This window comes from uncultured Polaribacter sp., from assembly GCF_947503855.1.
Taxonomy (GTDB): domain Bacteria; phylum Bacteroidota; class Bacteroidia; order Flavobacteriales; family Flavobacteriaceae; genus Polaribacter.
In genome coordinates, this window is record NZ_CANNFF010000006.1 from 173015 (window position 1) to 215515 (window position 42501).

General features: G+C 29.7%; 41 protein-coding genes (1 of these 41 running past the window's edge). 19 read left to right on the plus strand and 22 right to left on the minus strand.

Annotation, left to right across the window (positions count from 1 at the left end; all coding sequences use genetic code 11):
- Nucleotides 1–3310, plus strand: the 3' portion of a protein-coding gene (locus tag Q0662_RS06905; RefSeq protein WP_298948240.1) for a glycosyl hydrolase. The gene continues 1445 nt to the left of window position 1, outside the view; 3310 of the gene's 4755 nt are visible here — the last part of the coding sequence; the start codon falls outside the window, past its left edge; it ends in the stop codon at nt 3308–3310.
- A 92-nt stretch (nt 3311–3402) separates the two neighbouring features.
- Here the strand turns inward: Q0662_RS06905 and secA are convergent, their stop codons facing one another.
- The 5 genes from secA to fumC all read right to left on the minus strand — a co-directional run bounded on the left by secA (nt 3403) and on the right by fumC (nt 10211).
- A complete protein-coding gene (gene secA, locus Q0662_RS06910) occupies nt 3403–6744 on the minus strand; it encodes a preprotein translocase subunit SecA (protein WP_298948241.1) in 3342 nt (1113 codons plus the stop codon).
- A 144-nt stretch (nt 6745–6888) separates the two neighbouring features.
- Entirely contained in the window at nt 6889–7110 is a 222-nt protein-coding gene (locus tag Q0662_RS06915) for a DUF2795 domain-containing protein (RefSeq protein ID WP_036785931.1), read from the minus strand.
- A gap of 157 nt (nt 7111–7267) precedes the next feature.
- The gene (locus Q0662_RS06920; protein ID WP_298948242.1) at nt 7268–7840 is read right to left on the minus strand and encodes a cob(I)yrinic acid a,c-diamide adenosyltransferase; all 573 of its coding nucleotides are present in this window, start codon (nt 7838–7840) and stop codon (nt 7268–7270) included.
- A gap of 64 nt (nt 7841–7904) precedes the next feature.
- Nucleotides 7905–8681 carry a class I SAM-dependent methyltransferase gene (locus Q0662_RS06925; RefSeq protein WP_298948243.1) on the minus strand — a complete coding sequence of 259 codons (777 nt, stop codon included), beginning with the start codon at nt 8679–8681 and terminating at the stop codon, nt 7905–7907.
- Between the two features lie 132 nt (nt 8682–8813).
- Nucleotides 8814–10211 carry a class II fumarate hydratase gene (gene fumC, locus Q0662_RS06930; RefSeq protein WP_298948244.1) on the minus strand — a complete coding sequence of 466 codons (1398 nt, stop codon included), beginning with the start codon at nt 10209–10211 and terminating at the stop codon, nt 8814–8816.
- Between the two features lie 158 nt (nt 10212–10369).
- On the opposite strand from fumC, the gene Q0662_RS06935 reads away from it, so the two are divergent.
- Complete coding sequence (locus Q0662_RS06935; RefSeq protein ID WP_298948245.1) at nt 10370–10543, plus strand: hypothetical protein; 174 nt, start codon at nt 10370–10372, stop codon at nt 10541–10543.
- Between the two features lie 111 nt (nt 10544–10654).
- On the opposite strand, the gene Q0662_RS06940 is transcribed toward Q0662_RS06935, so the two are convergent.
- From Q0662_RS06940 to prfB, 3 genes are all read right to left on the minus strand, one after another.
- Entirely contained in the window at nt 10655–13114 is a 2460-nt protein-coding gene (locus Q0662_RS06940; RefSeq protein ID WP_298948246.1) for an outer membrane beta-barrel protein, read from the minus strand.
- Nucleotides 13115–13208: 94 nt separating this feature from the next.
- Nucleotides 13209–13550: an arsenate reductase (glutaredoxin) gene (gene arsC, locus Q0662_RS06945; protein ID WP_298948247.1), complete on the minus strand. Its 342-nt coding sequence runs from the start codon at nt 13548–13550 to the stop codon at nt 13209–13211.
- Between the two features lie 34 nt (nt 13551–13584).
- The gene (gene prfB, locus Q0662_RS06950; protein ID WP_298948248.1) at nt 13585–14679 is read right to left on the minus strand and encodes a peptide chain release factor 2; all 1095 of its coding nucleotides are present in this window, start codon (nt 14677–14679) and stop codon (nt 13585–13587) included.
- A 301-nt stretch (nt 14680–14980) separates the two neighbouring features.
- Here prfB and Q0662_RS06955 point away from each other — a divergent pair, with 301 nt between their 5' ends.
- Nucleotides 14981–16000, plus strand: coding sequence for a low specificity L-threonine aldolase (locus Q0662_RS06955; RefSeq protein ID WP_298948249.1), 1020 nt, complete (start codon nt 14981–14983; stop codon nt 15998–16000).
- 121 nt (nt 16001–16121) lie between these two features.
- Here Q0662_RS06955 and Q0662_RS06960 read toward each other — a convergent pair whose 3' ends face one another.
- Both Q0662_RS06960 and Q0662_RS06965 read right to left on the minus strand, forming a co-directional pair.
- The gene (locus Q0662_RS06960; RefSeq protein WP_298948250.1) at nt 16122–16736 is read right to left on the minus strand and encodes a hypothetical protein; all 615 of its coding nucleotides are present in this window, start codon (nt 16734–16736) and stop codon (nt 16122–16124) included.
- A gap of 2 nt (nt 16737–16738) precedes the next feature.
- The gene (locus tag Q0662_RS06965) at nt 16739–17233 is read right to left on the minus strand and encodes an RNA polymerase sigma factor (RefSeq protein WP_298948251.1); all 495 of its coding nucleotides are present in this window, start codon (nt 17231–17233) and stop codon (nt 16739–16741) included.
- 124 nt (nt 17234–17357) lie between these two features.
- Here Q0662_RS06965 and Q0662_RS06970 point away from each other — a divergent pair, with 124 nt between their 5' ends.
- From Q0662_RS06970 to Q0662_RS06985, 4 genes are read left to right on the plus strand one after another with little or no spacing between them, the layout of a single operon-like run.
- Nucleotides 17358–18251, plus strand: coding sequence for a MerR family transcriptional regulator (locus tag Q0662_RS06970; RefSeq protein WP_298948252.1), 894 nt, complete (start codon nt 17358–17360; stop codon nt 18249–18251).
- A 56-nt stretch (nt 18252–18307) separates the two neighbouring features.
- Nucleotides 18308–19768: an oleate hydratase gene (locus Q0662_RS06975; protein ID WP_298948253.1), complete on the plus strand. Its 1461-nt coding sequence runs from the start codon at nt 18308–18310 to the stop codon at nt 19766–19768.
- A 7-nt stretch (nt 19769–19775) separates the two neighbouring features.
- Nucleotides 19776–20618: a phytoene/squalene synthase family protein gene (locus Q0662_RS06980; RefSeq protein ID WP_298948254.1), complete on the plus strand. Its 843-nt coding sequence runs from the start codon at nt 19776–19778 to the stop codon at nt 20616–20618.
- Between the two features lies 1 nt (nt 20619).
- Entirely contained in the window at nt 20620–21072 is a 453-nt protein-coding gene (locus Q0662_RS06985; protein WP_298948255.1) for a sterol desaturase family protein, read from the plus strand.
- A 193-nt stretch (nt 21073–21265) separates the two neighbouring features.
- On the opposite strand, the gene argH is transcribed toward Q0662_RS06985, so the two are convergent.
- The 11 genes from argH to Q0662_RS07040 form a co-directional block, all read right to left on the minus strand.
- Nucleotides 21266–22543: an argininosuccinate lyase gene (gene argH, locus Q0662_RS06990; protein WP_298948256.1), complete on the minus strand. Its 1278-nt coding sequence runs from the start codon at nt 22541–22543 to the stop codon at nt 21266–21268.
- A gap of 104 nt (nt 22544–22647) precedes the next feature.
- A complete protein-coding gene (locus Q0662_RS06995) occupies nt 22648–23718 on the minus strand; it encodes a M20 family metallo-hydrolase (protein WP_298948257.1) in 1071 nt (356 codons plus the stop codon).
- 1 nt (nt 23719) lies between these two features.
- Nucleotides 23720–24496 carry an acetylglutamate kinase gene (gene argB / locus Q0662_RS07000; RefSeq protein WP_298948258.1) on the minus strand — a complete coding sequence of 259 codons (777 nt, stop codon included), beginning with the start codon at nt 24494–24496 and terminating at the stop codon, nt 23720–23722.
- Nucleotides 24497–24569: 73 nt separating this feature from the next.
- Nucleotides 24570–25508 carry an acetylornithine carbamoyltransferase gene (locus Q0662_RS07005; protein WP_298948259.1) on the minus strand — a complete coding sequence of 313 codons (939 nt, stop codon included), beginning with the start codon at nt 25506–25508 and terminating at the stop codon, nt 24570–24572.
- Between the two features lie 86 nt (nt 25509–25594).
- Nucleotides 25595–26359 carry a glutamate 5-kinase gene (gene proB, locus Q0662_RS07010; RefSeq protein ID WP_298948261.1) on the minus strand — a complete coding sequence of 255 codons (765 nt, stop codon included), beginning with the start codon at nt 26357–26359 and terminating at the stop codon, nt 25595–25597.
- A gap of 48 nt (nt 26360–26407) precedes the next feature.
- Nucleotides 26408–27601, minus strand: a complete 1194-nt coding sequence (locus Q0662_RS07015; RefSeq protein ID WP_298948262.1) for a glutamate-5-semialdehyde dehydrogenase — start codon at nt 27599–27601, stop codon at nt 26408–26410.
- A gap of 44 nt (nt 27602–27645) precedes the next feature.
- On the minus strand, nt 27646–28773 hold the full coding sequence (locus tag Q0662_RS07020) for an aminotransferase class III-fold pyridoxal phosphate-dependent enzyme (protein WP_298948263.1): 1128 nt from the start codon (nt 28771–28773) through the stop codon (nt 27646–27648).
- Between the two features lie 5 nt (nt 28774–28778).
- Nucleotides 28779–29570 (minus strand): pyrroline-5-carboxylate reductase, encoded by a 792-nt coding sequence (gene proC / locus Q0662_RS07025; protein WP_298948264.1) that lies wholly within the window; start codon nt 29568–29570, stop codon nt 28779–28781.
- A gap of 100 nt (nt 29571–29670) precedes the next feature.
- Nucleotides 29671–30654: an N-acetyl-gamma-glutamyl-phosphate reductase gene (argC, locus tag Q0662_RS07030; protein ID WP_298948265.1), complete on the minus strand. Its 984-nt coding sequence runs from the start codon at nt 30652–30654 to the stop codon at nt 29671–29673.
- 102 nt (nt 30655–30756) lie between these two features.
- On the minus strand, nt 30757–31932 hold the full coding sequence (locus tag Q0662_RS07035; protein ID WP_298948266.1) for an argininosuccinate synthase domain-containing protein: 1176 nt from the start codon (nt 31930–31932) through the stop codon (nt 30757–30759).
- Nucleotides 31929–32546, minus strand: coding sequence for a GNAT family N-acetyltransferase (locus Q0662_RS07040; protein WP_298948267.1), 618 nt, complete (start codon nt 32544–32546; stop codon nt 31929–31931). The genes Q0662_RS07035 and Q0662_RS07040 overlap by 4 nt, the downstream gene beginning before the upstream one ends.
- 607 nt (nt 32547–33153) lie before the next feature.
- Here Q0662_RS07040 and Q0662_RS07045 point away from each other — a divergent pair.
- The 12 genes from Q0662_RS07045 to Q0662_RS07100 all read left to right on the plus strand — a co-directional run bounded on the left by Q0662_RS07045 (nt 33154) and on the right by Q0662_RS07100 (nt 41681).
- Nucleotides 33154–33582: a DUF2141 domain-containing protein gene (locus Q0662_RS07045; protein WP_298948268.1), complete on the plus strand. Its 429-nt coding sequence runs from the start codon at nt 33154–33156 to the stop codon at nt 33580–33582.
- A gap of 45 nt (nt 33583–33627) precedes the next feature.
- Nucleotides 33628–34983 (plus strand): 2TM domain-containing protein, encoded by a 1356-nt coding sequence (locus tag Q0662_RS07050; RefSeq protein ID WP_298948269.1) that lies wholly within the window; start codon nt 33628–33630, stop codon nt 34981–34983.
- A 12-nt stretch (nt 34984–34995) separates the two neighbouring features.
- Nucleotides 34996–35319, plus strand: a complete 324-nt coding sequence (locus tag Q0662_RS07055) for a 2TM domain-containing protein (RefSeq protein ID WP_298948270.1) — start codon at nt 34996–34998, stop codon at nt 35317–35319.
- A complete protein-coding gene (locus tag Q0662_RS07060) occupies nt 35297–35611 on the plus strand; it encodes a 2TM domain-containing protein (RefSeq protein WP_298948271.1) in 315 nt (104 codons plus the stop codon). Before Q0662_RS07055 ends, Q0662_RS07060 begins: the two co-directional genes overlap by 23 nt.
- Nucleotides 35612–35613: 2 nt before the next feature.
- On the plus strand, nt 35614–35937 hold the full coding sequence (locus Q0662_RS07065) for a 2TM domain-containing protein (RefSeq protein WP_298948272.1): 324 nt from the start codon (nt 35614–35616) through the stop codon (nt 35935–35937).
- A 117-nt stretch (nt 35938–36054) separates the two neighbouring features.
- Nucleotides 36055–36810 (plus strand): LytTR family DNA-binding domain-containing protein, encoded by a 756-nt coding sequence (locus tag Q0662_RS07070; RefSeq protein ID WP_298948273.1) that lies wholly within the window; start codon nt 36055–36057, stop codon nt 36808–36810.
- A 271-nt stretch (nt 36811–37081) separates the two neighbouring features.
- Nucleotides 37082–37624: a spheroidene monooxygenase gene (locus Q0662_RS07075; RefSeq protein WP_298948274.1), complete on the plus strand. Its 543-nt coding sequence runs from the start codon at nt 37082–37084 to the stop codon at nt 37622–37624.
- A gap of 151 nt (nt 37625–37775) precedes the next feature.
- Nucleotides 37776–39233, plus strand: a complete 1458-nt coding sequence (gene crtD, locus Q0662_RS07080) for a 1-hydroxycarotenoid 3,4-desaturase CrtD (protein WP_298948275.1) — start codon at nt 37776–37778, stop codon at nt 39231–39233.
- A 133-nt stretch (nt 39234–39366) separates the two neighbouring features.
- Nucleotides 39367–39915: a carotenoid biosynthesis protein gene (locus tag Q0662_RS07085; RefSeq protein ID WP_298948282.1), complete on the plus strand. Its 549-nt coding sequence runs from the start codon at nt 39367–39369 to the stop codon at nt 39913–39915.
- Nucleotides 39912–40415: a beta-carotene hydroxylase gene (locus tag Q0662_RS07090; protein ID WP_298948276.1), complete on the plus strand. Its 504-nt coding sequence runs from the start codon at nt 39912–39914 to the stop codon at nt 40413–40415. Before Q0662_RS07085 ends, Q0662_RS07090 begins: the two co-directional genes overlap by 4 nt.
- A gap of 156 nt (nt 40416–40571) precedes the next feature.
- On the plus strand, nt 40572–41138 hold the full coding sequence (locus Q0662_RS07095) for a hypothetical protein (protein WP_298948277.1): 567 nt from the start codon (nt 40572–40574) through the stop codon (nt 41136–41138).
- Nucleotides 41139–41312: 174 nt separating this feature from the next.
- Nucleotides 41313–41681: a cupin domain-containing protein gene (locus Q0662_RS07100; protein ID WP_298948278.1), complete on the plus strand. Its 369-nt coding sequence runs from the start codon at nt 41313–41315 to the stop codon at nt 41679–41681.
- On the opposite strand, the gene Q0662_RS07105 is transcribed toward Q0662_RS07100, so the two are convergent.
- Entirely contained in the window at nt 41678–42379 is a 702-nt protein-coding gene (locus tag Q0662_RS07105) for a TIGR02206 family membrane protein (RefSeq protein ID WP_298948279.1), read from the minus strand. The genes Q0662_RS07100 and Q0662_RS07105 overlap by 4 nt on opposite strands.
- Nucleotides 42380–42501: the final 122 nt, after the last annotated feature.

Sequence of the window (42501 nt, forward strand, 5' to 3'; positions counted from 1 at the left end):
TGATAGAAATGACGATAAATTCCCTTTTTTAAGAAACTTTAGTCCTTATGCAGGGCATAGTTGGGCAAATGGTTTTGCAACTTTTCCTCAAGGAAATGACCAGGAATCTACTTCAGAAAGTATGCAATTTGCATCATCATTAATTCACTGGGGAACTATTACCGATAATAAAGAAATTAGAGATTTAGGAATTTACATTTACACCACAGAACAAACTGCTATTGAAGAATATTGGTTTGATATGTACGAACGTAATTTTAGAGCAGAACAGCAATTTAGTTTGGTATCAAGAGTTTGGGGTAATTCTTATGATAATGGTACTTTTTGGACAGCAGACATTGCAGCTTCTTATGGTATCGAAATGTATCCAATTCACGGAGGTTCTTTTTATTTAGGGCATAATCAACAATATGCACAAAAATTATGGACAGAAATTTCACAAAACACTGGTGTTTTAAGTAAAGAAGATAATGATAATTTATGGCACGATACCTATTGGAAATATTTATCAATGGTAAACCCACAAGAAGCCGTAAATTTATACAACGCATACCCAGAGCGTAACCTAAAATTTGGTGTTTCTGATGCACAAACGTATCATTGGTTGCATTCTGTAAATGCAATGGGTGTTGTTGATGCTTCAATTACAGCAGATTATCCTATTGCTGGCGTATTTAAACAAAATGGAGAAACTACATATGTAGCACATAATTATTCTGATAATGAAATTGTAGTTACGTTTTCTGACGGATTTCAATTAACAGTTCCTGCGCATCAAATGAAAACTAATAGAGATGTTGATGTTTCTGGAGTTTTAACTTCGGATTTTCCTCAAGCTTTTCCAAACGGAAGTGTTAATTTATCTGTAACAACTACTGGAAATAACATCACAAAAGTAGAATTTTTTGATGGAACAACTTCTATTGGAGAAGATACTTCAGCACCATATCAATTAAAAGCAGAGAATTTAACGCTTGGTGTTCACGGTTTTTATGCAAAAGTATATGTGGATAGTCAGTTTAATGTAACCAACATTGTAAAAGTACAAGTTGGTGAGCAAGTACCGTATTCAGCTACACCAATTGCAATACCTGGAACTTTAGAACCTGGTTTTTATGATAAGTTTGAAGGTGGAAATGGACAAAATATTGCTTATGTAGATACTTCAGTAGGTAATAATGGCGGTTTTAGAACTAGTGAAAATGTAGATGCAATTTTGGTTGATGGTGAAGGAGCAACTGTAGGTTGGTTGGCTTCTGGAGAATGGATGGAATACACAGTTGATGTTGCAACTGCTGGTAATTATGACTTAAGTTATAAATATGCTTCCGGTAACCAGAGTGGAGGAGGTCCTTTTTATTTTGAAGTTGATGGAACTAAAATTAGCCAAGATATTGCTGTGCCTTATTCTGGTGATTGGGATGTTTGGAAAACAGAAACTGTTTCTAATATTCAATTCACAAAAGGAAAAAATGTATTGCGATTATTTATAGAAAATGGCGAGTTTAATTTAGGTAAATTAATATTTACTTACAATAGTGCGTTATCATTTACGCCTCCAATAGCTATTGCAGGTGATAACATTTCTGTAATTTCACCAAGTACATCAACTACTTTAGATGGATCTGCAAGTAATGATCCAGAAGGGCAAACTATATCTTATAATTGGACACAAGTATATGGTCCTACAATTATAACCTTTGATGACAACAACATAGCATCACCAACTATTTCTAATTTAGTAGATGGTGTCTATAAGTGTAAGTTAACGGTTAGTGACGGTACCTACCAAGATACAGATGAAGTTTTGGTTATTGTGTCAGCTTCCGGTAATTTAAGACCTTCTATTTTTATTAATTCGCCAAGTAATAATGCTGCTTTTAAAGAAGGGCAAAACATCACTTTCACTACAATTTCCAATGATTTAGATGGTAGTATTGCTTTAGTAGAATTTTTTAACGGAAATACCAAAATAGGAGAAACAACTGCATCACCATTTAATTTTACTTGGTCAGATGCTTCTTTAGGGAATCATCAAATTACAGCTGTTGCTACCGATAATTTGGGGGCAAAAACAACATCATCAGTAGTTAATATATCTGTAAACGAAGAAAAGAAATGTTCAGAAGTTTCATCAGAAGCTCAACAGGGCGCTTTTTCTCAAGGCTATAAAGTAACTTTTGAAACAATTGGAACTTCAGTAGAAATACAATTTGAATTGTTAGATACAGATAAAACAGGTGTAATTGCTTACTTATGGAAACAATCTCCATTTGCAGAAACTCAAATGAATCAAGAATCAGGTCTTGTTTTTAAAAGTACTGTTGGCGGTGTTTCAGTTGGCGAGACCATAAGTTATGCTTGTAAATTTGCATATGCAGGTGGTTTGTCTGCAACAAACTATTTTTCTTATCAAGTAGGTAGTAGTTGTACAGGTAGTTCATCAGATACAACTGCACCAGAAAATTTTACAGCAACAGTAGGCAATGTAACTGCAACTACTGTAGAATTTGTATTAAATGGTACAGACGATTCTGGCAAAGTGATTTATGAAATTGACTATAATGGTAATTCAGAATCGGTAAATGCAAACTCTGGTGAGCAGACTTCTTATACAGTTACAGGTTTATCTGCAGATACAGACTATACTTTTACTATAAAAGCGAAAGATTTATCTGGTAATGTTGCCACAAATAATCCTATTATATTAAATGCAAAAACCACCGAAAACACCAATACAGATTGTGCTGGTTTTGCAAGCGATGCTATAGAAGGAGCATTTTCTTTAGGATACAATTATGAGTTTACCACAAATGGTTCTAGTGTAACAATTACTTTTGAACTGTTAGATACTGATAAAACAGGTGTGGTAGCCTATTTATGGAAACAATCTCCATTTGCTGAAACACAAATGAGTTTAGTTTCAGGTAAAAAATTCTCACAAACTATTAATGGTTTAACAAACGGAGAGACCATAAGTTATGCTTGTAAGTTTGCTTTTGCTGGTGGATTAGCAATTACCAAATATTTATCTTATACTGTGGGTGATAATTGTACATTAAGCACAAAAGATAATATTTTATCAAGTTCTGTTACTTTATACCCAAACCCAGCACAAGATGTTTTATATATATCTTCACCAATTAAAAAGATTACGAATGTTGTGGTTTATTCTTTATTGGGTAAAAAGCTCTTGAGCTTTGATTCAGGTTCAGAAAAAATAAGGATTGATGACTTGTCAAGTGGATTGTATTTCATTAAAATATATAATGATAAAATAAGTTATACTAGAAAGTTTCTTAAAGAATAAGAAGTTTAACAACTTATAAAAAAATCCGTTTAGATAAATTCTAAACGGATTTTTTTGTTCCTGCCTTCAAAGAAATGACAAACAAAAGATATTTAATTATTTACCAAAACCCATTCTCCTTTTTCTATTAATGGAATGGCTTGTTTAAATTTTACCACTTTTTCTTCGCCACTCATTACATTTTTAATAGTAACACGTTCGTTTCTGCCAATTTTTGGCTGTTCTCTTACAACGGTTTCTACAGGTTCTGAAGATTGCTGACGAGAGTTTTGAATCGCTTGTTCTGTTGTATTTTGCACATCAGCTTTACTAGTACTTAAATTTTCTCTTTTTTGCTGACGAGCTTCAGAAATTTGATTTCTATCTTGTGCAGGTAATTCACCTTTAAATAAGAAAGATAATACTTCTTTATTGATGTGATCTACCGTAGTTTTAAATAATTCAAAAGCTTCAAATTTATAAATTAAAAGCGGATCTTTTTGTTCGTAAGAAGCATTTTGTACAGATTGTTTTAACTCGTCCATTTTACGCAAATGCTCTTTCCAGTTTTCATCTATAATAGCAAGTGTAATGTTTTTTTCAAAATCGGTAATTAAGCTTTTACCTTCACTTTCATAAGCCTCTTTTAAATTGGTAACTACTTGTAAAGATTTAATTCCGTCTGTAAAAGGTACAACTATACGTTCATATTTATCACCTTCATTTTCATAAACATCTTTAATTACAGGATATGCTAAAACAGCATTTTTTTCAATTTTATTTTTATAGTGTTCTGTAACAATATTATATAATTGATCTGTGATTTCTTTTTCAGATAGTTTTTCAAATTCCTCTTCAGAAAAAGGAGAAGTCATAGAAGAGAATTTAATCAATTCGAACTCAAAATTCTGAAAATCTTTTACAGATTTGTTACTGTTTACAATAGATTCGCAAGTGTCATAAATCATGTTAGCAATATCTAATTGCAAACGTTTACCATCTAATGCATTACGTCTTCTTTTATATACAAACTCACGTTGTGCGTTCATAATATCATCATACTCTAATAAACGTTTTCTGATACCAAAGTTGTTTTCTTCTACTTTTTTCTGAGCTCTTTCTATAGATTTTGTAATCATAGAGTGCTGAATTACTTCACCTTCTTTTAAGCCCATTCTGTCCATCATTTTTGCAATTCTATCAGAGCCAAATAAACGCATTAAATTATCGTCTAAAGCTACATAAAATTGAGAGGACCCTACATCACCTTGTCGTCCAGCACGACCTCTTAACTGTCTGTCTACACGTCTAGAGTCATGACGTTCTGTACCAATAATTGCCAAACCACCAGCTTGTTTTACTTCGTTAGAAAGTTTAATATCTGTACCACGTCCTGCCATGTTTGTCGCAATAGTTACAACACCAGGTTTACCAGCTTCTGCAACAACATCTGCTTCTCTTTTATGTAATTTTGCATTTAAAATATTATGTGGAATTTTACGCATTTGTAACATTCTACCTAATAATTCAGAAATTTCTACAGAAGTTGTACCTACTAAAACAGGTCTTTTTTGCTCTACTAATTTTACAATATCGTCTATTACTGCATTGTATTTTTCTCTAGCAGTTTTATAAACTAAATCTTGTTTATCATCTCTTTGAATAGGTTTATTGGTAGGAATTTCTACTACATCTAATTTGTAGATTTCCCATAATTCTCCAGCTTCTGTAATCGCAGTTCCTGTCATACCAGACAATTTACGATACATTCTAAAGTAATTTTGTAAGGTTACTGTTGCAAAAGTTTGTGTAGCATCTTCAATTTTTACATTTTCTTTTGCTTCTATAGCTTGGTGCAATCCGTCGGAATAACGACGACCGTCCATAATACGTCCTGTTTGCTCATCAACAATCATTACTTTGTTATCCATTACTACATACTCAACATCTTTTTCAAAAACAGTATATGCTTTTAGTAGTTGATTCATGGTATGAATACGCTCGCTTTTAATGTTAAAGTCTTTGTATAGTTCTTCTTTTTCTGAGGCTTTTTCTTCTGCAGAATTTTCAGAAGCATCAATTTCGCCAATTTTTACACCAATGTCTGGTAATACAAAAAAGGTATCGTTGTTTGTTTTTTCAGATAAATGTGCAATCCCCTTATCTGTTAAATCTATTTGATTGTTTTTTTCTTCTACAACAAACCATAAGTCTTCATCTACCTCTGGCATTAACTTGTTGTTATCTTGCATGTAGTAATTTTCTGTTTTTTGCAAGATTTGTTTGATACCTTCTTGAGACAAAAACTTAATTAAGGCTTTGTTTTTTGGTAACCCTCTGTATACTCTTAATAATAAGAAACCACCATCTTTATCATTACCCTCTGCTATTAATTTTTTTGCCTCTGCAAGTACACTTACCAAATGTTGTTTTTGTAAACTTACAATATCTGCTACCAAAGGTTTAAGCTCTGTAAATTCGTGTATATCTCCTTGTGGAATTGGTCCAGAAATAATTAAAGGAGTTCTTGCATCATCAATTAAAACAGAGTCTACCTCATCTATAATGGCATAATTTGGTGTTCTTTGTACCAAATCGTCTTTAGAGCTAGCCATATTATCGCGTAAATAATCGAAACCAAATTCGTTATTTGTACCATAAGTAATATCTGCATTATAGGCTTTTCTACGTGCATCAGAATTTGGTTGGTGGTAATCGATACAGTCTGTAGTTAAACCATGAAATTCGAAAATGGGTCCCATCCACGCTTTATCACGTTTTGCTAAATAGTCGTTTACAGTTACTAAATGCACCCCTTTTCCTGTTAAGGCATTTAAATATACAGGTAATGTAGATACAAGTGTTTTACCTTCACCCGTCATCATTTCTGCAATTTTACCTTGATGTAAAACAGAACCTCCAATTAATTGAACATCATAGTGTATCATGTCCCAAGTAACTGGTTTTCCAGCTGCATCCCAAGAGTGAGCCCAATAAGCTTTGTCTTCTTCTAAAGTTACGTTGTCTCTTTCTGCAGATAATTCTCTATCAAAAGGTGTGGCAGTAACTTGTATTTCTTCATTTTCTACAAAACGTTTTGCAGTTTCTTTAACGACTGCAAATGCTTCTGGCATAATTTCTAATAACGTATCTTCAGAGGCTTTGTAGGCTTGGTCTTTTAAAGTATCTATTTCTGCATAAATATCTTCTTGTTTGTCAATATCGGCCGTTTTTGCGTCTATTTCTAAAGCATCTATTTTGTCTGTAAATTGTTTAGTTGCTGCCTTAATTTTGTCTTTAAATTCTATAGTTTTTGCCCTTAACTCGTCATGAGAAAGTTTAGAAAGTGCTGCTTCAAACTTTTTTACATCCTCTACAATAGGTTGTAAATTTTTTAAATCTTTCTGTTGCTTATCGCCTACAAAAAGTTTTATTACAGAATTTAATATGCTCATTATTATTTATTTTTTTATTACAAATTGAATTTGTATTTATTTGTATATCAATTTATTATAAATCTACAAAAAGATTTATTTTTGATGAACTTAAAAACAAAAAAAAAGCCTCTTTAGAGACTTTTTTATATCATTTTTGGATTTTTAATATTCATCTTCATTCCAAAGATAATCATCTTCCGTTGGATAATCTGGCCAAATTTCTATAATAGAGTCATATGAATCACCTTCATCTTCTATGTCTTGTAAGTTTTCTACAACTTCTAACGGTGCTCCAGTTCTAATAGCGTAATCTATTAATTCGTCTTTGGTTGCTGGCCAAGGTGCATCTGCTAAATAAGATGCTAATTCTAATGTCCAATACATTTCTTAATGTTTAATTTTGTGCAAAAATAATTTTTTTACGCAATTATGCAAGTCTTTTTTAAGAAATATAATAAAAAGTTATTTTTAAGATTAATTATACTGATAACTAATTATTAAAACTTAAAAATAATTTTTAATTCAATAAAAAAAGAACGTATTAATTTTTTGTAGGTATCCATTTTATTTCTTCTACCTGTGTGTCTTTAGTCAATTTTCGTGCCAGCACAAAAAGAAAGTCAGAAAGTCTGTTTAGGTAAATTAAAATGTCATTATTTATATTTTCTTGATCGTTTAATTCAACAGAAAGTCTTTCTGCACGTCTACAAACACATCTAGCAATGTGACAGAATGACACTGCTTGATGCCCTCCAGGAAGTATAAAATGTGTCATTTGGGGTAACTCAGCCTCCATTTTATCGATTTCATTTTCTAAAAAGGCAATCGATTTTTTATCAACTTTAGGAATATTTAATCGTTGTTTACCACTTTTTAAGGTTTCTTTTTCTGGAGGAGTAGCCAACATTGCACCTAGTGTAAACAGTTCATTTTGAATATTTAAAAGAAGATTTTTTGCATTTTTAGAAATTTCTTGGTCTTTTATTAACCCAATATAAGAGTTTAGTTCATCTACAGTGCCATAGCTCTCGATGCGTAAATTGTATTTTTTTACTCTTGTGCCGCCAAAAAGAGCTGTTGTACCTGTGTCTCCTGTTTTTGTGTAAATTTTCATGTTGATGAGTTCAAGATTTTGGGTTTAAAATTCAAAGTTACAAAGTTTACTTTCTAAGAAAATGTTAAACTCTAATTTTAAAATGTTCTTTTGCTTGTTCTTTTCTAAAAAATACAATTCCGTAATAAAAAAGGTCTACTGTTACAGTAACTTTTGGATTGTTTTTTATTTCAATCCAAGTACTTTCCATTTCTGTATCCCGATAAATATCATTAAAAATAAAAAATGAGTTATTATGAATAGTTGAAACACAATTATTAAAATGTACTAGGGTTTCTTTTTTTGTATGATTCTCGTTAAAAAGAATACAATCAAAAGTGCTGTTTTTTGTAACATCTGATATTGTTTTAGAAAACTTGCCTGTTATTATTTTTATTTGTTCTAAATGGTTGTTTTCAAAAATGTTTTTAGCCACTTTTGAAGTTTCTTTACAGTTTTCTAAAGTGGTTATATTCGATGTTTTGTTTCCAGCTTTTAAGGCAGTTGTATACACACCCAAAGAAGTGCCAATTTCTAAAATGCTTTTAGGTTTAAAATACTTTATAATTTTGATTAAAATACGTGTTTTTTTATTAGAAATAGGACCTATTTTTTCAATTCTAGGAGTTTGAAGTGTATTAGTTTTAAAAACATTAGAATCAATATCAAAATTTGTTACTTTTTTAAAGCTTTTAGTATCTGAAAGTTGATTTTTTATGTTTTGAAAAGCCTCCCATTTTTTGGCGTTTATTTTTTTGTACAATCCTTTGGTAACCAAATTAAAAATAAAAGGGGAGTGTACCCCATGTTGGTTGGTTGATTTTAATAAAAAAGCAAGAAATTTTCTTTGGTGGTAAAACATTTTGTAAAAATGAAAAACGAAATTAAAATAAAATTATAGCTTTATCCTCATAAAAGGTATATTTATTTTCCATACTATTTATAAAAAAAACCGAAGAGTTAACTTCGGTTTTTTTTTAGTAAAATATTCTCTCTATTTTAGACTACCTGTCATTTCTTCTGGTTTTACCCAAGCATCATATTCTTGTGGAGTTACATACCCCAAATTAACAGCTTCTTCTTTTAGAGTAGTGCCATTTTTATGAGCAGTATTTGCAATTTCTGCTGCTTTGTAATAACCAATTTTAGTGTTTAAAGCCGTAACTAACATTAAAGAATTATTTACCAATTCATTAATTCTTGAGTGATTTGGTGTTATACCAGCTACACAATTTTCTTCAAAAGAAGTACAAGCATCTCCAATTAATTGTGCAGATTGTAATACGTTTGCAGCCATCATTGGTTTAAACACATTTAATTCGTAATGACCTTGTGTGCCACCAACGGTAACAGCAACATCATTGCCCATAACTTGTGCACATACCATTGTAATAGCTTCTGCCTGTGTTGGGTTAACTTTACCTGGCATAATAGATGAACCTGGTTCGTTTGCAGGTATTATAATTTCTCCAATTCCAGATCTTGGTCCAGAGGCCATTAAACGAATATCATTTGCAATTTTATTTAAAGAAACAGCTATTTGTTTTAAAGCTCCATGAGTTTCTACTAAAGCATCATGTGCTGCCAAAGCTTCAAATTTATTTTCTGCAGTTACAAAAGGTAAGTCTGTAAATTCTGCAATATATTTTGCGACTAATACATCATATCCTTTAGGTGTATTTAAACCAGTACCAACAGCTGTACCACCAAGAGCTAACTGACTTAAATGTGCTAAGGTATTTTCTAAAGCTTTTAAACCAAAATCTAATTGAGCAACGTATCCAGAAAATTCTTGTCCTAACGTTAAAGGAGTTGCGTCCATTAAGTGTGTTCTACCAATTTTAACTACATCTTTAAAAGCTACTGCCTTTTTATTTAAGGTGTTTCTTAATTTAATAATGCCTGGTATCGTAGTTTCTATCACTTTTTTATAAATAGCAATATGCATCCCTGTAGGAAAAGTATCGTTTGATGATTGCGATTTGTTTACATCGTCATTAGGTTGAATTGTTTTTTCACCTTCACCAATTACTTTACCAGCTATTTCATGAGCTCTGTTAGCAATTACTTCGTTTACATTCATATTAGATTGTGTACCAGAACCTGTTTGCCAAATTACCAAAGGAAACTGATCATTATGTTTACCTTCTAAAATTTCATCACAAACTTTTGCAATGAAGTCTCTTTTTTCTGATGATAACACTCCCAATTCTGTATTTGTATAGGCCGCTGCTTTTTTTAAGTATGCAAAACCATAAACAATTTCTAAAGGCATAGATGCAGGTGCCCCAATTTTAAAGTTATTTCTAGAGCGTTCTGTTTGAGCTCCCCAATACTTATCTGCAGGCACATTTACTTGCCCCATTGTATCTTTTTCTATTCTGTATTTCATTTTGAATGATTGTTTGTGTAGCCAACAAATTTACAAAAAAGCAGGCATATTATTTATAAACATTTTGCTTGTTTTTATGTTGAAAATTTTTAGTTTTTGATAGTGAAATTTGAAAATATGTGTTATTTTTGCAATATTAATTATTTAAAGAATTTAAAATGTTAGATTTTTCTCAATTTTCTGGATTAGTTTTATTCATGTTTATTTTTACAGCTGGTTTTTGGTTGTTAATTTTTTTACTAACATTTGTAGTACCATATTGGATTGGTGGAACTATTTGGGAAAACTTAAAGTTGAAAAAAGAAGCTAGAGAAGCTGCTGAAGGCAGATAACATTAAGATATATTCACAACAAAAAACTCGTAACATTAATTTGTTACGAGTTTTTTGTTGCTTTCCCTTTGGGAAGGTCTAAATTGCTTTTTGCAATTTAGGGATAGGATTTTATCCTTCAAAATCATTATCACCTCCATTGTAATCTCTGTTTCCTTTAAACTTTTGTTTTTTCTGATTGAAACGATATACAAAGCTAACTCTTATTTGACGTTCTCTCCATTGAAATTCACTGTATTGTTCTGAAAAATCTGGTATTATTGTTGTTCGTTCACTTCTACGTCCATTAAAAACATCGCTAATATTTAAACTTAAAGAAGCTTTTTCGTTAAAAATATCTTTACTAGCTGCAATGTTCATCGTAAAAATTCCATTTGTTTGAGATATGGCACTTTGAGATGCACCTCTGTAATTAGAGTTGATTTGTAAATCAGTTTTCCCTGGAAGTGTTATTTTTTGATTTAAACGTAAGGAAAATGCTGTATTTTGAAAATCAAAATTTTGAGTTTTATTAGTAACAGGGTTTGTGTAGTCTCCATCTGTAGTAACATTAAATAAATTAAAATCACTGTTGATGTTCCAAACTTTAAAAGGTCTATAGTTTAACGTAAATTCAAACCCAACCCTTTCTTGTGTAGATAAGTTTACTGGAAATCTTCTAGTAATTGGGTCACCATTATCTGTGGTTTCTCCTGTATCTTCTTGAATTCTTTCCCAACTATCATTACTTATATTATAATAAATTGAGGTGCTTAACGTAAATTTTTCCCATCGTTTTAAATATCCTAAATCAACAGCATCAGTAAATACAGGATTCAAATCTACATTACCCGTATAAATATTTGCTTCACTAGATCTGCTAGGAAAAGGGTTTAAGCTTCTTCCTCTAGGTCTTCGAACTCTTCTATTATATCCTAAGGTCATATTTTCGCCATCTTTAATTTCGTATCCTAAATTTAAAGTAGGAAATAAATTGCCATAAGTACTCTTTTTAGGAACGCTAACATTAGCTTGATCAATTTCTACAGATGTATATTCATAACGTAAACCAGCTAAAAGAGATATATTATTAAATTTCTGACCATATTGAAAGTAGGCTGCGTTTACAAATTCTTTATAATTAAAGTTATTGTCTAAAAGGACTTCTGTAGGTATATTGTTTTTAAAATCTGTTTGTTCTAAAAAGAAACTATTAAAAATGTCTCTATAATTTCCTCTATAACCTGCTTCATACTGAATATTTTCTCCTACTGGATGTACATAATCAATTTGTAGTAAAGCTCTATCTTCATTTTGGCTTTCGATAACTTCTTCAATTTCATCAGTAAAATCAGCTATAACATCAATCTCTGGTATAAAGTTTATTTTATCTTCTACTTCTGTCGAGTACTGTAAGTTTACAGATAATCTTTTTCCAGAATCATCAAAAGTATTCACATAATCTAAGGTGTACTGTATTCTTTCTTCATCTTCTGATTCGTCTTCTGTTCTTTTAGTAGCTTGTTTTATGTTTCCATTAGGTTCAAATCTATCAATAATATTTGTATTTACATCATCATCATTACCACCATTAAAAATTATATTACCAATAATACTAGAACTTTTTGTTAGGTAATATTCAGCACCAAAGCTTGTAAATATTGACCTTCCCAATCTATCAAAATTTCTTGTTTCTATAATTCTATTTATATTTTCTGATGTTGGATTAACATATTTTGTGTCGTAATAAGAGCTACCTGGGGTTTCATTATATCTAAACCCTGTGTTTGTAAAAAAGTTCCATTTTTCTGTACGCCAATTGGCATTAAATGCAGTACCAACTCTTTCTGGATATCCTAAATCTAATTGTAAAGAACCGTTAAAACCTTTTAGTTTATTTTTTCTAAGAATGATATTTAATATACCTGCTGTCCCTTCTGCATCATACCTAGAGGAAGGTGAGGTAATAACTTCTACTTTTTCAATAGCTTCTGCATGTATTTGTCTTAATGCATCTGCACCATTAATACCCACTAATGCACTTGGTCTACCATCAATTAAAATAGTTACGTTTTCATTTCCACGTAAACTTACGTTCCCTTCTACATCTACTTGTACAGAAGGCACGTTACCTAGAACATCACTAGCATTACCACCTCTAATTGAAAGGTCTTTACCAATATTAAATACTTTTTTATCTAATCTAATATCTACTGTTGTTTTTTCTGCAACCACAACAATTTCATCTAAAGAACTGGTGTCTTCAGATAATTTAATGGTTCCTAAATTTAAATCTTTGGTAATGGTTTGCTTTGGGAATTTTTTAGATTTAAATGAAATAAATTCTATACTAATTTCGTAAGTTCCTTTTGGAGCTTCTACATTAAATTCACCATCAATACCAGTAATACCACCGGATAATTTATTAGTAATAGAATTTTTTAAAACAATAGTAGCATACTCTAAGGGTTTATTTGAAGTAGCATCTATAACCTTACCATAGATTTTTATATTGTTTGAATCGTTTATTTGTTGAGAAAATGATTTGTTTGCTAGTAATAAGAAAAGTAGTAGTGTAAGATTTTTTATCAAAACTTTTTTTTAAAATTTTTATGACTACAAATTTCACACATAGTTTAACTGCATTTAGTTAAACAAAAGTTAATAAATATTAAAAAAATTAATTCTAAATAATGTTTGTAATTTCTTCTGAAGGTCTGCCAATAACCGCTTTTTTATTATTTACAACAATAGGGCGTTCTATAAGCTTAGGGTATTTTAACATAGCTGTAATAATTTGCTTATCTGAAAGCTCTTTGCCTTTGTAATTTTCTTTCCAAATTTTTTCTGTTTTTCTAACTAAATCAATAGGAGAGATGTTTAACAAATTAATGATTTCATTTAATTCCTTTTCTGTAAGATTATGTTCTAAATATTTAATAATTTGAAATTCTTTACCAGAATTTTCTAAAATAGCTAAACCTTCTCTAGATTTTCTGCATCTCGGGTTGTGGTATATTTTTATCATTTTTAGTTTCAAAGTTTCTATTTTTGCTTACAGCTTACTCTTTCTTTTGCCCATTCAACATTAAATACGCTTTTAAGAATGCGTTTATATTTCCATCCATTACGGCATCCACATTACCTGTTTCTTGCCCAGTTCTTACATCTTTTACTAATTTATAAGGATGCATTACATAATTTCTGATTTGGCTTCCCCATTCGTTTTTCATTTTGTTAGCTTCTATATCATCTCTAGCAGCTTGTTGTTTTTGCAGTTCAATTTCATATAATTGAGATTTTAACATCTGCATTGCAGTAGCTCTATTATCGTGCTGAGAACGAGAATTGGAACAAGAAATTTGTATACCTGTTGGTTTGTGTGTTAATTGAACTTTTGTTTCTACTTTATTTACGTTTTGCCCTCCAGCACCACTAGAACGTGCAGTGGTAATTTCTATATCTGCTGGGTTTATTTCTATTTCAATAGAATCGTCTGCAACAGGATACACATACACAGAAGCAAAACTGGTATGACGTTTTGCATTGCTATCAAAAGGAGAAATACGCACCAATCGATGTACTCCATTTTCGCCTTTTAACCAACCAAAAGCATAATCGCCATCTACTTCAACTGTTACTGTTTTTATACCTGCAGTATCACCTGCTTGATAATTAAGCGTTTTTAATTTAAAACCTTGTTTTTCTGACCACATTGTATACATTCTAAACAACATTTCTGCCCAATCGCAACTTTCTGTACCTCCTGCACCCGCTGTTATTTGTACAACTGCAGATAGTGAATCTCCTTCTTCAGAAAGCATGTTTTTAAACTCAATATCTTCTAAAAAAGTACTAAGTTTTTCAAATTGTGCTGTAATTTCTGTTTCTTCAACTTCACCATCTTTATAAAAATCATATAAAACCTGTATGTCTTCATCCATAACCACTAAGGTATTGTAATCTTCTACCCACTTTTTTTTGAAACGCAGTTCTTTCATTACAATTTCTGCGGTTTTTGGATCGTTCCAAAAATCTGGATTAGCCGTTTTTTCTTCTTCGTTAGCTATCTCAATTAATTTTTTATTAATCTCTAAATAAGATTTTAGTAATTCAATTCTTTTAGAAATATTTTTTAGTTGGTCTTGTGTAATCATAAGCATCACAAAAATAAACGATTTTTTATGATTTCTTCTTTTAAAACTAAGCCTTATTTTTATAGATTTATAAAAAATATTTTTACCATGAAAAAATTACTACTTTTTACAAGCTTATCTTTTAATGGCTTTGCTCAATTTTCATAGAAAAATCTGGAAAAAAATTATAAAAAGGAATTAGCAAGCTAGAAGGATTATTTTACTTTTTATTATGATAAAAATAAGGACAAGTTATTTTTACAAGTAAAAAATTTTTGAAATTTTATTTAAAGAATATTTAAAAACTAACAAAGAAAAGCGAATGACAATAGACTTAATTTCAGACACAGTAACTAAACCATCACCAGAAATGTTACAAGCTATGATGCAAGCAAAAGTGGGTGATGATGTGTTTAATATGGACCCAACAGTAAATGCTTTGCAAGAAAAAGTTGCAAATATGTTTGGTGTGGAAGCAGCTCTTTTTTTTCCATCTGGAACCATGGCAAATCAAACTGCGATAAAATTACATACGCAACCTGGAGATTTGGTTATTTGCGATAAATACGCACATATTTACAATTACGAAAGTGGCGGAGTTGCCTTTAATTCTGGCGTAACTTGTAAATTAATAGATGGTAATAGAGGCATGTTTACGGCTAATCAAATAGTAGATATTGCTACTGCAAAACCTCAAATTTACTTACCTTTTACAAAGTTGGTTTGTATAGAAAACACCACCAATAAAGGTGGTGGAGCTTGTTGGGACTTTACTGAAATTGAGAAGATTTATCAAATTGCAAAAGAAAATAACTTGGCTTTTCATTTAGATGGTGCACGTTTATTTAATGCTTTGGTGGCTAAAAACGAATCGCCCAAACAATATGGTGCCTTGTTTGATACTATTTCTATTTGTTTTTCTAAAGGATTAGGAGCACCTATTGGTTCTATGTTGTTGGGCTCTAAAGAGCATATAAATAAAGCTTTACGTTTAAGAAAGCTATTAGGTGGTGGTATGAGACAAGTTGGTTTTTTAGCAGCAGCAGCCAATTATGCTTTAGATAATAATATTTCTCGATTGGCAGAAGATCATAAAAAAGCCAAAGAAATTGCTACAGTTTTAGAAAGCTGTAGTTACATTTCAAAAATAGAAACAGTAGAAACCAATATTTTAATTTTTTATGTGGATGAAAAAATAGGAGCAGACAATTTTATTGATAAAATGGCAGACAAAAATATTCTATTAACACCTATGGGAGAAGGTAAAATTAGAATTGTAACCCATTTAAACTATACAGACGAAATGCATCAAGTATTATTAAAAGAACTACAAAATTTTTAGAAGTAAAAACCTATTATTATAAGAGAAAATAACTCTGTAAAACACTCTTAATTTTATCATATAAAACAACATTTCTAATGGCAAAGGCAAAAGGATGGTATTTTTTAATTGAAATATACTTTTAATTAGTACTGTTTAACTTAGCTAATTCTTTGTAATTTCTTTTTAGTTTTTTTAATAAAAATCCATAGAGTAGTTGATAAAACAACCACAAGACACCTAAAAATAAAAGAGTAGCAAGTAACGTTGCCCCAATTACCATAAAAACTTGAGTTGTATTTAAGTCTTTAGAATTTGTATTAATTGTTGCTACAGTTGCCACCAGCATTAGTATTGCTACATAAGTTAAATTAAAAATCACATAGTTTCTAACTGTTTTTCTAGTCTTTAAAATATTATTCATTAAATTTTTTGTAGAATCTACAATAGAAATTTTTCGGTAGTTTACGTAAAACTTTATCAAAAAGTAAAAAATAATAATGTATGCTAAAATGTTAGAATAGTATATAAAATTCTCTAATCCAATTTTTCGATACTCTTCCATAGCAGTTTTAATATCTACAAAAAAGTACAAAGAATTTAAGATTACAAATTCTAAAATACCAATAATAAAAATCCATTTTACTATTGATGATGATTTGGAATGTGCTAACTTATAAATTTCTATGGCAGATAATTTACTAGTTTCTTCTGGTTGATTGCTCCAGGCTTTTTTATAATTGTCTAATAAATCCATAACTATGGGTTTAAAATATTTTTTAATTTTTCTTTTGTTCTATTCATTTTCACTCTTGCATTTACACTAGAAATACCTAAAGTTTCAGATATTTCTTTATAAGGTTTATCTTCTAGGTATAAGAAAATAAGTGCTTTTTCAATATCATTTAATGTATGAATAGCTTTATAAAGTGCTTTTAATTGTTGTTCTTCTGTATCATCATAATCGGTTGCTTTAATTTTGTAAGCAAGATTGCTAATATCTTGCGTTTTTACTCTTCTAGTAGATTTTCTATACAAAGAGATAGCTGTGTTTAAAGCAACTCTATACATCCAAGTACTAAATTTAGAATCTCCCCTAAATTTTGGGTAATTTTTCCAAACCTGGATAGTTATTTCCTGAAATAAATCATTATGAGCACTTTTGTTTGAGGTATATATTCTACAAATTTTATGTGCTATGTTCTGATTTTTTTCAAAGTCCTCTAAAAATTTAGCTTCTAAATTTTTTTGCAATTTGATTTAGGTTGATTAATTGTTTTATATAAGTAGCAATATTATGCAAATTGTTACATTTTTATTAAAAAAAAAATTGTTGAAGTTATTTTTTTTACATTTGTTCAACTAAAATACATATAAATTGAACAATATTAAGCAGGATTTTACAATTAAAGACTTAGAGAATATCTCTGGTATCAAGGCTCATACTATACGTATATGGGAAAAAAGATATGGCTTATTAGAACCCCAAAGAACAAGTACAAACATTAGGTATTACTCTCACAGCAATTTACAAAAGTTGTTAAACATTGTTTTGTTGAATAAAAACAATCACAAAATTTCTAAAATTGCTAAAATGTCTGAAGAAGAAATTAAAATTCAGGCAAGAGAATTAGCTTTCTCTAAAGCCATTAATGATGAAGCTTTAAGTTCTTTTAAATTATCGATGTTACAGTTTGATAAAGTACTATTTAATAATACTTATGACAAGCTGTTGCATAAAAAAACCTTTAGAGAAATTTTTAAAGATGTTTTTATTCCTTTTTTAGAACACATTGGTTTTTTGTGGCAAACAGATACTTTATTGCCAGCACATGAGCATTTTATATCTAATTTAATTGCACAAAAAATTCATATTAATACTGAGAATTTACAATATAGTATAACTTATTCTAAAAAAACTTATGTTTTATTTTTACCAGAAAATGAGATTCATGAATTAGGTTTGTTATACCTAAATTACGAATTGGTCTTAAGAGGTAATCATACGATTTATTTAGGACAAAGCCTGCCCTTAGACAATTTAGACTATTTCTTTAAAAACGATAGAGAGTTGTGTTTTGTAACCTCTTTAACAGTGCAACCTTATGATGATAAAATAGATGATTATTTTAATCAGATTAATGATATTTTAAAAGACACAAATCATGAATTTATTGCTATTGGTAGAAAGACAGAGTTGGTAAAAAATAATAATTATAATTTTCAAATAAGTTTCTTTGATACTGTTACAGATGTGTTAAAAGAATTATAATATTCACTTTATAAAAAATAAATGTTTAATTTTATTTGTTAAACAATCAAACCTAAATGGATAAACAAATTTATATTATAGGCTCTGGCTTTTCTGCTTTGTCTGCCGCTTGTTACCTTGCAAAAGAAGGTTATAAAGTAACTGTATTAGAAAAAAACGATACGTTAGGTGGTAGAGCAAGACAATACAAAAAAGATGGTTTTACTTTTGATTTAGGACCTTCTTGGTATTGGATGCCAGATATTTTCGAACGTTTTTTTGCAGATTTTGGAAAAAAACCTTCAGATTATTATACATTAGATAAGTTAAATCCTGGTTACGAAGTGTTTTTTGGAGAAAAGGATTCTTTAAAAATTTCTGAAAACTTAGAAGACATTTACAAAACGTTCGAAGAAGTAGAAAAGGGGAGTAGTAAACATTTAAAAACATTTTTAGACTCAGCAAAATCTAATTACGAAACGGCCATTTTAGATTTGGTTTATAGACCAGGTATTTCTCCATTAGAATTGGTTACAACTACAACTATTGCTAGAGTTAGTCAATTTTTTTCTACCGTTAGAAAACAAGTACGAAAAAAAATTACCAATCAAAAATTAATACAAATATTAGAATTTCCTGTATTATTTTTAGGTGCAAAACCAAGCAATACACCAGCATTTTATAATTTTATGAATTATGCCGATTTTGGTTTAGGTACATGGCATCCAAGAGGAGGTATGTACAAAGTTATCGAAGCAATGGTTTCTTTAGCTACTTCTTTAGGGGTAGATTTTAGAGTAAAGGCCAACGTAGAAAAAATATTGGTAGATGATCATAAAAACGTATCTGGTTTATTGGTAAATGGAGAGGAAATCAAAGCTAATTTAGTGTTAAGTGGTGCAGATTATCATCATACAGAAACCTTATTAGATCAAAATTTAAGACAATATTCAGAAAATTATTGGAGCAAAAAAACCTTTGCCCCATCATCTTTATTGTTTTATGTTGGTTTTGATAAAAAAATAGAGAACGCTAGTCACCATACATTATTTTTCGATACAGATTTTGATGCTCACGCAGAAGAAATTTACGACAATCCAAAATGGCCAACAGCACCATTATTTTATGCAAACTTTACCTCTATGACAGATAAAACATCCGCTCCAGAAGGTAAAGAAGCTGGCTTTTTCTTAATCCCCTTAGCACCTGGTATAGAAGATACAGAAGAACTTAGAGAGCAGTATTTTCATAAAATTATGGACAGGTTTGAAAAATTAACCAATCAAAATGTTAAAAATAATGTTATCTTTAAAAAATCTTTTTGCGTAAAAGACTTTAAAGAAGAGTATAATTCTTATAAAGGAAATGCTTATGGAATGGCGAACACTTTACTGCAAACAGCATTTTTAAGACCAAAAATAAAAAGTAGTAAAGTAAATAATTTGTACTTTACAGGCCAGTTAACAGTTCCAGGTCCTGGTGTACCACCAGCATTAATTTCTGGTAAAATAGCATCTGAACTTATTACTAAAAATTAAGATCATTATGAAAGAATTATTTGACAATGTTTCTAACAGTTGCAGTAAATTAGTGACTAAAAAATATAGTACTTCTTTTTCTTTAGCTGTAAACATGCTATCCCCAAAAATAAGAACCGATATTTATAATATTTATGGTTTTGTACGTTTTGCGGATGAAATTGTAGATACTTTTCATGAGTATAATAAAGAAGAGCTCATGGCTCATTTTGAAAAAGATTATTACATCGCAAAAGCACAAGGCATTAGTTTAAACCCTATTTTAAATTCTTTTCAGCAAACAGTAAATACATATAATATACCAGATGAAATGGTGCAAGCTTTTTTACGAAGTATGAAAGCAGATTTGCACAAAACAGAATACCAAACAAAAGAAGAGTATGATGCCTACATCTATGGCTCTGCAGATGTGGTTGGTTTAATGTGCTTAAAAGTTTTTGTAAATGGAGATGATGCAATGTTTAACGAATTAAAAGATGCAGCGATGCGTTTAGGGTCAGCATTTCAAAAAGTAAACTTTTTAAGAGATTTAAAAGACGATTTTGAGTTGTTAAACAGGTCTTATTTTCCAACTATTGATTTAGGCAAACTAGATCCAGCCTCTAAACAGCAAATAATAGACGAGATTGAAGAAGATTTTAATTATGCCTTTACAAATGGTGTTTTAAAATTACCAGTAGAAGCCAAATTTGGTGTTTATATGGCTTATAGATATTACAGAAGATTATTAAAAAAATTAAACAGTGTACCTTCAGAAAAAATTATGGATACTAGAATTCGAATTTCAGATCCAATGAAAATAAATTTGTTGGCAAGAAGTTATGTAAAATATAAATTAAATTTAATTTAAAATGTTATATGCATTTACCACAATTGGTGTATTTTTAATAATGGAAGGTATTACTTGGCTTACCCATAAATACGTTATGCACGGGTTTGGTTGGTTTTTGCATGCAGATCATCATGAGCCTGGGTATCCTCATGTTTTCGAAAAAAACGACGCATTTTTTGTAGTTTTTGCAGTACCAAGTATAGCACTTTTCTTTTTAGGAAGTTACACACCACAAACCTACTTATTTTTTATAGGTTTAGGTATTTTATGTTATGGACTCGCTTATTTTTTAGTGCACGACGTTTTAATTCACAGAAGATTTAGTTGGTTTAAAAATACCAATAACAAATACCTAAAAGCATTAAGAAAAGCGCATAAAGTTCATCATAAAAATATGGGTAAAGAAGACAGTCAATGTTTTGGTATGTTGTTTGTCCCATTAAAATATTTTAGAGAACAAAATTTGATTTAACTTTTTTTGGGCGTTTTAACGGGCTTTACACTATATCTTTTTACAGAAAAAGCAAAAAGGATGCCGTTTCAATCCCTAACGCAAACAGTTTGTCAACTTTTTAAGACTTTAAAGCTTACACGTTTTAAAAAAAATAAATCCTTCAAATTATATAAAATTGAAGGATTTTTTATGTAGCTTCATATACTTATTTCTATAATTTAGGATATTTCTCAGCAATTTTATCCAACCCTAAATTATGAATACTCCCTAAATGTGTATGTTCTTTTCCTAAATCTGGTGTGTAAGTTCCTTCCTGAACTTGCCCTCCAATCTTTTGATAAGCTTCTCTAAAAGACATGCCTTCAACCACTAAATTATTAATAGAATCTACTGTAAATAAATATTGGTATTTTTCATCATTTAAATCGATATCTTTTACAATTACCTGCTGAATGGCATAATTAAAAATGTCTAAAATGTCTTTTACATCTTCAAAAGCATTGATAATATTCTCTTTTAATAACTGAAAATCTCTATGGTAACCTGTTGGTAAATTATTAGTAATCAGTAACATTTCTGAATGTAATGCCTGAATTTTATTACACTTCCCACGAATCAATTCAAAAACATCTGGATTTTTTTTATGCGGCATAATGCTACTTCCTGTAGTTAATTCATCAGGAAACGTAATAAAGCCAAAATTCTGACTCATATACAAGCAAACATCCATAGAAAAACGAGCCATTGTGTTACACAATCCACCTAGAGCAGATGCTATAGAACGTTCGCTTTTTCCTCTACTTAATTGAGCAGCAACTACGTTGTACTTTAAGGTTGCAAATTCTAATTCTTTGGTAGTTAACTCTCTATCAATAGGGAAGGAGCTACCATACCCTGCTGCAGAACCTAAAGGGTTTTGATCTACTACTTTTGCAACTGCATTTAACATATAAACATCGTCTATTAACAACTCTGCATAGGCAGAAAACCACAAACCAAAAGACGATGGCATGGCTACTTGTAGATGCGTGTAACCAGGCAATACACTTTTTTTATGAGTTTCTGCTAGGTTTAAAAGCGTATCAAAAAGCGTTTTTGTTTTATCATTAATAATTGCCAAGTTTTCTTTGTAATACAACTGCAAAGCCACTAAAACTTGATCATTTCTAGAACGTGCCGTATGAATTTTTTTTCCAACTTCGCCTAATTTATTGGTTAGTTCCCACTCAATTTTAGAGTGTACATCTTCAAAAGATGCTTCAATTACGAAAGTTCCGTTTTCGATATCTGTTGCTAATTCTTGTAAACCCTTTTTTAAGTCAGTCAACTCATCAGCAGAAATAATACCAATAGATTCTAACATAATTGCATGCGCTAAAGAAGCTTGTACATCGTATTTAGCAATGTGTATGTCTATTTCTCTATCATTACCCACTGTAAAGTTTTCTATTTGTTTGTCTATGGTAAATCCTTTATCCCAAAGTTTCATATAAAAAATGTTTAATCGTTTATTTGTTTAATCGTGTAATTGTCCTTGTTTAATCTTGTAATTGTTGAATTGTATTTCGTTTTGACTTTTAAACTGTTAAACGATTACACTTTTAAACAATTTTCCAACAATTCTACATAAATCTTTATTCCTTCTTCAATTTCAGCCAAATATATAAATTCATTGGCAGAATGAGAACGTGTACTATCTCCAGGTCCTAATTTTAAAGATTGGCAAGTTAACACAGATTGGTCTGATAATGTTGGAGAACCATAAGTTTCTCTTCCCATAGCAATTCCTGCTTTTACCAAATCGTGTTCTAAAGAAATAGAAGAGGAGTTCAGGCGTAAACTTCTAGGTGTAATTTTAGTACAAGGTGCTTGTGCTTGTAAAATATCTGCAATTTCTTGATTTGAATAGGCATCATTTACACGCACATCTATCACCAAATCTACATGACCAGGAACTACATTGTGTTGTGAACCTGCGTTTATTTGAGTAACTGTCATTTTTACATCACCTAAAGCATCAGAAGATTTGTCAAACTTAAAGTCTTTAAACCATTGTAAAACTTCAATAGTGTTATAAATTGCATTGTTATCATTTGGGTGTGCAGCATGACTTGGAGTTCCATCAACTTCTGCATCAAAAACTACTAAACCTTTTTCTGCAACTGCTAAATTCATCAAAGTAGGTTCGCCAACTATGGCAACATCTATATGTGGTATGATTGGTAACATACTATTCAATCCATTATTTCCACTATTTTCTTCTTCTGCAGAAGCCACAATAACCAAGTTGTATTTTAGATTTTCTACTGCATAAAACTTTGTGAAAGTTGCTATTAAAGACACCAAACAACCACCTGCATCATTAGACCCTAAACCATATAATTTGCCATTTTCTACAAAGGCTTTAAAAGGATCATTTGTGTATTTAGAATTTGGTTTTACAGTGTCATGATGTGAGTTTAGTAACAATGTAGGTTTGGTTTCATCAAAATATTTATTGGTTGCCCAAACATTGTTTTTAGTTCTTTTAAACGGAATTTCATACGCTTTAAACCAGTTTTCTATTAAAACGGCTGTTTTATCCTCTTCAGTAGAAAAAGATTGTGTTTCTATTAAACCTTTTAAAAGTGCTATTGCTTTTTCTGTGAGTTGTTTTAGTTCCATTTTATAAAGTGATGGTTGTAAAGTTTGTATTTTCTTTTGTAAACATAGCTATATTGCCAATATGTACTTTTTGTACACCATTATGTAATGCATCAAAACAATTGTCTATTTTAGGAATCATACCATCTGTAATGATATTTTTTGCTAAAAGGTTTTGGTATTTTTCTGTATTTATTTGCTGAATTACAGAGGTTTTATCATTAAAATCTTCTAAAACACCATTCAGTTCAAAACAATAGTAAATAGATGTATTGTAAATTTTACTCATAGCAACAGCAATGGTGCTTGCAATGGTATCTGCATTGGTATTTAATAATTGCCCGTCTCCATCATGGGTAATAGCGCAAAAAACAGGTGTAAAATCTGCTTTGATTAATTTATCAATAGAATGATTTGCTACTTTTTTTACATCACCCACAAAACCAAAATCAACTTCTTTTACAGGTCTTTTATTTGATTGTATACTGTTGATATCTGCACCAGTTAAACCTATTGCATTGGTTTGTAATGCTTGAAGTTTTGCTACCACGTTTTTGTTGACTAAACCACCATACACCATGGTAATTACTTCTAAAGTTTTAGCATCTGTAATACGTCTGCCATTTATCATTTTAGATTCAATGCCTAATTTTGAAGCTATAAAAGTAGCTTTTTTACCACCTCCATGAACTAAAATTTTGTTTCCTTTTAATTTAGAAAAAAGTTTTAAGAAATTGTTTAAAGAAGTTTCATCTTCAATAATATTTCCTCCTATTTTTATGATTGATAGCTTTTCCATAAGTGCTGAACTTGTTTCAGTATCTTTTTGTTTTTATGTTAGATTCTGAATCAAGTTCAGAATTGCGAAGATTTTACAAATCTTCTAATATTTTTTTAAGAACTAATTGTGCAGCAAAAGTTCTATTATTTGCTTGTTCTATGACCAAAGAATTTTCACCATCTAAAACAGCATCTTCTACCACAACATTTCTTCTTACAGGCAAACAATGCATAAATTTAGCATTCCCTATTTTTTCTTTAGTGATTGTCCAATTATCATCAACCTTTAAGACTTTACCATAATCTTTATAAGAACTCCAGTTTTTGGTGTATACAAAATCAGCATCTTTAAGCGCTGCTGACTGATTGTGATAAATAGGGGTGTCTTTTGTTATTTCTGGATTTAAATTATATCCTTCTGGATTTGCAATCACAAATTCTACATCCATTTTTTGCATTGCTTGTACAAAACTATTACCCACTGCATGTGGTAACGCTTTGATATGCGGAGCCCAACTTAAAACCACTTTTGGTTTTTTTCTATTAGAATTTTCAGCAATAGTAATCGCATCTGTTAAGCCCTGTAAAGGATGACCCGTTGCACTTTCCATACTTACAATTGGTACAGAAGCAAATTTTACAAAAGAATTTAAAACTTGTTCAGACTCGTCTTTTTCTTTGTCTGTTAAGCTTGGAAAAGCTCTTACAGCGATTACATCACAATATTGAGAAACTACTGCTGCAGCTTCTTTTATATGTTCTGCAGTATTACCGTTCATTACAGTTCCATCACCAAATTCAATTCCCCAAGCATCACCAGAAACATTCATAACTATTGGATCCATGCCTAGATTTAATGCGGCTTTTTGTGTACTTAAACGTGTACGTAAACTTGAGTTGAAAAATAATAAACCTAATGTTTTGTGTTGGCCTAATTCTTTATTTCTTAGAGGGTTTTCTTTTATTTTTCTAGCCTCTTTAATCCAAGAGTTGATGTTTTCTATGTCGTTTATGGATGTGTAATTCATCATTTTTTATTGTTTAATCGTTTAATCGTTTAATTGTTTAAAAGTTCTAAGGCGATTAAACAATTACACATTTAAACAGTTACACTTTTTTACTTAATTTTTGTAAACGGTACTTTATTTTCACATGCATTTGTAATAAAGTTGTCTTCTAAACCATTTACAATCCAAGTTTCTATGTTTGCTTTTTTTGCCAATGCCACTGCTGCTATTTTAGACTGCATACCACCACTACCATGAGACGATTTTGAATTGACAACTTCATTTTTTAAATTTTCGAAATTTGTAACTTCTTTAATGGTAATTGGTGTATTGTTTTTAATGGATTCTTTTGTGTAAATTCCATTTGTATTTGTGGCAATGATTAATAAATCTACTTCTAACAAAGTAGCTGTTAATGCGGCTAATTTATCGTTATCACCAAATTTAATTTCATCTGTTGCAACGGTATCATTTTCATTAATTATAGGAATGTAATTATTATTGACCAAAACATTAATGGTATTTACAATATTTGTTTTGCTTTCTTGTCTTTCAAAATCAGAATAAGACAATAAACACTGTGAGGTTAACAAACCATACTCTCTAAAAATTTCTTGATAAATTCTTATTAAATGTGGCTGACCAATTGATGCTAAAGCTTGTTTTACAAAAACTGCTGATTGTTTGCTTTCTAATTTTACAAACTGTTTTGCAACTGCAATTGCACCAGAACTTACAATAATAAATTCGTAAGAGTCTTTTAATTTTGCAATTTGATTTGCAATATCTTCAATTTTACCCCGAGAAATATTATTGGTTTCTTTGGTAAGTGTATTAGACCCTATTTTTAGTAAAATTCTTTTCTTTTTTTGCATTTAAATTCAATTATGAATTAAAATATTTTAATGTGAAACCTCTAATTTCTACCTAATTTGTCCAGTTCCATGAACATACCATTTATTGGTAACCAAATGTTGCAGACCAATTGGTCCTCGTTGATGTAATTTGTCTGTACTGATGGCTAATTCGCCACCCAAACCTAATTGACCACCATCTGTAAAACGAGTGGAAGCGTTGTGATATACAGCTGCAGTATCTACATTTTCCATAAATAATTTAGCCTCTTCATTATTTTTTGTAATTATTGCTGAGGAATGGCCCCCAGAAAACTTGTTAATCTTTTCAATTGCGGCTGAGTTTGATGAAATTGTACCTACCACAATTTTATAATCTAAAAATTCTTGAGACCATACATCTTCTGAATGAATTTTTTCTACTTGATGAGATTTTGAGGTGTTATCATCACCTAAAACTTGAATATTATATTCTTTTAAGGTTTTGATTAATTTTGCAACAAACTCTTTTTTATTTGGTAGATTTTCATCAACTAAAACTTTATCAACAGCATTACAGGCAGAAATTTTAGATTTTCCGTTAATAATGATATCTATTGCAGTTTTTGTATCTGCTTCTTTATGCACATATACAAAATTATTACCTCTACCACTTATAATTACTGGGCAAATTGCGTGTTGTTTTACAAATGCAATCAATCTTTCTCCACCTCTTGGTACAATTAAATCTATTCTTTGAGATGGTTTTTCTAAAAAAGCTTGCGTTTCTGTTCTGTTAAATTGTAAATAGGTTACCCAATCTGTAGAGGCATTGTGCTTTTGTAGGGCTATATGCCATAAATCGACAATTTTTAAGTTAGATTGTAAGGATTCTTTACCACCTTTTAGTAAAATTTTATTTCCAGATTTAAAAGCAATGCCAGCAGCTTCTACTGTAACATCAGGTCTCGATTCATAAATAATTAAAACGGTACCAAAAGAGGCAGTTTTATTGTACACTTGCATCCCATTATCGTGCTTAAAACTAAAACGTTCTACACCAACAGGATCTGCTTGCGAAGCCAAATGTTTTGCAGCGGCAATCATTTCATCAACTTTAGCATTTGTAACCTTTAAACGATCAGACATCGAAATATCATCACCTTTGTAAGCCTCTAGATCTTTTTGGTTGATGCTAATCAATTCAGCTCTATTAGCCTCCAAAAGTTCTGCCATGCTAAGCAAAACATTATTTCTTGTTTCTATGGATAATAATGTGTTCATTTTTAATAAATATTCTAATTTATTTTAGTATTAATTGCATTTTTTTAATGTAAAACATCAATTAAAGCTTCAAAAAACTCATCTATATGATGTTTTTTGATATTTAATGGAGGTAAAATTCTTAATAGTTTTTTATTAGAAGAACCACCTGTAAAAATATGATGATCGTAAATTAATTTTTTACGTAAATCACCCACTTCAAAATCAAATTCTAAGCCTAACATTAAGCCTCTACCTTTAATTTTTTTTATTTGCGAAATTGTTTGGGCAATTTTCATAAAATAATCAGACATTTGATTTACGTTGTCTATCAGTTTTTCTTTTTCAATAACTTTTAATACAGCCAAACCCGCTGCACAAGCTAAATGATTTCCACCAAAGGTGGTACCTAACATTCCGAATTTTGCTTTAATGTTTGGGTGAATTAAAATACCGCCAATAGGAAAACCATTTCCCATTCCTTTTGCAATAGAAATGATGTCTGGAGTTACATTATAGTGTTGATAGGCAAAGAATTTTCCAGATCGGCCATAGCCAGATTGCACTTCATCTGAGATAAACAGCGTATTGTTTGCCTTACAAAGTATATCAACTTGTTCAAAAAAATTAGCAGTTGCTTGGTCTAAACCACCAACACCCTGTATAAACTCTACAATTACTGCACAAACATCACCTTTTTCGAGTTCTGCCTTTACAGTATCGATGTCGTTTAAATCTAAAATAGTAACTTTTTGTTGTGCGTTAATTGGGGCAATAATATTTTTATTATCTGTTGCAGCAACTGCAGCAGAGGTACGCCCATGGAAACCATTTTTAAAAGCAATAATTCTTGATTTTTGAGTTTTAAAAGAGGCTAATTTTAAAGCATTTTCATTGGCTTCTGCACCAGAATTACATAAAAACAATTCGTAATCTTTACAGCCAGAAAGCTTTTCTAACCTATCTGCTAGTTCTACTTGCAGTGGATTTTGAACTGCATTAGAGTAGAAACCTAATTTAGAAACTTGGTTTTTAATTGCTTTCACATATTTAGGATGTGCATGACCAATAGAAATTACTGCGTGGCCACCATATAAATCTAAATATTCTACTTTCTTGTCATCATAAACATAGGCTCCTTTTGCTTTTACAGGAGTTACGTCATACAAAGGGTAAACGTTAAATAATGGCATGATTTTTATTTTTTAATTTGATTAATTTTTTCAAAAGATTTGTTAATTCCTTTTATTAAAGATGAGCTTAAACCTTGATGTTCCATCTCATTTAAACCCTCAATAGTACAACCACCAGGGGTGGTAACCCTATCTATTTCTGCTTCTGGGTGTTTGCCAGATTCTTTTAATAAACTTGCGGCTCCGAAACAGGTTTGCATGGCTAATTCGTGTGCTTCTTGAGCTTCAAAACCCAATTGTATAGCTCCTTGAGTTGTAGCTCTAATTAATCGCATCCAAAATGCAATACCGCTTGCGCAAATTACTGTAGCAGCTTGCAGTTGCTCTTCTGGAATTTCCATAGAGTTTCCTAAACTACTAAAAATGGTTTTTGCAATAGCTACTTTTTGTTTTCCATTTTCGTTTGCAGCAATACACGTCATAGATTGGCCTACAGCAGCAGCTGTGTTTGGCATGGCACGAATTATATAATGTTTTGCACCAATAATATTTTCTATTTTAGCAATAGAAAAACCAGTAATTACAGAGATGATTAATTGCTCTTTGTTTATAGTATATTTTAACTTTTCTAATATTTTACCTAAATGCCTTGGCTGTACAGCAAAAATTATCACATCTGCATTTTTAACAGCTTTTTCATTATCTGAAGTTAGTGTTGTTTTTTTATACTTATTAAATTCTTTTATAGAATCTAAATTTCTTTTAGTTACACAAATTGCGCTAACTGCTTTATTTTTTAATAAACCTTTTGCAATAGATTGCCCTAAACTTCCTGCTCCAATAATTGCTACTTTCATCTTTTTAGTTTCAAAGTTTCAAAGTTTGAATGTTTCAAAAGTTAAAACTGTTAATAATTAGATACTGAAACAAGTTCAGTATTTTAAGCCTTTGCAAGGCTTAAAAATAATTTGCTTTTAAATTTAATCCTAAATTTTCTTCAAAGCCATACATTAAATTCATATTTTGAATTGCTTGACCTGATGCTCCTTTTAGTAAATTATCTATGGTGCTAGTAATTAATAATTTATTTTCAAATTTCATTAAATGTATTAAACACTTGTTGGTATTTACCACTTGTTTCATGTGAATTTCTTTATCAGAAACAAACGTAAAAGCTGCTTCTTTATAAAAATCTTTATAAATTTTTATAGCATCTTCTATGGATCCCTCAAATTTTGTATAGGTTGTTGCAAAAATTCCTCTTGAGAAATTTCCTCTATTTGGCATAAAGTTAATTTCTGAATTAAAATCTGATTGTAATTGATTTACAGTTTGATTAATTTCTCCTAAATGCTGATGTGTAAAAGCTTTGTAATGAGAAAAATTATTATCTCTCCATGTAAAATGAGTGGTTTTTGATAATGATGTTCCTGCTCCAGTAGCACCAGTTACAGCATTAATATGGATATCTTTTTTTAACAATCCATTTGCAGCCAAAGGTAAAATGGCCAATTGTAATGCAGTTGCAAAACAACCAGGATTTGCTATATATTTAGCGTTTTTTATGGCTTCTTTTTGCAATTCAGGTAAACCATATACAAATTCTTTTCCTTCAAAAATTTTGTCTGCTATTAGTCTAAAATCGTTACTTAAATCAATGATTTTTGTGTTTTCTGAAAACGAGTTATTTGCTAAAAAAGCAGTAGAGTTTCCATGCCCTAAACATAAAAATAAAACATCTATATTTTTATTGATTTCTGATGTGAAATTAATTTCTGTATTACCAATTAAATCTTGATGTACTTGATGTAATTTATTACCTGCATTAGATGTACTGTACACAAAGTTGATATTGGTTTTTGGGTGATTTAATAACAATCTTACCAGCTCACCAGCAGTATAACCTGCACCACCTATAATACCTATTTCTAATTTTTTCATTCTTAAAAAATTGTTTAAAAGTTTAATTGTTTAATCGTGTAAAAGCCTCTTTAAAATATTCATTTATATAGTTCAACAATTAAACAATTACACGATTTAACATTACTTATTTACTTGCTGATAAATTTTATTCTGATTCCCTAAAATCTTAATAAAGCCTTTAGCATCATCTGCTGTCCAAGCTTTATTTTCTTCACCATAAGTGCTAAATTTACTCGACATTAAATCGTGGTTAGATACAATTCCATCCAAAGAAAAATGATAGGGTTTCAACGTAACTACTACATTACCAGAAACCATTTTTTGAGAACTTTGTAAAAAAGCTTCAGTATCTCTCATTACAGGATCTAAATACTGACCTTCGTGCAAATGCATTCCGTAAAAACTAGACAAATATTCTTTGTGTTGTAATTGCCATTTTGTAAGTGTGTGTTTTTCTAATAAGTGATGCGCTTTTACAGTGATTAAAGCAGCAGCAGCCTCAAAACCAACTCTACCTTTTGTGCCCACAATGGTATCACCTACATGAATATCTCTACCAATAGCATACTTAGAGGCAATATTGTTTAGATTTTTTATATTGATTTCAGGTTTGTTTTCTTGACCATTTAAAGCTACAAATTCTCCGTTTTTAAAAGTTAGGGTTACTTTTTCTTCACCCTCTTTTTCTAATTGAGAAGGGTATGCTTCATTGGGTAAAGGTTTTTCTGATTTTAAAGTTTCTACACCACCAACACTCGTACCCCAAAGACCTTTGTTTACAGAATATTTAGATTTTTCCCAAGGCATATCAATTCCTTCAGATTTTAAGTAATCTATTTCTTCTTGTCTTGATAATTTTTGATCTCTAATTGGTGTAATAATTTTAATATTTGGCGCTAAAGTTTGAAAAATCATGTCAAACCTTACTTGATCGTTTCCTGCCCCAGTAGAGCCATGTGCAATGTATTCTGCATCAATACTTTTAGCGTATTCTATGATTTCAATAGCTTGAATAATTCTTTCTGCACTTACAGATAATGGATAGGTAGCGTTTTTTAAGACATTACCAAAAATTAAATACTTAACTACTTTGTTGTAGAAAGTTGATATCGCATCAATATTTTTATAGGTTGAAACGCCCATTTTATAAGCATTACTTTCAATTTTAGAAATTTCTTCTTTTGTAAAACCTCCTGTATTTACACTAACTGCATGTACGTCATATTCTTTTGATAAACTTACTGCACAGTAAGAAGTATCTAAACCACCACTGTAGGCTATTACTAATTTTTTCATTTTTTACCTTTTTTTAGAAACAAATTTTGTTTCATTTTTTTTAATCTTTTAAATACGTTTTCTTTAACTTCTTTAGAAGCTTCTTTATTATTGTTTTTAGGATCAAACAACATTCCTGTACATAAGCACATTTTTCTATCTGTTCTTGATAAAATATCAAAGTTTCTACAGGTTTGGCAACCATCCCAAAAGCTTTGATCGTCTGTAAGTTCAGAAAATGTTACCGGTTTGTAACCTAAATCGTTATTTAGTTTCATTACAGCTAAACCCGTTGTAATACTAAACACTTTAGAATTTGGGAACTTGTTTCTAGAGTGCTCAAAAACTACTTTTTTAATTTTTTTAGCCAACCCTAAGTTTCTATAATCTGGATGAACAATTAGGCCAGAATTGGCAACAAATTTTCCATGACCCCATTTTTCTATATAACAAAATCCAGCAAATTTATTACCATCTAAGGCAATAACAGCATTACCATTTTCCATTTTTGTGGCAATATATTCTGGTTTTCGTTTTGCAATACCAGTACCTCTAACCTGTGCAGCGTCTTCTATAGTTTTACAGATGATTTCTGCATATACGATATGAGATTTATCAGCAATTACAATTTTCATTGTATTGTTATTTTTAAGTGTATTTATAATTTTACTGTTTTTTTGAGAAGCGGAATTGGACGCACCTAATTCCATAATTTATTGAACACCCAAAGGGCGAATTATAAAAAAACGGCGTACAAAGCGTTTGTTATTACTAGTTGTAATATTTAAATTTTGTTTGCTCGTAAAGTTTGTTGTATTATACATGATAAAAAAATAAAAAATATAGATTCCCTTTTGTGCTCTGTTTTTAGTATTAGCGCAGTAGACTGCGAAAGCGCAATCTGGGTACTATCGTATTTGTTTTATTTTTTGAAGTAATCATGATGTAAAAGTAAATTATTTTTTATTTTAAAAGATAAAAAATAATGTTTTTTAAAAATTTTTATCAAATTGATAAAAAAACAACCTCTTAATTGATTAATATTTATCAAACGCTTTTAAAATTGTGGTCAGTTTGAAAAAGATGTTAAGTTTTTATTTGTTAAAAGTCTATAATAGATACTTTAATTTAGAATTTTTTACAATTCGGTATGAAAAAAATACAGTTGGGTAATGTTTTATTAAAAAAAAACTATTTGAATTGCATCTTTGAACCATTAAATAACATTTAAAAATATATATTATGAAGTTTTTAGCATCATTTTTAATCTTAGTCATATTAGCTATAACAAACAGTATGACAGCGCAAAACAAAAGTACAGACACAAAAGAAATTACAGTAACTGTTTTAAATGCAACTTCAGATGCTGGTAAAATAGGATTTGCTTTGTACACAAAAGACAATTTTATGAGAAAACCATTACTAAGTAAAGAAGGTAAAATTAAATATGGAAAAAGTACGGTTATTTTTGAAAATATTCCTGCTGGCGAATATGCCATAATTTGCTATCATGATAAAAATAATAATAATAAAATGGATTTTTCTTCAAATAGAATGCCGTTAGAAGATTACGGAGCTTCTAATAATGTAATGGCTTTTGCACCACCAACTTTTGAAAACGCAAAATTTTTATTAAAAAATAAAAATCTACATTTAGATATTAATTTTTAGTAAATTTCGCTACCCATTTATCAACAATAAATAATAAACAAATCTATGACTAGCCAAGAGGTATATACCATAAAAAGTGTAAAAAATGCAGCTATTTTATGTTTAAAACTAACTATTATTTTTGGTCTATTATTTAGTGTGATTTTTTGGCAAACAACAATAAAAGGTATTGCTTGGTCGTTTATAATTTCTGGAATGTATTCTTTTGGAATTGGTTTTGGTAATGGTTTTATAAACGGTTATTTGTCTACTAAATGGGATTGGATCAAACACACTAATCAAAGAGTTTGGGCAGGTATTATTGCCTCAGTTCTATATACAGTGCCTATTGTTTTAATGATTAATTATGTTGTTTTTGTTGTTATTAATAATAACAATTCAGACACCTTTTTTAAAGGTAATTTCTTTTGGGCGCATTTGTTTTATATTGTTCTTTCTTTAGCAGTTTCTGCCTTTTTACATGCCAAAGGTTTTATGCAAAACTGGAAAGTTGCTATGACCAAAGAAAACACCAAACAAGAAATTGTAGCAAAAACAGAAACAGCTAAATTTGAATCTTTAAAAAACCAATTAGACCCACATTTTTTATTTAATAGTTTAAATGTATTAACGAGTTTAATTGGCGAAAATCCAAATCAGGCGGAAAGGTTTACCACAAAACTTTCTAAAGTTTATAGATATGTTTTAGAGCAAAGAAACAAAGATCTAGTGCCTATTGAAGAGGAATTAAAGTTTGCAAAAACGTATATGGAATTGTTAGGAATGCGTTTTGAAGATGCTGTAAAATTTAACATTCCAGATATCATTAGTACTAATGAGCTTAAAATTGTGCCTTTGTCTTTACAACTTTTATTAGAAAATGCGGTAAAACACAATGTGGTTTCTACCTCTAAACCACTTACCATTAACATTTATGAAAAAGATAATTATTTAATTATAGAAAATAATATCAACCCAAAAGAAGCTTTAGGTAAAAGTACCAAAATTGGATTACAAAATATTGCAGATAGGTATGGGTTAATTACTCAAAGAGGAGTAAAAATAGAAAATAATAACAAAAAATTTAAGGTGAGTTTACCTCTATTAATCAAAATGAACAATATTATGTATTCAGACAATTTAGAAAATAGTAAGTATGTAAAAGCAGTAGAAAGAGTAGAAAAACTAAAAGAATTTTATCAGAATTTAGTCTCTTTTTGCTTAGTAATTCCCTTTTTAATCTTTATCAATTTAAAGTTTTTTCCAAGTTTTCACTGGTTTTGGTTTCCAATTTTTGGATGGGGAATTGGTTTAACCTTTCATTTTTTAGAAGTAAATAATTATAATATTTTCTTAGGAAGAAATTGGGAAGACAGAAAAATTAAAGAAATGATGGAGCAAGAAAATAAGAATAATCAATAAAAAAATATGATAATGGAAAAAGAATTTACACAAGAGCAAAAATATATTTTGGCTCGTAAAAGAGTAGAAAAAATTAGCAAGTTTTATAAACATTTAGTAGTATACGTAATTATAAACACCTTTTTAAGTGCCATTTTTATTGCAGGTGATGTAAATGATGGAGACACTTTTATAGAAGCTTTTACCGATTATCATAATTATAAAATTTGGATGTTTTGGGGAATAGGAATCTTTTTACAAGTACTAAATACTTTTGGAATCAACTTTATTTTTAATAAAAAATGGGAACAACAAAAAATTAAAAAATACATGAATGAACAAAATAACATCAAATAAAATGCAACAAGATTACACACAACAAAAACGATATATAAGAGCCCAAAAAAGAGTAAAAGAGATTAAAGGGTTTTACACGCACTTTGCTGTTTACTGTTTGGTAACTCCTCTTATTATTTTCGTAAACCTAACATTTGTTCCCCAATTTCATTGGTTTTGGTTTTCTGTTTTTGGTTGGGGTTTGGGTATTTTTTTTCATTGGCTAGCTGTTTTCGGTTTTCATTTAATTGGTTTTGGTAAAAATTGGGAACAGAAAAAAATTAAGGAATTTATGATTGAGAATAACAAATAATTATGGAACAGAATTTTATAAACGAACAAAATTACATACGTGCAAAAAAACGTGTAAAAGATATTAAAGGCTTTTATATTCACTTAATTGTATATGTACTTGTAAACCTATTTATAAGCGGAATTATAATTTTTGGATTAACACAAAGTGGTGATACTTTTGGCGAAGCACTTACCAATTTCGGAACATATTCAACAGCATTTTTTTGGGGAATAGGAATGTTTTTTCACTGGTTAGGCGTTTTTGGCTTTAAATCTTTAGGGTTCGGAAAAGACTGGGAAGAAAGAAAGATTAAAGAATTGATGGAAAAAGATGATGAGCAATAAAGAGTAAGCTAAGAAATTATCAAGAATTAAGGGACAAGTATGAAGTGGGAAGAAAAGAGAATTTTCTTTTAATATTTTGTGTTTTTTTGATTTGATTAATAACTAATATTTAAATAAATGAATGTTCTAATTATAGAAGACGAAAAACCAGCAGCTAGAAGGCTAAATAGAATGTTGGCAACTCTAGATATAGAAGTACAACAAATGTTACATTCTGTAGAAGAATCTTTAAACTGGTTGCAAAATAATGCACATCCAAATTTAATATTTTTAGATATCCAGTTGTCAGATGGTTTGTCTTTTGAAATTTTTGAAGAAATAGATGTAAAATCTGCTATCATTTTTACAACTGCTTATGATGAATATGCCTTAAAAGCTTTTAAATTAAATAGTATAGATTATTTGCTAAAACCCTTAGATGAAGATGAATTAAAAGTGGCCGTAGATAAATTTAAAACCAATCAACCCCAACATACAGGAATACAAGTAAATTTAGATGATATTAAAAAATTACTAATAAATCCTGTAGATAGAAAGTTTAAAAAACGAATTTCTATAAAGATTGGGCAGCACATCAAAATTATAAATATTGATGAAATTGAATGCTTTTACAGCGAAAATAAAGCAACTTATATACATACTTCAGAAAACAGAAACTATCTATTAGACAACTCTTTAGAGCATTGGCAAGAGCAGTTAGATTCTGAGAATTTTTTTAGAGTCAACAGAACGTATATTGTACATATTAATGCAATAAAAGATATTATTGCGTATTCAAATTCTCGGTTAAAATTGATTTTATACACTTATAATAACCAAGAAATTATAGTAAGTAGAGAGCGTGTAAAAGATTTTAAAAATTGGATTGACTAAACTTTCAATTTTAGTTTTAAAATTCTAGATGCTATTTATTTGGGGGATTTAATAATTTGAAATAAGATTAAAAACAGTACATTCAAAAATGATTCAACTTGATTACTTTGGTTATATTTGATCTTATTCTTAAACAAAAAAAGATATCATTTTGAAAACTAGTTTAATCATTGTTAAATATTACCCCGTCTTTGCCATTTTTGGTTTTTTATCAATGGCTATTTTTAGGATACCATTATTTTTTAATAAAAAGCTACAATTTTATAAATTAATGGGTACAGGTAAAAATGGAACATTTGATAAAATTCCAGATTTATCTCAATGGGCTATTTTAGTAACTTATGAAGGTGATTTAAATTTAAACACTCAATTTGGAAGCTTTATTTTAAAATGGTTTAATTTGTTTTGTAAAAAACAAACTATCTATATATTAAAACCAATTGAAGGTCATGGTTTATGGGATCAAAAAAAGGTCTTTGGTAATTTGCCAGCAACTTCTAACTATGAAGGAGAAATAGCTGTGCTAACTAGAGCAACAATTCGTTTAAATAAATTACGTTATTTTTGGAAAAACGTAGCTCCAATTGCCTCTCAAATGTCTACAGCAGACGGGTTTATAAATTCTTATGGAGTTGGTGAGGTTCCTTGGGTAAAACAAGCAACTTTTAGTGTTTGGAAATCAAAAGAGATGATGAAAAATTTTGCCTATAAAATGCCACAACATAAAGCGGTTATCAAAAAAACAAGAAAACAAAAATGGTATAGTGAAGATATGTTTACACGTTTTACCATTCAACAAAAAATTGAAAAATAATACATTTACCTTACGTTATACTTCCATTATATTTTTTTTGTTTTATTTAAAAATTAATTACTTTTCATATTTGATTAAATATTTACATATAATTCATAAATATAATGTTTAATACTTTTTTGTTTTTTATTTTTACAGAAAAAATAAATAAATGAAGGAAGTAGCTGTTATTGGTAGTGGAATTGCTGGTTTAGCCACATCTATTCGATTAGCTTTAAAGGATCATAACGTTTCTGTTTTTGAAGCAAATTCTTACCTTGGTGGAAAATTATCTTCAATAAAAAAAGAGGGTTTTACTTTTGATACTGGACCTTCTCTTTTTACAGCACCAGAAAATATAGAAGCACTTTTTAGTTTAGCCAAAAAAGATATATCTAGCTACTTTGTATACAAAGGTTTAGATGAAAGTTGTCGTTATTTTTTTTCGAATGGAAAAAAAATTATTGCAAAAAAAAGTTTGGAAGCATTTGCAGATGAAGCTGAAAAAGTTTTCGGAGAACCCGCAGAAAATACTAAAAAGTATCTTCAGAATAGTAAAATAGCTTATCAAAATATAGGAGAACTTTTCATAGATTTTCCTTTAGATTTAAGTTTAATTACTAAAAGTGAAACTTACAAAGCTTTGTTTAGTGTAAAATTACCTTACATCTCAAAGTCCTTAAATAGTTTCAACGAATCAAGTTTTAAAACACCAGAAATGATTCAGCTTTTCAATCGATATGCAACCTATAATGGTAGTAACCCTTACAAAGCACCAGCAATGTTAAGCATGATATCAAGTTTAGAGCAAAGCCAAGGAACTTTTTATCCAGATGGGGGAATGATAAGTATTATCAAAGCTCTGGTGCAGCTAGCAAAAGATGTTGGTGTTAAGTTTTACACAAATAGTAAAGTAGAAAAAATTGAAACTCTAAAAGGTAAAGTAACAGGTGTTTTAGTAAACGAAAAAAAATATCATGCAGACATCGTTGTAAGTAATATGGACATTTATTATACCTATAAAAACTTACTTACGGATAAAAATTTTGCTAATAAAGTACTAAAGCAAGAACGTAGCAGTAGTGCTTTTATATTTTATTGGGGTATTAATGCCACTTTTTCAGAATTAGGTTTGCATAATATCTTTTTTAGTGAGGATTATCAAAAAGAGTTTAAACAAATATTTGAGGAATCAGTTTTACCTGACGAGCCAACCATTTATGTAAATATAACTTCTAAATACAACAAAAATCATGCTCCAAATAAAAGTGAAAATTGGTTTGTAATGGTAAATGCTCCTGCCCATAACGAGCATAATTGGGAAGAACAAAAAGAAAAAGTAAAAAAGTTTATTATTAAACAAATAAATAAACAGTTAAACACAAATATTGAAGATTATATTGTGGTAGAGGAAACACTTTCTCCATTAAATATTCAACAAAAAACATCGAGTTTTATGGGGTCTTTATACGGTACAAGTAGTAATAGTAAAATGGCTACTTTTTTTAGACAACAAAATAGAAGTAAATATTATAAAAATTTATATTTCTGTGGAGGGAGTGTTCATCCAGGAGGAGGAATTCCTTTATGTTTTAAAAGTGCAAAGTTGGTAGCAGATGATATTCAGTAATTTAATCAAATACAAGTATAAACTAGCATTAGGAATAAGTTTATTATTTCATATAAGTGCCATTATTGGCTTACTTTTTACTGAATATAATGATTTCTTTATTAACAATACTCCTTTGAATTTAATCATATCAATGTTATTGTTATTTTACACACAACAAAAGATTAATAAATCATTTTGGCTTTTTTTTAGTGTTTGTTTTTTGGCAGGATTTATTTATGAAATTATTGGGGTAAATACAGGTTTTCTTTTTGGTGATTATGAATATTCTATTGTTATGGGGTATAAAATATCTGGTGTCCCTATATTATTAGGCAATTTATGGTTTATAACGATGTATTGCGTTGGAAGTTTAACATTTCAATCTTATAATTGGCTTAAAACAAACTTTAATTTTAAAGTTTCTAGTCAAATAGAACTTCATTTATTGGCAATAATTGGAGCTTTTACGGCAGTGTTTCTAGACCTATTTTTAGAGCCTGTTGCTATTAAATTAAATTTCTGGCAATGGTATCCACTTGGGGAAATTCCAATTTATAATTATGTATGTTGGTTTTTTGGGAGTTTAATTTTACAGTATTTATTTGTAAATTTGAATTTTAATAAAAAGAATATATTCGCTTTTTATTTATATGTGATTCAGCTTATATTTTTTATAACCATTAGTTTATTTTATAAATGATTTTTCTTTTTACCTTATCAATTACCCTAACAACTTTCATTATAATGGAGGGCATTACTTGGGCAATGCACAAATACGTAATGCACGGTTTTTTGTGGTATTTACATGAAGATCACCACAAACCAAATGCTCACTTTTTTGAAAAAAATGATGCTTTCTTTTTAATTTTTGCCATACCAAGTTGGTTGTGTATTATGTTTGGCTTGCAAGATAAAGTGTTTTGGCTTGCAGGTATTGGTTTTGGTATTGCACTTTATGGCTTTGCTTATTTCATGGTGCATGATGTTATTATTCATCAGCGTTTTAAATGGTTTTCCAGAAGTAATAATACTTATATTAAAGCTATTAAATGGGCGCATAAAATGCATCACAAACAACTAGGTAAAGAAAAAAGCGAAAGTTTTGGCTTATTGTTTGTTGCTAAAAAATATTGGGAAAAGGTAATTAAAGAACAGGCGTTTAGAAAACAAAAAGAGAGAGAAAGAGAACGAATAAGCTAAGGAAATTAGCAGCATTTCTAAGATAGGCTCAACCAAAAGTCCAATTATAAAAGTAGTAACCAGTGCTACATATATTAGAGTAGCATTTGGTCTTTTAAAAAAAGAATTAAAATATCAATCTAAAAATAACGTTATTAAATGTGTAAATTCAACAAAATGATTAAAAAAAATTGTGTAGTAGCTGTATTATTAATGTTTTCAGTTTTATTAACAAGCTGTGGAGATGGAGGTAAATATAAAATCGAAAAAGGAAAAGTAGGACATTTATCAACCAAAACTAAAATATCTGACTTAAATAAAATATTCGAAAATGACTCTATTGTAAAAAACTTAAGCGAAGGCGCTTTAGGAGACAATTATTTTCAAGATGATGATGAATATTTAATTTTCGAAAAAGGAGGAAAGCACCTCTTAACCATTATACCAAAACAGCAATTAGACTCTCTTTCTACCATCAAAAGTATCGAAGTTTTCGATGCTAGATATGCAACAGAAACAGGTGTCAATATCAATTCTACCTTTGCAGAAATAAATACCAATAATAATATCAACAGAATAGAATCTACGTTTTCTACTGCAACACTATTTATTAACGATTTTAACATAACAGTTGCTATAGACAAAGAAGAGCTGGGTTTAAGAGATTTTAGCACTCAAAAAGTAAGTTTAGAGCAAATTCCAGATTTAGCAAAAATGAAATCTTTGGTGGTTTGGTTTAATTAGGGCGTACCCACACAAAAAGGTGTGGTCGTGCTTTCCGTTATATCTTTTTTTTTTTAATGCAGTACTTGTTTCGCTTTCTGTTATAAAAATAATGAATTCTTAGACAAATAACACCTTTTATATTTTATAAAAAAAGGATGCCACTTCAATCACTTACGCAAAATGCAACCCGTTATGAAAAAAAAATACACCATACAAAAATCACCATTTGTAGTACCCACAACAGATGGCAAATTAATTGAAGAACATTTTGGTAATGCCACAGATGGTAATTCCCAAATAAGTATTGCTCATATGGTTGTGCCTTCTGGTTGGAGCGAGCCTTTTCAAACACCTCTTTTTGATGAATATACCTATATCATAAAAGGGAAAAAACAATTTATCATAGAGGATGAAACTGTTGTTTTAAAAGCTGGAGAATCTATCAAAATCAATAAAAACACAAGAGTGCAATATTCGAATCCCTTTAAAGAGGAATGCGAGTATCTAGCCATTTGTTTACCTGCTTTTTCTGTAGATTTAGTAAATAGGGAAGAGTCTTAAGTTTTTTTTCTAGTCAAATAAAAAGGTAGATAAATCAACAAAAAATACGGTATTACAATTAATTCTACCACAAAAATGTATTGTGGCCAATCACCAAAAAAATCTAATAAAGTGGCGGCATTAGGTTTTCTGTTGGTGTAAAAATAATTAGAGCCTAAAAAGTAATTTACAACAAACATTAATAGCATATAAATTTGCATTGCTAAAAATGCTTTTCCCACACTTTTTAAAGTAGGTCTTAATTTGTATATAAAAGTTGCAAAAAACATAAAAGTTACCAAGCCAGCATGTATATACCAATACCTAAAAAATTTAAAATTTAAGTAATTATATTCATCGGGTGTAATTAAAGATTGTAGGGTACCAGCAATCACTAAGAAAAAGAATACTTCGTAATACAACAATTTTCTAGTTACAGATAAAAAGGGAATTACCAAAGTTAAAAAACTACACAAATGTAGAGGTAAATCTGTTTTATAATTAAAATTACCAATATACATAGTTAAAATAACCCCCAATAGAGTAGTTGTAAAAATTGAAAACGCAAATACATTACCAATTCTATTTTGTAATTTTTTGGGTTGTTTTTTAGTAAAGTAAATCAATAAAAAACTCAAACAAAAAATAATAGTGATTACCCACAAATGTTGACCTGTAAAAGGTACAAAATGGTTGTTTTCTTCTAAGAAAAAATTCATTTTAATAAAAATAATTTTTGCAATCTATAAAATTAAATAATCATAACCCGTTGTGCATTATGATTTAAGAAAAAAAAGTTGTTCATATTACTGAAAATCAGTAAATTGATTTAACCACAAAT

Excerpts from the sequence above, each read along its gene's own strand:
- secA (WP_298948241.1), bottom strand. The coding sequence starts at position 6,744 with ATGAGCATATTAAATTCTGTAATAAAACTTTTTGTAGGCGATAAGCAA.
- Q0662_RS06915 (WP_036785931.1), bottom strand. The coding sequence starts at position 7,110 with ATGTATTGGACATTAGAATTAGCATCTTATTTAGCAGATGCACCTTGG.
- Q0662_RS06920 (WP_298948242.1), bottom strand. The coding sequence starts at position 7,840 with ATGAAAATTTACACAAAAACAGGAGACACAGGTACAACAGCTCTTTTT.
- Q0662_RS06925 (WP_298948243.1), bottom strand. The coding sequence starts at position 8,681 with ATGTTTTACCACCAAAGAAAATTTCTTGCTTTTTTATTAAAATCAACC.
- fumC (WP_298948244.1), bottom strand. The coding sequence starts at position 10,211 with ATGAAATACAGAATAGAAAAAGATACAATGGGGCAAGTAAATGTGCCT.
- Q0662_RS06935 (WP_298948245.1), top strand. The coding sequence starts at position 10,370 with ATGTTAGATTTTTCTCAATTTTCTGGATTAGTTTTATTCATGTTTATT.
- arsC (WP_298948247.1), bottom strand. The coding sequence starts at position 13,550 with ATGATAAAAATATACCACAACCCGAGATGCAGAAAATCTAGAGAAGGT.
- prfB (WP_298948248.1), bottom strand. The coding sequence starts at position 14,679 with ATGATTACACAAGACCAACTAAAAAATATTTCTAAAAGAATTGAATTA.
- Q0662_RS06955 (WP_298948249.1), top strand. The coding sequence starts at position 14,981 with ATGACAATAGACTTAATTTCAGACACAGTAACTAAACCATCACCAGAA.
- Q0662_RS06960 (WP_298948250.1), bottom strand. The coding sequence starts at position 16,736 with ATGGATTTATTAGACAATTATAAAAAAGCCTGGAGCAATCAACCAGAA.
- Q0662_RS06975 (WP_298948253.1), top strand. The coding sequence starts at position 18,308 with ATGGATAAACAAATTTATATTATAGGCTCTGGCTTTTCTGCTTTGTCT.
- Q0662_RS06980 (WP_298948254.1), top strand. The coding sequence starts at position 19,776 with ATGAAAGAATTATTTGACAATGTTTCTAACAGTTGCAGTAAATTAGTG.
- Q0662_RS06985 (WP_298948255.1), top strand. The coding sequence starts at position 20,620 with ATGTTATATGCATTTACCACAATTGGTGTATTTTTAATAATGGAAGGT.
- argH (WP_298948256.1), bottom strand. The coding sequence starts at position 22,543 with ATGAAACTTTGGGATAAAGGATTTACCATAGACAAACAAATAGAAAAC.
- Q0662_RS06995 (WP_298948257.1), bottom strand. The coding sequence starts at position 23,718 with ATGGAACTAAAACAACTCACAGAAAAAGCAATAGCACTTTTAAAAGGT.
- argB (WP_298948258.1), bottom strand. The coding sequence starts at position 24,496 with ATGGAAAAGCTATCAATCATAAAAATAGGAGGAAATATTATTGAAGAT.
- Q0662_RS07005 (WP_298948259.1), bottom strand. The coding sequence starts at position 25,508 with ATGATGAATTACACATCCATAAACGACATAGAAAACATCAACTCTTGG.
- proB (WP_298948261.1), bottom strand. The coding sequence starts at position 26,359 with ATGCAAAAAAAGAAAAGAATTTTACTAAAAATAGGGTCTAATACACTT.
- Q0662_RS07015 (WP_298948262.1), bottom strand. The coding sequence starts at position 27,601 with ATGAACACATTATTATCCATAGAAACAAGAAATAATGTTTTGCTTAGC.
- Q0662_RS07020 (WP_298948263.1), bottom strand. The coding sequence starts at position 28,773 with ATGCCATTATTTAACGTTTACCCTTTGTATGACGTAACTCCTGTAAAA.
- proC (WP_298948264.1), bottom strand. The coding sequence starts at position 29,570 with ATGAAAGTAGCAATTATTGGAGCAGGAAGTTTAGGGCAATCTATTGCA.
- argC (WP_298948265.1), bottom strand. The coding sequence starts at position 30,654 with ATGAAAAAATTAGAAATAGGTATTATAGGTGGTGCAGGTTATACTGCT.
- Q0662_RS07035 (WP_298948266.1), bottom strand. The coding sequence starts at position 31,932 with ATGAAAAAATTAGTAATAGCCTACAGTGGTGGTTTAGATACTTCTTAC.
- Q0662_RS07040 (WP_298948267.1), bottom strand. The coding sequence starts at position 32,546 with ATGAAAATTGTAATTGCTGATAAATCTCATATCGTATATGCAGAAATC.
- Q0662_RS07045 (WP_298948268.1), top strand. The coding sequence starts at position 33,154 with ATGAAGTTTTTAGCATCATTTTTAATCTTAGTCATATTAGCTATAACA.
- Q0662_RS07050 (WP_298948269.1), top strand. The coding sequence starts at position 33,628 with ATGACTAGCCAAGAGGTATATACCATAAAAAGTGTAAAAAATGCAGCT.
- Q0662_RS07055 (WP_298948270.1), top strand. The coding sequence starts at position 34,996 with ATGGAAAAAGAATTTACACAAGAGCAAAAATATATTTTGGCTCGTAAA.
- Q0662_RS07060 (WP_298948271.1), top strand. The coding sequence starts at position 35,297 with ATGAACAAAATAACATCAAATAAAATGCAACAAGATTACACACAACAA.
- Q0662_RS07065 (WP_298948272.1), top strand. The coding sequence starts at position 35,614 with ATGGAACAGAATTTTATAAACGAACAAAATTACATACGTGCAAAAAAA.
- Q0662_RS07070 (WP_298948273.1), top strand. The coding sequence starts at position 36,055 with ATGAATGTTCTAATTATAGAAGACGAAAAACCAGCAGCTAGAAGGCTA.
- Q0662_RS07075 (WP_298948274.1), top strand. The coding sequence starts at position 37,082 with ATGGGTACAGGTAAAAATGGAACATTTGATAAAATTCCAGATTTATCT.
- crtD (WP_298948275.1), top strand. The coding sequence starts at position 37,776 with ATGAAGGAAGTAGCTGTTATTGGTAGTGGAATTGCTGGTTTAGCCACA.
- Q0662_RS07085 (WP_298948282.1), top strand. The coding sequence starts at position 39,367 with ATGTTATTGTTATTTTACACACAACAAAAGATTAATAAATCATTTTGG.
- Q0662_RS07090 (WP_298948276.1), top strand. The coding sequence starts at position 39,912 with ATGATTTTTCTTTTTACCTTATCAATTACCCTAACAACTTTCATTATA.
- Q0662_RS07095 (WP_298948277.1), top strand. The coding sequence starts at position 40,572 with ATGATTAAAAAAAATTGTGTAGTAGCTGTATTATTAATGTTTTCAGTT.
- Q0662_RS07100 (WP_298948278.1), top strand. The coding sequence starts at position 41,313 with ATGAAAAAAAAATACACCATACAAAAATCACCATTTGTAGTACCCACA.
- Q0662_RS07105 (WP_298948279.1), bottom strand. The coding sequence starts at position 42,379 with ATGAATTTTTTCTTAGAAGAAAACAACCATTTTGTACCTTTTACAGGT.